Raw genomic sequence first — 41,671 nt, forward strand, 5'->3', positions numbered from 1 at the left:
CTTCGATCTCGATACGACCCCGGCCCTGGTGGTCGTCGTGCGGGACATCAGCCAGCTCAAGGAAACCCAGCAACAACTGCAAACCTCCGAAGAAAAATTCGCCAAGGCCTTTCATGCCTCCCCCGATGGCTTGCTGCTGTCCCGGCAGAGCGATGGTTTGTTATTGGAGGTCAACGAAGGTTTCAGCCGTATTACCGGTTTCAACAGCGCGATGTCCGTGGATCGGTCAGCCCTGGACCTGGGGATCTGGGTCAACCTCAACGAACGAAAACAGATGCTCGAGCTGTTGCACCGGGACGGTTTCGTGCGCGACTTCAGTTGCCACATCCGCCGCAAAGACGGGCAGATCAGGCTCTGTGAGGTTTCCAGCCGGCCGTTACCCATCGGCGATGAAGACTGCATGTTGACCATTGCCCGGGACATTACCGAGCGGCATCTGATGCAGGAGAAACTGCAACAGGCCGCCACGGTGTTCGAGAGCACTGCCGAGGGTGTCCTGATCACCGACACCCAGCAGCACATCAGCGCGGTCAATCGTGCTTTTACCGAAATTACCGGTTACAGCGAGAGCGAAGCGCTGGGCCATACCCCTCGCCTGCTTGCCTCGGGGCTGCATGACAGCGCCTTTTATGCGGCGATGTGGCATCAATTGACCGCCGATGGTCATTGGCAGGGCGAGATTTCCAACCGACGCAAGAATGGCGAGCTTTACCCGAGCTGGCTGACGATCAATGCAGTGCGCAACCGAGACAAATTCATCACCCACTTTGTTGCGGTGTTTGCAGACATTTCCAGCCTCAAGCACGCTCAGGCCAAACTCGACTACCAGGCGCACCACGACCCGCTGACCGGCCTGCCCAACCGCACCTTGTTCGAAAGTCGGCTGCTGACTGCACTGAACAGCCAGCAGGAAAACGGCGGCCAAGGCGCCGTGCTGTTCCTCGACCTGGACCGCTTCAAGCACATCAACGACAGCCTCGGCCACCCGGTCGGCGACTTGTTGCTCAAAGGCATCGCCGTGCGCCTCAAGGAGCAGCTGCGCGATATCGATACCGTGGCGCGGCTCGGTGGCGACGAATTCATCATCCTGCTCCCGGGCCTGCAACAGTCCAGCGATGCCGACAACATTGCCACCAAGCTGCTGAACTGCTTCTCCGCCCCTTTCCAGGCCGGCGAACACGAGTTTTTCATCAGCGCCAGCATTGGCACCAGCCTGTATCCCAAAGACGGCTGCGACGTCGCGACGCTGGTCAAGAACGCCGATGCCGCGATGTACCGCTCCAAGGCCAAGGGTCGTAACCGGGTTGAAAGCTACACCCGCGACCTCACCGCCCAAGCCAGCGAGCGCGTGGCGCTGGAACATGAACTGCGGCGTGCCATCGAGCGCAATGAGCTGTTGTTGTACTACCAGCCTAAAATCAGTCTGGATGACCATCGAGTGGTCGGTGCTGAAGCGCTGATCCGCTGGCGTCATCCCACCTTTGGCGATGTCCCTCCCGAGCACTTCATTCCCCTCGCCGAAGAAAACGGCATGATCCTGCAAATCGGCGATTGGGTGCTGGAGACCGCCTGCCGACAGATGTACGAGTGGAGTCAGGTCTATGAGTGCCTGGGCCCACTCTCCGTCAATCTCGCGGGCGCGCAATTGCGCCAGCCGAACCTGCTTGGCCGGATCGAACAATTGCTCAAAGACAACCACCTCAATCCCGGCTTCCTGCAACTGGAAATCACTGAAAACTTCATCATGAGCCAGGCCGAAGAGGCGCTGGCGGTGCTGCATCAACTCAAACGCCTGGGTGTGCAACTGGCAATCGATGATTTCGGCACTGGCTATTCGTCCCTGAGCTACCTCAAACGCCTGCCGCTGGACATCCTCAAGATCGACCAATCCTTCGTCCGCGGCCTGCCGGACGACCCACACGACGCGGCCATTGTTCGCGCAATCATCGCCTTGGGCCGCAGCATGCAATTCACCGTCATCGCCGAAGGTGTCGAAACCCAGGCGCAGCAGCAATTTCTCACCGCCGAAGGCTGCGAACAGATCCAGGGTTACATCGTCAGCGTGCCACTTCCCCCCGAGGAATTTGCTGCGACGTTTCTTCGTACAGCCATATTGGATTTTTCGGATAGCACAGCCGAGAAACCATCGCTATAATCCGCGGCCTACTGAGGGCCTATAGCTCAGTTGGTTAGAGCAGGGGACTCATAATCCCTTGGTCGTAGGTTCGAGTCCTACTGGGCCCACCAAACAAAAAAGCCGCGTAAATACGCGGCTTTTTCGTGCCTGACGTGTAGGTTTGTTTTGCTGAAGGTGTCGCAATATCGGATGACGCCCGCAGACCTTGTAGGCAAACTCCGATAATTGCGTAATGGGTGCGTTTAGGCGCTTTTCCGCCTTGTTGGGCTTTTCTTCAACGGGATACTCTCCGGACGTCGCTGCATATGCAGTGATCGGGTGTGGTAACCCGGCGGCTAAGCGCAACAGCGTCCCCAATCACGACTTCAGGCGTTTTCTACACCTGCAATCCTGTGTTATGGCGGCTGTGCGTGGGAGACCTTCGGGTCTGCCGGTTCCTTGGCTCCCGGTTTACCACCCTGCGTACAGCTGCCACCCATTCGTGTGGTAACGAATGCGGCAGCTCCTCGAGTTAAGGAGCGAAACAATGAGCAAAGCAATTCCGTCCGCATAAGAACTAAAAACCATCGGTTTCACGCCCTTCATCTATTGCTCGGATCAGCCACTGTTCCACGTCAGCGCTGGCGTCCCCATCCTCGACGCATTGACTCAGGCCTCCGATCTGCTGTTCCTCGCCAAATCATTTGCCGAGGACGCAGCCTACGCAAAAGACACCGACCGCCACGCCTGGGCCGCGCACTATCTGACGGCGATGAGCAAAGCGGTGATTGATGATGTGGTAAAGGTACTTACGCCGCGACCGGCTCGGACCAAAGACGAATCCGATGCTTAGTCGGACCAATCAGAAAGCCACGCAATGCGTGGCTTTCACCTGAAAAAGATCAGTTCCCCGCCAACAAGAGCATCGAGATCACTCATGCAAAACCAGGTACATCCGCCTATCGAGCCTTCAGCAAAAAACTTGCAAACCAATGCGGTTGTACCTAGTCTTGCCCGCAACACACCCGCCATGCCTATGGTTGCTTCGGCAGCTAAGCACAAATTGCGCGGGTTTTTTTTGCCTGGAGCTTTTAGGGCATGAGAGTTTTCCATAAGCCCGTCATCGATATCACCGCACAGATCGAATTGCTCAAGCAGCGTGGGTTGCATATTCAGGATGACACACGGGCTCGCCACTTTTTACAGGCAGTGAGTTTCTTCCGCCTAACCCCCTACATGCGAACTTTCCAGCAAGCGGAGGACGAAGACCACCCCTTCCGCAAAGGCGCTGGGTTTCGTGACCTGACCACGCTTTATGATTTCGACCGCCACCTGCGCCTACTTGTCATGGATGCCATCGAACGCGTCGAGGTTGCAGTTCGCTCTCTGATCAGCAATCACATGGGACCGAATCATGGTGGGCACTGGTACATGGAGGCGCGGTTGTTTCAGCACTCCTACGACCATGCTCGATTGCTGGAAACCATCCGTACCAAGCAAAATGCTGCTAGACGCGACTACGAAAAAGTTTACGACTTGCCCCATGCGCCCAGCGGCCACCTGGATACTTACTCCCAAACACTCAACGCTGGTATCGCCCGCACGGGCACCAGCCCTTCAAGCACTTCACCCGTCAACACAACCTCATACGTATCCGCCCCCCTACCCCACTGCTCCACAATGACCATGCGCTCTACCAGAACCCCTGCCAATCCAGTAATCGTATCGGCCAATGCCTCTACGATTTTTTGAGTCCGCAACCACAAGCGATCATTAATCTCTGTCAGCTCAGCAATGACGCTGTCAGACGACGCTGGGTCCGTATCGGGGTAGGAGATATTTCGAAGCAAATACCGAAGCTCTCTTATTTTCGCGTAGTCCTGTTCCGCTCCAAACTCTCCTTTCAGGATGGCTGCCGCTTTCGACTTATCGACGCGTTTTTCGGGCGAATGCTTTGCAGGTAATGTCTGCGCCATGGAGCCGGCGAAGAGGACCATTATCCGAGCCTCCAAATGTTCCTTCATGCCGTCGATCGACGAAATTGACCGCGTCAAGGTAATGGAGGCCCCTCCATGGTGCGTTAGGCCCATGGTCACTTTCAGGGTCACATCACCCGTTTCAAAGCCCAGGGCTCGGGCGACTACGTAGTGCCCCATTTCGTGATTCGCAATCTGCAGTGCATAGTCTCGCAGAGCCGCTGGCATGCTCTTCATTTCGATCCCCTCGCTTCATAGCCCTTGGTTGCGCATTCGACTACGAGTGACAATTTGTGTCCATCCAATTAACCCGCTGAGGGCATGGAGTGCCTGTAACATGCCTGCCCATTGCTCTATACCGCTGGAGATGCCCTTTGCCTGACACCCGCCCGCCCGTCCTTGACGAAATCGACCGCCAATTGATCGCGGCCTTGCAGATTAATGCCCGCGAAAGCGTGGCCATGCTCGCCCGTCAACTGGGCATCGCCCGCACCACCGTCACGTCGCGCCTGGCGCGGCTGGAAAAGGCCAAGGTGATCACCGGTTACGGTGTGCGCCTGGGACAGCGCGTGGTGGATGGCGGATTGCAGGCATACGTCGGGATCACGGTGCAACCACGGTCCGGCAAGGAAGTGTTGCGTCGTCTTAGCGCCATGGCGCAGGTGCAGCAGTTGTGTGCGGTGAGTGGCGAATTCGATTACGTGGCGTGGTTGCGCACCGATTCGCCGGAGCAGCTGGATCAGTTGCTGGATCAGATTGGCAGTGTGGATGGGGTGGAGAAGACGACGACTTCGATCATCTTGAGCAGCAAGATTGATCGGGGGCAGCCGGTTTGAGTTTCTGCCGGTAGGTCTTCGGTGTCTGGGTGGGCCTCTTCGCGGGCAAGCCTCGCTCCTACAGTATGTAGCGGTACGTCGTCATATTGATCAAGTTATTAGCAAAATGACGACACATTGCGTCTTATTAACGTGTTCTACGCTCTTTAGAATGGCTGCCATCTTTTCCTATACTCAGACGCGCAGTCAGCGTCAGCGCCAGCAAGGTCAGCCATGAACAAGAACAATCGCCATCCTGCAGACGGTAAAAAACCGGTCACGGTTTTCGGCCCGGACTTTCCTTTCGCTTTCGATAACTGGATCGAGCACCCGGCCGGGCTGGGCAGCATTCCTGCCCACAACCACGGCGCCGAAGTGGCGATTGTCGGTGCAGGCATTGCAGGCCTGGTGGCCGCCTACGAATTGATGAAGCTGGGCCTCAAACCCGTCGTCTACGAAGCCTCGAAGATGGGCGGCCGTCTGCGTTCCCAGGCGTTCAACGGTGCTGAAGGCATCATCGCCGAACTCGGCGGTATGCGTTTCCCGGTATCGTCGACCGCGTTTTATCACTATGTCGACAAGCTCGGCCTTCAAACCAAACCCTTCCCGAACCCGCTGACGCCTGCGTCGGGCAGCACGGTAATCGATCTGGAAGGCAAAACTCATTACGCACAGAAACTGGCGGATCTTCCTGCACTGTTCCAGGAAGTCGCTGACGCCTGGGCGGATGCCCTGGAAGCCGGCTCGCAGTTCTCTGATATCCAGCAAGCGATCCGTGACCGCGATGTGCCACGCCTCAAGGAGCTGTGGAACACCTTGGTGCCGTTGTGGGATGACCGCACCTTCTACGATTTCGTTGCCACCTCCGAAGCCTTCGCCAAGCTCTCGTTCCATCACCGCGAAGTATTCGGTCAGGTCGGTTTTGGTACGGGCGGTTGGGACTCGGACTTCCCTAACTCGATGCTGGAAATCTTCCGGGTGGTGATGACCAACTGCGACGATCATCAGCACTTGGTCGTCGGCGGTGTGGAACAAGTGCCGCTGGGTATCTGGCGCCATGTGCCGGAGCGTTGCGTGCATTGGCCTGAAGGCACCAGCCTCAGCTCATTGCACAGCGGCGCGCCACGTTCCGGCGTGAAGAAAATCGCCCATGCGCCGAACGGGCGTTTTAAGGTCACCGATAACTACGGCGACACACGCGAATACGCGGCCGTACTGACCACCTGCCAGAGCTGGCTGCTGACCACCCAGATCGAATGCGACGAAAGCCTGTTCTCGCAAAAGATGTGGATGGCCCTGGACCGCACCCGCTACATGCAATCGTCGAAGACATTCGTGATGGTCGATCGCCCATTCTGGAAGGACAAGGACCCGGAAACCGGTCGCGACCTGATGAGCATGACCCTCACCGATCGCTTGACCCGCGGCACCTATCTGTTCGACAACGGCGACGATAAGCCAGGGGTGATTTGCCTGTCGTACTCGTGGATGAGCGACGCCCTGAAAATGCTCCCGCACCCGGTGGAAAAACGCGTGAAGCTGGCGCTGGATGCGTTGAAGAAGATTTACCCGAAAGTTGATATCGCCGCGCGGATCATCGGCGATCCGATCACCGTGTCGTGGGAAGCCGACCCGCATTTCCTCGGCGCCTTCAAAGGCGCCCTGCCCGGTCATTACCGCTACAATCAGCGCATGTACGCGCACTTCATGCAGGACGACATGCCGCCCGAGCAACGGGGGATTTTCATCGCCGGCGATGACGTTTCGTGGACGCCGGCCTGGGTTGAAGGCGCGGTGCAGACGTCACTCAACGCGGTGTGGGGGATCATGAAACACTTCGGTGGTGAAACTCACGCCGAAAACCCGGGTCCAGGAGATGTGTTCAACGAGATCGGTCCGATCGCCCTGCCTGAGTAAGAGGAATCCGAAATGCGCGTAGCCCTTTACCAATGTCCACCGCTGCCCCTGGATGTCGCAGGTAATCTGCAACGCCTGCATCAACTGGCGCTGGAGGCCAAGGGCGCAGACTTGCTGGTGCTGCCGGAGATGTTCCTGACCGGCTACAACATTGGCATCGATGCGGTCAGGGTGCTGGCGGAAGTGCACAACGGTGAATCGGCGCAGCAAATCGCGCGCATTGCCAAAACGACGGGGATCGCCATCTTGTATGGCTACCCGGAGCGTACCGAAGACGGGAAGATATACAACGCCGTGCAGTTGATCGACGCCAATGGCGAGCGGCTGTGCAACTACCGCAAGACTCATTTGTTCGGCGACCTCGACCACTCGATGTTCAGCCCCGGGCCGGATGAGTTTCCGCTGGTTGAACTCAATGGCTGGACGCTTGGCTTTTTGATCTGCTACGACCTGGAGTTCCCGGAGAACGCCCGGCGCCTGGCGTTGGCCGGCGCCGAGCTGATTCTGGTGCCGACGGCGAACATGATTCCCTACGATTTCATTGCCGACGTCACCGTCCGCGCACGGGCCTTCGAAAACCAGTGTTATGTGGCTTATGCCAACTACTGCGGGCAAGAAGGCGATATCCAGTATTGCGGCCAGAGCAGCATCGCCGCGCCAGATGGCAGCCGCATCGCCCAGGCCGGACTTGATGAAGCGCTGATTGTCGGCGAACTGGATCGTCAGCTGATGATCGATTCCCGCGCCGCCAATCGTTACTTCCACGATCGCCGTCCCCAGCTATACGGCGAGCTGAACAAGCACTAATCCGCTAGCATGAGCGCTTCCCTGTTCTGGAAGTGCTCATGCCTGCGCTGAATCATCCTCGCCTCCACACTGAAACCCTCGCCAACGGCCTGCGGGTGACGCTGCGCCACGCTCCCGATTTGAAGCGTTGCGCCGCAGCGTTGCGGGTCGCCGCTGGCAGTCACGACCTGCCACTGGCCTGGCCGGGGCTGGCGCACTTTCTTGAGCATTTGCTGTTCCTGGGCACTGAGCGCTTTCCCGCAGGGCAAGGGCTGATGGCCTACGTGCAAGGTCATGGCGGGCAGGTAAATGCGCGAACCAGTGAACGTACGACGGACTTTTTTTTCGAGCTGCCACCTCAGGCGTTCAGGGGTGGGCTGGAGCGTCTGTCAGACATGCTCGCTCATCCGCGTATGCATCCGGACGATCAGCGGCGGGAACGGGAAGTGTTGCACGCCGAATTTGTCGCCTGGTCACGGGATGCGACGGCCCAACGACAGTTCGCGCTGTACGATGGACTCTCGGCGGCTCATCCGTTGCGGGCGTTTCATGCGGGAAACCGTTACAGCCTGCCGGTGCCGCAACCGGAATTTCAGCAAGCGTTGAGGGGCTTTTATCAGCAGTTTTACCGGACCGGGCAAATGACGCTGAGCCTGGTCGGGCCACAGCATCTCGATGAGTTGAAGGAGATGGCGCAGGCGTTTGCCGTTGCTATTACCCCGGGCGAAAAAGTCCCTCAGACAAAACCCGCCGTGTTGATGGATGCTTCAGACAATAGTTATCAACAGGCTGGAGAGCGTCGGCTGGACCTGCTGTTCGCCTTCGAAGCACTGCCCGATTCATCGCCCCAAGCGCTGGGGTTTCTGTGTCATTGGCTGAATGCGGAAAAATCCGGCGGCCTGGTGGCACAGTTGCGAGAGCAAGGGCTGGCGGACACCCTTAAAGCCACGCCGCTCTATCAGTATGCTGGCCAAGCTGTGCTGCATGTCGAATTCACGCGATCCGCCCGCGCCACGCAACCGGACAACGTGATCCGCGAACGGCTTCTGGATTGGCTGGGCTTTTTTGCCTCCTGTCAGGATTGGGTTGAGCTGCGCGAAGAGTATGCAGCCCTGCTGCAGCGCCAACAGCAAGTCAGTAGCGCCTTGCAACTGGCCCAACGAGACAGCGAACAGCTTGAGCTCGGACTGTCCGTACAGGGCGTTGTCGCCCTCAAGGCCATCCTCAAACAAATCGGCGCTGTGGATAACGTTACCGGCCAGTGGCAACTGCCGACTCCTAACCCGTTTCTGCGCGCCGAAACACCAGCCCCGAATGCCGGATTGATTCGCGGCCAGACCAGCGCCCACCGCGGCCTGCGAACGTTTGCCCAGGATCGCTCACGCAGTCGCCGAGAACGATCGCCGATGCAGTTCAGTCTGGCGTTGCCGGATAACACGGATCAAGGTGCGGTGTATCTGCGCTGGCGCCTGGAGTTCATCCCTCACAGCCGCCTTCAGTCGAATCTGGAAAACAATCTGCGCAGGCTGCGCGAAGATGCGCGTCAGGCCGGTGTCGACTTTTCCTTCAGTGCTTCGGGCAACGAATGGCTATTGAAAATGACGGGGCTGCAGGAACCGATGCCGACAGTCCTCGAACATGCGCTGAAAGAACTGACAAAACCTGATGCCGATTTCTCACAGGAAGCGCCAGCGGCCGTTGCATTGATGCCGATTCGACAGCTTCTCAAAGCATTGCCCGATCTATGCCATGAGCACAGCGTAGTCTCGGATGACCTGCAGCAACTCTGGTCGAGCGCACGCTGGGATGGCCTGGCGGTCGGCCTGTCTGCCCAGACACAAGCGGCGATGGGGCTTGCGTTGAGTCGTATCCCCGGCATTGCGGACAATCAACTGACATCGCCTGCCTCGATTCGCTCGCAGCATCTGTGGAACGCCGTCGATACCGGCTCCAGTGAACACGCGCTGTTACTTTTTTGTCCGACAGCAACCCAAGACATCGCCGATGAAGCCGCCTGGCGTGTGCTCGCACACGTATGCCAGACGCCGTTCTACCAGCGCCTGCGGGTGGAGCTGCAACTTGGGTATGCCGTGTTCAGCGGACTACGCCAGATAAACGGTCAGACCGGGCTGCTGTTCGGCGTGCAATCACCGAGCGTCGCGCCTCTGGATTTACTGGAACACATCGAACAGTTCCTCGGCGAATTGGAAGGGATGATCGAATGCATCGATGAACCGACCTTCATCGCTCAGCGTCAAGCCCTGGTCAATCAATTCGACAGCATCGCCCTGCCCAGCGACCAGGCCGCCGAGCTGCTCTGGCAAGGCAAACTGGCTGGCCATTCATCTGATTACCTGCAGCGTCTGCCTCAGGCGATTCTGATGATCGATCGTGAAGCCTTGCTGGCGGCGGCCCAACGACTGAATCGGGCCGAAGGCGGGTGGCGCTGCCTGGCAAACGGACCTTGTTCCGGGGCGCCTTGGCAAGTGGCAAAATGATCATTACCGGCGCTGCAATTAGCTTTATCAAAGATTCGTGGCCAATCGCTCTGTAATTTTGAGTAACATAGCCACCTAACTATCTGAACATCTCCGGCTGGAGGTGGACTATATGTATAGGTCTCAACTGTCCCATCCACCTGAAGGAGCGTTTCTATGTCCTGGTCCAAACCTGCTTACACCGACCTGCGTATCGGCTTCGAAGTCACCATGTACTTCGCAAGCCGCTAAGTTCTGCCGTCTGGTAGAGATGCAGTGCTACGCCTCGGCTCGCCGGGGCGTTTTTATTTTCAGCTTTCAATGATGGAGCGGCCATGTTTGTCCAGATTCTAGGTTCCGCCGCCGGCGGCGGTTTCCCCCAGTGGAACTGCAACTGCGTGAACTGCGCAGGTTTTCGCGACGGCAGCCTGCGGGCCGAGGCGCGTACCCAGTCGTCCATCGCGATTTCCGATGACGGCGTGAACTGGGTGCTGTGCAATGCTTCACCGGACATCCGCGCCCAGCTCCAGAGTTTCGCGCCAATGCAGCCGGGCCGCGCGCTGCGTGACACCGGCATCAGCGCAATCATCCTGATGGACAGCCAGATCGACCACACCACCGGCCTGCTCAGCCTGCGCGAAGGTTGCCCGCATCAGGTCTGGTGCACCGACATGGTCCACGAAGACCTGAGCACCGGTTTCCCTCTGTTCACCATGCTGACGCACTGGAATGGCGGGTTGAACTGGAACCGCATCGAACTCGATCAGAGCTTCACCGTTCCGGCCTGCCCGAACCTGCGCTTTACTCCCCTGCCCTTGCGCAGCGCCGCGCCACCTTACTCGCCGCACCGCTTCGACCCGCATCCGGGCGACAACATCGGCCTGATCGTGGAAGACCTGAGCACCGGCGGCAAACTGTTCTATGCACCGGGCCTGGGCAAGGTCGATGCAGCGCTGCTGAAGATCATGGCCAGCAGCGATTGCCTGTTGGTGGATGGCACGATGTGGGACGACGACGAAATGCAGCGCCGTGGCGTCGGCACCCGCACGGGCCGGGAAATGGGTCACTTGGCGCAGAACGGCCCTGGCGGCATGCTCGAAGTGCTGGAACAGTTGCCCAAACAGCGCAAAGTACTTATCCATATCAACAACACCAACCCGATTCTCGATGAGGATTCCCCAGAGCGTGCGGAGCTGGTTCGGCGCGAGGTTGAAGTGGCGTATGACGGCATGAGTATTGTGCTGTAGCGGATGGCCTCTTCGCGGGCAAGCCTCGCTCATACAGGTTCGGCGCTATCCCCAGTAGGAGCGAGGCTTGTCCGCGAAGACGTCAGACCAGACACCAAAGAATCCACCGGTTGTACCCGGAGAACCGCAATGACTGACACCGCAATGTCCCTCGCCGAATTCGAAGCGGCCCTGCGCGCCAAGGGCGCCTATTACCATATCCATCACCCGTATCACGTGGCGATGTATGAAGGACGGGCGACCCGCGAGCAGATCCAGGGCTGGGTCGCCAACCGTTTCTATTACCAGGTGAATATTCCACTCAAGGATGCCGCGATTCTGGCCAACTGTCCGGACCGCGAGATTCGTCGTGAGTGGATTCAGCGTTTGCTGGACCATGACGGCGCCCCCGGCGAAGAAGGCGGCATCGAAGCCTGGCTGCGCCTTGGCCAAGCGGTCGGCCTCGACCCGGATCAACTACGCTCTCAGGAACTGGTGCTGCCCGGCGTGCGTTTCGCCGTGGATGCCTACGTCAACTTCGCCCGCCGGGCCCGTTGGCAAGAAGCCGCCAGCAGCTCCTTGACCGAGCTGTTCGCCCCGCAGATCCACCAATCGCGCCTCGACAGTTGGCCGCAGCATTACCCGTGGATCGACCCGGCCGGCTACGAATATTTCCGCACGCGCCTGGGCCAGGCGCGCCGGGATGTGGAGCACGGTCTGGCGATCACTTTGCAGCATTACACGACGCGGGAAGGCCAAGAGCGCATGCTGGAAATTCTCCAGTTCAAACTGGACATTCTTTGGAGCATGCTCGACGCCATGAGCATGGCTTATGAACTGAATCGCCCGCCGTACCACAGCGTGACCGAACAGCGGGTCTGGCATAAAGGAATCATCGTATGAGTTTCGATCGCAGCAAAACCCCGACCTGGCGCCCAGGCTATCGTTTTCAGTTCGAACCGGCACAGAAAGGCCATGTGCTGCTCTATCCGGAAGGCATGATCAAACTCAACGACAGTGCTGCGTTGATTGGCGGTTTGATTGATGGTCAGCGGGATGTCGCGGCGATCATCGCCGAATTGAAAACGCAATTCCCCGACGTGCCCGAGCTCGGTGACGACATCGAGCAATTCATGGAGGTCGCCCGTGCTCAGCACTGGATCGAACTTGCCTGACGGTACGTCAGACACGTTACCGCCCAAGCCTGAAATCGGCCTGCCCCTCTGGTTACTGGCCGAGCTGACCTATCGTTGCCCGCTGCAATGTCCGTATTGCTCCAATCCATTGGATTTCGCCGAGCAGGGCAAAGAGTTGTCCACCGAGCAGTGGATCAAAGTCTTTCGCGAAGCCCGGGAGATGGGTGCCGCGCAGCTGGGCTTTTCCGGCGGGGAGCCGCTGGTGCGCCAGGACCTTGCCGAGCTGATCCTTGAAGCGCGCAAGCTGGGTTTCTACACCAACCTGATCACCTCGGGCATTGGCCTCACCGAGCAAAAAATCAGCGATTTCAAAAAGGCCGGGCTCGATCATATCCAGATCAGTTTTCAAGCCAGCGACGAGCAGGTGAACAACCTCTTGGCCGGTTCAAAAAAGGCCTTCGCGCAAAAGCTCGAAATGGCCCGCGCGGTAAAGGCTCATGGCTACCCGATGGTGCTGAACTTCGTCACTCATCGGCACAACATCGACAAGATCGACCGGATCATCGAGCTGTGCATTGCCCTTGAAGCGGACTTCGTCGAGCTTGCGACATGCCAGTTCTACGGTTGGGCCCAGCTCAATCGGGTCGGCCTGTTGCCGACCAAAGAACAATTGGTTCGCGCCGAACGCATCACCAACGAATACCGCGCCAAACTGGAAGCCGAAGGGCATCCGTGCAAGCTGATTTTCGTGACGCCGGACTATTACGAAGAACGCCCGAAAGCCTGCATGAACGGTTGGGGCAGTATTTTTCTGACCGTCACGCCGGACGGAACCGCACTGCCTTGTCATGGTGCCCGACAGTTGCCAGTGCAGTTTCCCAACGTGCGTGACCACAGCATGCAGCACATCTGGTACGACTCGTTCGGCTTCAACCGCTTTCGCGGTTACGACTGGATGCCCGAGCCGTGCCGCTCCTGCGACGAGAAAGAAAAGGATTTTGGCGGCTGCCGCTGCCAGGCATTCATGCTCACGGGTGACGCGAGCAACGCCGACCCGGTGTGCAGCAAGTCGGCACATCACGGCGTGATCCTCAAGGCCCGCGAAGAAGCCGAACACGCCACCCAGACCATCGAACAACTGGCCTTTCGCAATGAACGAAACTCACGCCTCATCGCCAAAAGCTGAACCCTTGAGCGCCGCCAAGGCTGTTGCGGCGGGCATCGACTTCGCCGAGTTGCAGGTCGGGCAACATGGCCTGTTCTGGAACGAATACCGCCCCGAGGACGCCGCCTGCCGGATATGGCAGTGGCGCGACGGCCAGGCTCGTTGCCTGACGCCGCCCACCTTCAGTGCGCGCAGCCGGGTGTACGAATATGGCGGCGGCGCGTTTTGCCTGACTGATGACGGGCTGGTTTTTGTCAATGAGGCCGATCAGCAGCTGTATCGCCAATCACTGACCGGTGAGGCGCCTGAGGTGCTGACTTCAAGTGAATGCCGCTACGGCGATTTGCATTTCGCCAACGGGCAGGTGCTGGCGGTGGAAGAAAACCGCGATCGACATCGCCTGGTGGCTATCGATCTGGCTGACGGCCAGCGTCATCTACTGGCCGAAGGCGCCGATTTCTACGCAGCTCCGACCCTGAGTCCTGACGGTCAGCGTCTGGCCTGGATTGAGTGGAACCGTCCGGATCAGCCCTGGACCGCCACCCGCCTGATGGTTGCCGAACGCCAGAGCGATCAAACCTTTGCGTCACCGCGCTGTGTGGCTGGCGACAATGCCCAGGAGTCGTTGCAGCAACCACGATTCGATGCCAGTGGCCGTCTGTTTTGTCTGACCGATCGCGGCGGTTTCTGGCAGCCGTGGGTGGAGTCCGGCAACGGCTTGAGCCCACTCCCAAGCGCTGCCGCCGACCATGGTCCAGCGCCTTGGCAACTGGGTGGTTGCACCTGGCTCCCGCTGGACGAAGACACTTGTCTGGCGAGTTGGACTGAAGAAGGTTTCGGTCGGCTGGGGCTTTGTCATGGCGATGGTTCCCATGACGACTTCACTGGCGACTACAGCCGTTTCCGCCATCTCGCACAGGATGAGCGGTTCATCTACTGCATCGCCGCTTCGCCGGTCAGTTCGTCTGCGGTGATTGCTATCGACCGTAAAACCCGGCAGGTCAAGATTCTGGCTGGCGGTGTTGCGCCATTGCCTGCCGAGCAGATCAGCCGCCCGCAGCCCCTGCGCTATCCCAGCGGTTCGGGCGAGGCCCACGGTTTCTTCTACCCGGCGATGAACGGTGACACGGACACGAAACCGCCGTTGGTCGTGTTCATTCACGGCGGCCCGACTTCAGCCTGCTACCCGATGTTCGACCCGCGGATCCAGTACTGGACACAACGCGGTTTCGCCGTGGCCGATCTCAACTATCGGGGTAGCAGCGGTTATGGCCGCGCTTATCGCCAGGCGTTGCATTTGAGCTGGGGCGATGTGGATGTGCAAGATGCCTGTTCGGTGGTGGGCTACCTCGCCGACCGGGGGCTGATCGACGGCGACAAGGCGTTTATCCGTGGAGGCAGCGCCGGTGGCTACACCACGTTATGCGCACTGGCCTTTCACAAGGTCTTTCGGGCGGGTGCCAGCCTGTATGGCGTCAGCGATCCCGTTGCGCTAGGCCGCGCCACCCACAAGTTCGAAGGCGACTATCTGGATTGGTTGATCGGCGACCCGGTGCAGGACGCTGAACGCTATGCCGCGCGCACGCCATTGCTGCACGCGAACAACATCAGCGTTCCGGTGATTTTCTTTCAGGGTGAACTGGACGCCGTGGTAGTGCCACAACAGACCCGTGACATGGTCAAGGCTTTGCAGGACAACGGCATTCTGGTCGAAGCGCATTACTACGCCGACGAGCGCCATGGCTTTCGCAAGGCCGGTAACCAGGCCCATGCGCTGGAACAGGAGTGGTTGTTTTATCGGCGGGTGATGGACTTGGCGGGCTGAATCGCATCGCGCCCTTCGCGGGCAAGCCTCGCTCTTGCACAACGAGCGAGGCTTGCCCGCGAAGGCTATTTACCTGACGCAGCAAAACTCAGCGCTTGGCGATGATGTACACCGCATGCACGATGCCCGGAATGTAACCGCACAACGTCAGCAGAATGTTCAGCCAGAACGCCCCAGCAAAACCGACTTGCAGAAACACACCCAAGGGCGGCAACAGAATGGCGATGATGATGCGAATAAAATCCATGGGGTAGCTCCTGATTGATGTTGGCTCTATGGGCCATACAGTTTATCGACACTGGGGTGTTCTTCAGGGTTCAGCCTGGAATCGGATTACAGCTTTGGTTGCGGACTTTGCTGGAGAAAATAGAAGTCCGGCGATAGTGGGACGGGTTGAGCTGAATACTTTTTTGCGGACAAAAGAAAACCCCGCCGAAGCGGGGCTTTGCAGACTGTTTCCCTGACATCCATTTCACTCCGCCGTCCTGGCAGAATCCTACGTGTCCGTGTTGTTGCTTTGCGCTTCCTGCGCGACGTCCATGTGAAGTAGATTAGCCCTGGATCCAATCCTCGCCTATGGGAAAACAGCAGCACGTTATGTAAGAGAATGCTTACATACCGTTACAGGATCAGAATTGTCCTGCATCCAGCAGGAACAGCGATTCGCTGCCCGCCTTTACCGATGCGCTCAACGAATGAATACGCGGCAGCAGACGGGCGAAATAGAACCGTGCCGTACCGAGTTTGCTCGCGTAGAAGTCGTCCTGCGCTTCTTTACCGAAGGCTGCCTTGGCCATCAACGCCCACATGTAGGCATAGGCCATGTAGCCGAATGCTTGCAGGTACTCAACCGACGCCGCACCGATCTCGTTCGGGTTGTTTTTCGCCCGATCCAGCAACCACGCGGTCAGTTCGTCGAGGGTGTCCACCGCATTGTTCAGCGGCTGGGTGAATTCCGCCAAGTCAGCATTGGCTGTCGCGATGAAATGACGAATCTCGTCAGCGAACAGTTTGTAAAACGCCCCGCCGCTGCCGACAATTTTGCGTCCCACAAGGTCCAGCGCCTGAATACCGTTGGTGCCTTCATAGATTTGCGTAATGCGAACATCGCGCACCAGTTGTTCCTGGCCCCACTCACGGATGTAGCCGTGACCGCCAAACACCTGCTGGCCGTGAACCGTGGTTTCCAGACCCAGGTCGGTCAGGAAAGCCTTGGCCACCGGGGTCAGCAAGGCAACCAGGTCTTCTGCGCGCTTGCGGGTGGTGGCGTCTTCGCTGAATTTGGCGGTGTCCAGTTGCATCGCCACGTAAGTGGAGAAGGCACGGCCGCCTTCGTTCGAGGCTTTCATGGTCAGCAGCATGCGACGCACATCCGGGTGGACGATGATCGGGTCAGCGACCTTGTCTTTGTTTTGCGCGCCGGTGGGCGAGCGGCTTTGCAGACGGTCGCGAGCATATTCGATAGCGTTCTGATACGAGCGCTCGCCAGTGGCCAGGCCCTGGATGCCGACGCCCAGACGCTCGTAGTTCATCATGGTGAACATCGCCGCCAGGCCTTTGTTCGGCTCACCGACCAGGTAACCCACGGCTTCGTCGAAGTTCATCACGCAGGTCGCGGACGCCTGGATGCCCATCTTGTGTTCGATCGAACCACAATTTGCCGGGTTGCGTGCACCCAGGCTGCCGTCGGCATTGACCATGAACTTGGGCACCAGGAACAGCGAAATGCCTTTCGGCCCCGCCGGTGCATCCGGCAGTTTGGCCAGTACCAGGTGAATGATGTTCTCGGTCAGGTCGTGTTCACCGCCGGTGATGAAGATTTTGGTGCCGCTGACTTTGTAGGAACCGTCGGCCTGAGGCTCGGCCTTGGTGCGGATGATCCCCAGGTCAGTACCGGCATGCGGCTCGGTCAGGCACATGGAGCCGGACCAGACACCGGCATACATGTTTGGCAGGTACGCCGCTTTCAGCTCTTCACTGGCGTGAGCGTTGATCGACAAGCAGGCACCGGCGGTCAGCATCGGGTACAGACCGAAGGACAGGCTCGCGGAGTTTACCATTTCTTCGACCTGCGCCGAAACCGCTTTGGGCATGCCCATGCCGCCATAGGCCGGATCGCCACCGACACCGACCCAACCGCCTTCAGCGTAAGTCTGATAAGCCTGCGGGAAACCGGCCGGGGTGGTGACGGCACCGTCCGCCCAGTGGCAACCTTCTTCGTCAGCGGCACGGCTCAGGGGCGCGATGCTTTTGCTGGTGACCTTGCCGGCTTCTTCGAGAATGGCTTCGACCGTTTCCGCATCGACGGTCTCGGCCAGCGCAGGCAGTTCGGCCCAGAGTTTGGCGACCTCGAAAACTTCATTGAGGACGAAGCGCATATCGCGCAGGGGCGCTTTGTAGTCAGCCATGGCAAACCTCGCAAGATCTAAACAGGTGGTTCGTAGAATGTGATTTCGTTGTGTCCGAGTGTACCTCAACAACTTTTACGACACATAGGGTCAGCCCATGACCGTTTTGTTATTTTTAGTCACCGGCATTTCATCTGAGATAGTTTTCGCCTGCCAGAGCGCATTCGCGGGCAAGCCTCGCTCCTACAGGTCATGTCGCACGCATTTCACAGGGACGACATAGAACCGTAGGAGCGAGGCTTGCCCGCGAAGCTTTTCGGGTAACCGTTAGAGCGCAAACAACTCCGCCGGCAGCTTCATCAGGCAATCGCTGCCCGCCTCGATGGCCGCCCGATGTGCGGTGGTACGTGGCAGCAAACGCTTGAAGTAAAACTCGCTGGTCGCCAGTTTGCCTTTGCAGTAATCGGCATCGCCGCCGCTCGCATCCAACTGCGCCTGAGCCACCAACGCCATGCGTAGCCACAGGTAGCCGAGGATGATGTAGCCGCTGTACATCAGGTAATCCCCCGAGGCAGCGCCGACTTCGTCCGGATTTTTCATCGCCGCCATGCCGACCTTGGTGGTCAATTCGCCCCACTGCTGGTTCAGACCATTGAGCTGCGCCACATAGGTGCCGAGTTGCGGATGCTCAGCGTTTGCCGCGCAGAATTTATGGACAATTCTGGTGAAGCCGCGCAGCAGTTTTCCCTGACTGCCAAGGACTTTGCGCCCAAGCAAGTCCAGCGCCTGGATGCCGTTGGTGCCTTCGTAGATCGGCGCGATCCGGCAGTCGCGAACCAGCTGCTCCATGCCCCACTCACGAATGAAACCGTGGCCGCCAAACACCTGCATGCCGAGGTTGGTCACCTCCAGCCCGGTGTCGGTCATGAAGGCCTTGCAGATCGGCGTCAGGAATGCCAACAGGTCTTCGGCCTCCTGACGCGCCGTTTCATCCGGGCTCAGATGAGCGACGTCCAGCAACTGCGCGGTGAAATAAGTCAGCGCCCGGTTGCCTTCATTGAAGGCCTTCATGGTCAGTAACATCCTGCGTACATCGGGATGTACGATGATCGGATCGGCGACTTTTTCCGGGGCTTTCGGGCCGGTCAGCGAGCGCATTTGCAGGCGATCGTTGGCGTATTTGATCGCGCCCTGGAAACTTGCCTCACCCAGACACAGACCTTGCATACCAGTGCCCAGGCGCGCGTGGTTCATCATGGTGAACATGCAGTTCAGGCCCTTGTTCGGCTCACCGATCAAGAAACCCTTTGCCTCGTCGAAATTCAGCACACAGGTGGCCGAGGCCTTGATGCCCATTTTGTGTTCGATCGAGCCGCAGGAAACACCATTGCGCTCACCCGCCTCGCCCTCGGCATTGGGTAGATATTTAGGAACGATAAACAGCGAAATGCCCTTGGTACCGGCAGGCGCGTCCGGCAATTTGGCCAGCACTAGGTGAATGATGTTGTCACTCATGTCGTGCTCTCCGGCGGAGATGAATATCTTGCTGCCGGAAATCGCGTAACTACCGTCAGCCTGAGGCACGGCGCGGGTCTTGATGATGCCCAGATCGGTGCCGCAATGGGCTTCGGTCAGGCACATGGTGCCGGTCCATTGGCCGGCAGTGAGTTTGCTCAGATAGGTGTGTTTCTGTTCTTCGGTGCCATGGGCATGGATCGCCGACATCGCACCGTGAGTCAGGCCGGGGTACATGCCCCAGGAGGTATTGCTGGAACCGACCATTTCACTGATGACCAAACCCAGAGAACTGGGTAAACCCTGGCCGCCGTAAGCCGGATCCGCCGCCAGACCGTGCCAGCCGCCTTCCACGTACTGCGCGAAAGCCTGCTTGAAACCTGTAGGCGTTGTGACCACACCGTTGTCGAAATGGCAGCCTTCCTCGTCGCCGCTTCGGTTCAGCGGTGCGAGAACGTTCTCACAGAATTTCGCGCCTTCTTCAAGGATCGCATTGATCATGTCCGGGCTGGCATCGGTGGCGCCCAGCGCGGCGTAGTTGCTGTGAAAATCGAAGACGTGGTCGATCAGAAAGCGCATATCGCGCAGGGGAGCTTTGTACGCGGGCATGGTCATTTCTCCGGCAGCAGGTTGCTCAAACCTACTGGCGCGCACCACGCCTCACAATCACAGTCCAGACGCTGAATGCGCCATCATCACTCAACCCGCAGCGGCGTCCATGCGCACCGCGCCACGGCGGTTCTGACCGAAAGCCATCACACAGTTTCGCCCCGCGCCTTTGGCGCTGTAGAGCGCCTGGTCAGCGGATTTGAGCACTTCTTCCGGCGTGCGCTGCTCCAACCGTTCGGCGACCCCGATGCTGACGGTGACCGATACACTCGAGGCGCCTGAACCCGCACGACGCTGGCGTCCCTGCTGGTCATCCTGGGGGCGACTGTCCTGATTGCGCAGCTGGATATTGTAGGTGGCGATGGAGTCGCGGATGACTTCCAGATGCGGCATGCACTCTTCGAGGGTTTTACCTGCGAACACCAGAGCAAATTCTTCACCGCCGTAGCGATAGGCCCTACCGCCTCCGCCGATTTTCGACAGCTTGCTGGCGACCAGTCGCAGCACCTGATCGCCGACATCGTGGCCGTGGGTGTCGTTGAATTTCTTGAAGTGATCGACGTCGCTCATGGCCAGCACATAAGTGCGTCCCAGCCGTTGCATGCGCTCATTTAGGGCACGACGACCCGGCAGACCGGTGAGTTCGTCGCGGAACGCCATTTGATAGGCTTCATGGGCAACTGCAGCGGCAATCATCAACATCACCTGGCTGCACATGATGTTCAGGGTAAATGGCAGGATGAAGGTTTTCGGCAACATCCAGAACAATCCCGACAGCCCCACCAACTGCGCGGCATGCAAGGGTCTTGGGTTGCGCCAGTATTGCCAGGCCAGTAACAGGAACGAGGCGATGAATACCGGATAGGACAATTGAATCAGGCTCATCCAGGCACCATGCAGGGCTGGCCAGCGGATCTCCGAGAGCCATATCAACAGCGCCTGTGGGTAACTCTGTTCCAGCCCCAGCGCCACGCTGCCGAACGCCAGCAATACGGCGAAACGCGCCACCATATCTTGAAACAGATGGGTGCGCTCCTGCCAGGCGGCGAACAAGCCGAAGAGTAATGGCAGCAACAGACAACACAGATGGAAGACCACGGCGGCATCTTCACGGACTTTAGCGTTGTCGCGGTAATAGTCGGTCTGGGTGTCGAGCAGGAAGTAGGCAATGTACACCGTGACCATCAGAAACAGTTCACGCTGACGTCGGTAAACCGCGCAATACGCCCCGCCGAGCAGCAGCACCAGCGTCGGCAGCACGTTGAACAGCGAGGTGAAGAAGACGTTGAGATCCTTGACGTAGGCAGCCGCCAGCCCCGCCAGTAACAACAGCAGCGATGGCAAAAAGTGACTGAAACGTACAGCGGAAGAACGCGGCAAGGGTAAAGCTCCGACCCGTCAAACAAAGATGGCGTTGTGCCTGCAACTTGAGCAGCTAAGCACAGGCAATGTGACGTATGTCACATCGCCATCCTCTTTAACGGCAGCAACGGCGTTCTTCTTAGCGTTTTAGTCAGGAATTTTTACAGGCGCAGCCCGTTTGCGTCAGGTACAAAAAAACCGCTGCTCCCCGAGGAAAGCAGCGGCTTTGTGAAGAGACTGCGTAGGGCTTAGTAACCCAGTGCGAAATCTTCTTCTTTCATGTCCATCAGGTTGTTGGCGCCCGACAGCATGGTTGCAACGTGAGTGCGGGTACGCGGCAGAATGCGCTGGAAGTAGAACCGCGCAGTCTGCAACTTGGCGGTGTAGAACGCCTCTTCGGTGGTGCCGGCAGCCAGTTTTTCGGCAGCCAGACGCGCCATGTCAGCCCAGAAGTAGGCGAGGCAGGCGTAACCGGAATACATCAGGTAATCCACCGATGCCGCGCCGACTTCTTCGCGGTCTTTCATGGCGGCCATACCGACCTTCATGGTCAGCTCGCCCCATTCTTTGTTCAGCGCAGCCAATGGTTCGACAAACTCTTTGACCGCGTCGTTGCCTTCGTTGGTCTGGCAGAACTTGTGGACGATCTTGGTGAAGCCTTTGAGCGCTTCGCCTTGAGTCATCAGCACTTTACGGCCCAGCAGGTCGAGTGCCTGGATACCGGTGGTGCCTTCGTACAGCATCGAAATGCGGCTGTCGCGAACGTTCTGTTCCATGCCCCACTCGGCGATGAAGCCGTGGCCGCCGTAGATTTGTACGCCGTGGTTAGCGGATTCGAAACCGACTTCGGTCATGAAGGCCTTGGCGATCGGAGTCATGAAGGCCAGCAGTGCGTCGGCTTTCTTCTTCTCTTCTTCATCTACACCGTACTTGACGATGTCGACTTGCTTGGCGGTGAAGTAAACCATCGCACGGTTGCCTTCGGCGAACGCCTTCATGGTCAACAGCATGCGACGTACGTCAGGGTGAACGATGATCGGGTCAGCGGCTTTGTCCGGTGCTTTCGGGCCAGTCAGGGAGCGCATTTGCAGACGATCGCGAGCGTATTTCAGGCCGCCCTGGAAACCGATCTCGGCGTGCGCCAGACCTTGCAGCGCGGTACCCAGACGTGCGGTGTTCATAAAGGTGAACATGCAGTTCAGGCCTTTGTTCGCCGGGCCGATCAGGTAACCGGTGGCCGCGTCGAAGTTCATCACGCAAGTGGCGTTGCCGTGGATGCCCATCTTGTGTTCCAGGGAACCGCAGGTCACAGCGTTGCGTGCGCCGATCGAGCCGTCTGCGTTTGGCAGGAACTTCGGAACGATGAACAGGGAAATGCCTTTGGTGCCGGCCGGTGCATCCGGCAGACGTGCCAGAACGATGTGAACGATGTTGTCGGCCATATCGTGTTCGCCGGCCGAGATGAAGATCTTGGTGCCGGACACTTTGTAGGAACCGTCGGCCTGAGGCTCGGCCTTGGTGCGCAACATGCCCAGGTCAGTACCGCAGTGCGGTTCGGTCAGGCACATGGTGCCGGTCCATTCGCCGGAGACCAGTTTGGTCAGGTAAGCCTCTTGCTGCTCAGGCGTACCGTGTTCTGAAATGGTGTTCATCGCGCCATGGGACAGGCCTGGGTACATGCCCCACGACCAGTTGGCTTCGCCAACCATTTCGCTGACGGCCAGACCCAGAGACTCTGGCAGGCCTTGACCGCCATGCTCGACGTCGTGAGCCAGGCTTGGCCAGCCACCTTCGACGAACTGCTTGTAGGCTTCTTTGAAACCGGTCGGGGTTTTAACGCCGGACTCGCTCCACGTGCAGCCTTCGGTGTCACCCACGCGGTTCAGCGGAGCCAGTACCTGCTCACAAAACTTGGCGCCTTCTTCGAGAATGGCGTCAACCATGTCCGGAGTTGCGTCTGCACAAGCCGGAAGGCTCTGATAGTGCGCTTCGTAGCCGAGCAGTTCGTCACGAACGAAGCGAATATCACGCAAGGGGGCCTTGTAGTCAGGCATAGCGATAAACCTCTGCTGATGTAACCGGGAATGAACGACCGTGTTGATTTGTTGTGACGGTCAAACAGTTGTTTGAAACATACGTTTACGCCCAATTCTTGTCAAGCGCCGATCTTTTGCCGTTCGTCATAGCGTCATGAAAACCTCGGCCATGCAGTCGCGCACCGCCGTTGATTGAGCAACATGCCATGTAGGAGAGATTAGTTGAGGCAGAAGGACTTACGCAGAAAAACGCCGCGAACAGGCGCGGCGTTGGAGTAGCGAATTCAGCGAGGGTTCAGGCAAAGGTATCGATCAGCGTACCGAGCATTTCATCGGATGCCTTGGCGACTTTGACGCCCAGTTCCACCTGGAACTTGCCTTGGGACATCTCGACCATATTGCTGGCCAAGTCCGATTGCTGGCTGCGGTCTACCGAACGCAGGCGATCGACCTGAACCTGGGAGGACTGACTGGTGACCGAACGCTCGATAGTGTTGTTGGCGATCTGACCCGAAGCCTGATCGACGCGGTTCTGCCCGGTCTGAATAGTGCTCAGACCGGCATAAAAAGCGGTGTTTCCTGAGATTTCCATGGGAGAACTCGTCCTGCAAAGGATCAACAGCGGCCATTGAATCAGACACACCGACAAAAGGCCCGACAAAAACACTAATGGCACAGTGCCTTGTCATAGCTAAAACCCGAGCCAGCAAATTCAGTCCAGCAGGTCCAGTTGCAGATGCGCGGCCACCGCGTCGGCGGTCACCGACTTGAGTTTTGGCACTCGCCCCAGGCATGGCGCGGGAATGCGCTCGGCCAATGTCGCGAGGTTTTCTTCAAGGCGCGACGTCTTCGGATCGATGATGTTGGCCACCCATCCTGCCAACTGCAAACCATCCCGGGCGATCGCCTCGGCTGTCAGCAGAGCATGATTGATGCAACCGAGCCGTACACCAACCACCAGGATCACCGGCAGACCCAGCGCCATGGCCAGGTCCGACAGATTGTCCTGATCCGCCAACGGCACGCGCCAGCCGCCAGCGCCTTCGATCAAGGTGAAGTCCGCCTGCATATCGAGAATCTGCCGCATCGGTGTCAGCAGCGATTGCACGGTCAATGCCACGCCAGCCTCTCGCGCCGCCAGATGCGGTGCAATCGCCGGTTCGAACGCAACCGGATTGACCTGATCGTAGGTCAACGGTATCGAGCACTCGGCAAACAATGCCAGCGCATCGGCGTTGCGCAATCCCTTGGGCGTCCGCTCGCAGCCGGAGGCCACCGGTTTGCCCGCTGCCGTGCTCAAGCCCGCCAACCGCGCGGCATGCAGCAACCCTGCGGCGACGGTGGTCTTGCCGACATCGGTGTCCGTACCGGTGATGAAATAGGCTGCGCTCATAAGGGTTTCTCCAACACGGCGTAAACCACTTGATAAGTCGCCGGCAATCCCTGTGCCTGACGATACTGCTCGTAAGCCTGAATCAGGCCGAGGATTCGCGCCCTGCCGGTCAAACCACCCGGCCGACCGGGGTTCAAGTTGTGCGCCCCAAGTGCCTTGAGCTCATGGGTCAGGCTGCGAACATCGGGGTAATGCAGCACATGCGGCTGCGTTTCAAGGCTGATGCCCCTCAAGCCACTTTCCGCGCAAAGCTGCTGATAAACACCGAACTCGCGGAAGCGGTTGACGTGCACCATGCCGTCCACCTGACGCCAGCTGTCGCGCAATTCGTACAGCGTGCCTACACACAGACTAGCAAACGCGAAAATTCCGCCCGGTTTCAGTACCCGATACGCTTCATTGAGCACCGAGGCGAAATCTGCGCACCATTGCACCGCCAGGCTGGAGAAGACCAGGTCGCAAGTTGAATCCTGCAATGGCAAGCGTTCGGCATCGCCCGCGATGAAATGGGTCGCGCCGCCCAAGGGACGTGCGTGATTGAGCATGCCTTCTGCGATGTCCAGCGCCACTCCGGCGCTCCCAGGAAACCTCTGCGCCAAGGCTCGGCTGAAATACCCGGTGCCGCAGCCCATATCCAGCCAGCGAGCAGGGACAAACTCTTGCGGTAACCGACGTATTAACTCGCTACCCACATCGCGCTGCAATTCGGCCACGCTGTCGTAGCTCGCCGCCGCACGGGAAAAGGATGCCGCTACCTGGCGTTTGTCGGGCAAGCCGCCGGGCAGGTTGGGAAGGGATAAATCAGTCATCACCGAACTCATGCAAAAAAGCCTGAATCGCCCCCGCCACACCGTGGGGGTCTTCCAGAAGAAACCCGTGACTGGCCTGTTCAATCAGACCGATTTCGACATCCGGCAGCAGTGCCAGCAAATCCCCTGCCGCTTCGGCCGGGACCAATCCGTCGAGGCCACCAAACAAGTGCAATTGCGGACCGCCAAACGCCTGCAACGCTTGCCGGGTGTCCAGTTGTGCGAGCAACTCCAGGCCGCTCATCAGTACCGGCGAAGACGTATGCGGTGCGCCAGCGAGCAACAGTCGCGATAGTGCGCGCGGGTCTTTGCCACCTTGGGCGCATAGCAGCGAAAAACGTTTCAAGGTCATGCGCGGGTCAGCCTTGCAACCGGTCAGAAACGCATCGAAGGTCTCATCGGGCATCGCACTCGACCATTGTTCATGGGCGACAAAAGAAGGGTTACTCGCCAGCGTCACCAAGCCGCAGCAGCGGTCACCGCGTCGCGCCGCCAACTCGGACGCCAGCATGCCGCCCAATGACCAGCCACCGAGCCAGGTATCCTGGGGCAACGTCGCGTCCAACTCATCGAGCCATTCTTCAAGGTCGCTCGACTCCAGTTCCGGCAACGGCTCGATATCGACGCGCAGGTGCTCATCCAATCCCAGCAAGGCCGCCGCCAAGGGTTCGAGCGGCGAAATCCCGAGGCCCCAGCCTGGTAGCAGAATCAGACGATCACGCATGGCTTGGCTCCGGTCCCAGTTGCTGAAAACAATCGGCCAGTCCATTTAACAATAGCTGTACCTGCGCTTCGCTGTGAGCGGCGGTGAGGGTTACGCGCAAACGTGCGCTGCCCGCGGGCACGGTCGGCGGACGAATCGCAGTCACCATCAGCCCGCGTTCGCGCAGCATCTGCGACAGGCGAACCGCCCGCCCGGCGTCGCCAATCATGATCGGCTGGATCGGCGTGAAGCTGTCCATCAACTCCAGGCCAATCTGTTCGGCACCTTGGCGGAACTGGCGAATCAGCGTCTGCAGATGCTCACGTCGCCAGTGTTCGCTGCGCAACAGCTCCAGGCTTTTCAGCGTCGCGCAGGCCAGCGCCGGCGGTTGGCTGGTGGTGTAGATGTAAGGGCGAGCGAACTGGATCAGGCTTTCGACCAGCTCTTCACTGCCGGCAACAAAAGCACCCGCCGTACCGAAAGCCTTGCCGAGCGTGCCGACCAACACCGGCACGTCTTCCTGGCTCAAACCGAAATGCTCGACGATCCCGCCGCCATTGGCACCCAGCGGACCAAAACCGTGGGCGTCATCGACCATCAGCCAGGCGCCTTTGGCCTTGGCTTCCCGCGCCAGCGCCGGCAGGTCGGCGATGTCACCGTCCATGCTGAACACGCCATCGGTGACCACCAGCGTATTGCCGGTGGCCTTCTCCAGGCGCTTGGCCAGACTGGCCGCGTCGTTATGCAGATAACGATTGAAACGCGCACCGGACAACAACCCGGCATCCAGCAACGACGCATGATTGAGCCGGTCTTCCAGCACCGTATCGCCCTGCCCGACCAATGCGGTGACCGCGCCGAGGTTGGCCATGTAACCGGTGGTGAACAGCAAGGCTCGCGGGCGGCCGGTGAACTCGGCGAGGGCTTCTTCCAGTGCGTGATGCGGGCCGCTATGACCGATCACCAGATGCGAAGCACCACCGCCCACGCCCCATCGCGACGCGCCGGCGCGCCAGGCTTCGATCACTTGCGGGTGATTGGCCAGGCCCAGGTAATCGTTGTTACAGAACGCCAGCAACGGCTGACCATCGACCACCACTTCCGGCCCTTGAGGGCTTTCGAGCAGCGGGCGCTGGCGATAAAGGTTTTCGGCACGACGGGCAGCAAGGCGTGCGGCGAGATCGAAAGACATGCAGGCCTCGACGGTCATTTGACAATCTGATGCAGGAACAATGGACGTGACTGCAAACCGAGTCGCGGCCATCGCGGGCAAGCCACGCTCCCACAGGTTCTATGCAGTTCCTTGTGGGAGCGAGGCCATGACTTCCAACATCAGAAGAATCGGTGAAGGTTTCAGACAGCCGCGTTATAGAACATCTCGCTGCTCTTCTGCTCCACCAGCGCCTGTTCGATGGCGGCCTGATGCACTTCGTCGGCGTGCTCTTCGCGGGCTTCCGGCAGGATGCCCAGACGCGAGAACAGTTGCATGTCCTTGTCCGCCTGAGGGTTGGCGGTGGTCAGCAGTTTTTCGCCGTAGAAAATCGAGTTGGCGCCGGCAAAGAACGCCAGGGCTTGCATCTGCTCGTTCATCGCTTCACGACCAGCGGACAGACGCACGTGGGATTTGGGCATCAGGATGCGGGCGACAGCGAGCATGCGGATGAAGTCAAACGGGTCGACATCGTCGGCATTTTCCAGCGGCGTGCCGGCGACCTTCACCAGCATGTTGATCGGCACCGACTCTGGATGCTCAGGCAGGTTAGCCAGCTGGATCAGCAGGTTGGCACGGTCGTCGAGGGACTCGCCCATGCCGAGAATGCCGCCGGAGCAGATCTTCATCCCCGAATCACGCACGTAAGCCAGGGTTTGCAGGCGTTCGCTGTACGTACGGGTAGTGATGATGCTGCCGTAGAACTCCGGCGAGGTGTCGAGGTTGTGGTTGTAGTAGTCCAGGCCGGCTTCGGCCAGGGCGACGGTCTGGTCCTGATCGAGACGACCGAGGGTCATGCAGGTTTCCAGGCCCATGGCTTTCACGCCTTTGACCATTTCCAGCACGTAAGGCATGTCTTTGGCCGACGGGTGCTTCCACGCCGCGCCCATGCAGAAACGGGTCGAACCGATGGCCTTGGCGCGCGCGGCCTCTTCGAGGACCTTCTGCACTTCCATCAGCTTTTCTTTTTCCAGGCCAGTGTTGTAGTGGCCGGACTGCGGACAATATTTGCAATCTTCCGGGCACGCACCGGTCTTGATCGACAACAGCGTCGAGACCTGGACACGGTTGGCGTCGAAATGCGCGCGGTGCACCGTCTGCGCCTGGAACAACAGGTCGTTGAATGGCTGAACGAAGAGTGCTTTGACTTCGGCCAAAGACCAGTCATGACGCAGGGTTGCAGTGGTGCTGGCGCTCATGGGCGTTTCCTTGTTTATGCTTGGCAAGCGGCTGGGGAATGGAATACCCACAGACGCGACACGGATGTTCGGCATATTTAAGGAAGAGCGATGCGCTGTCAACCACGATACGTAGGACCGGTTTACATCTGGTTAAACAATAACCAACACTGCTTACTCTGCAGCGAAGCGACAGAAGATGTCCGGCCAATCTGCATGGCCTGCGAAACCGACCTGCCCTGGCTGGGCGAGCATTGCCAGACGTGCGCCTTGCCCTTGCTTGCCACGGGCCTGACGTGCGGCCAATGCTTGAAACAACCGCCAGCCTTCGAGCGAGTCGCAGCGCCTTGGACTTACAGCTTTCCCGTCGACAGTCTGATCACGCGCTTCAAGCACAGCGCGAAGTGGCCGTTTGGTCGCCTGCTCGCCGAGCTTCTCGCTCAGTTCCTGCAACATCGCTTCGATGAGGATCTGGATCGGCCCGCTGCGCTGATACCGGTACCGCTGGCCGCCAAACGTCTGCGCCAGCGGGGTTTCAACCAGGCGGTGATGCTCGCCCGCTGGCTCAGCGCCAGCCTCGACATTCCCTGTGATGAAACGCTGTTGCAGAGGATTAAGGACACCAGCGCGCAACAAGAGCTGAATGCCGACGCCCGTAAAAAGAACTTGCGCCACGCCTTTGCCCTGGCGCCTGCGGCCTCAATCAAGGGCCGCCACTTCGCCTTGGTCGACGACGTGCTGACTACCGGCGCCACCGCCCAGGCCCTGGCTCGCTTGTTGAAGGAGGCAGGCGCCGCGCAGGTCGATGTCTATTGCCTGGCCCGAACCCCAAAACCTGGCGATGGAGACTGACTTGACTCCCGCACGCCAAGCCGCCAACGTCCTGTCCATCGTCACAGCCCAAAGCGTCTCGCCATGTCCTTGCCTACGTTGTTGTCCCAGCACATTGCCCGCCGCCCGCAGCGCATCGCGTTGCTGCAACACATCGCCGAACAAGGCTCGATCACCCGCGCGGCGAAAAGCGCGGGCCTGAGTTACAAAGCGGCGTGGGATGCCATCGACGAGCTGAACAATCTCGCGCAGAAACCGCTGGTGGAGCGTAACGTCGGCGGCAAGGGCGGTGGCGGCGCCAAGCTATCCAGCGAAGGTGAGCGTGTATTGCGCCTGTATCAAAAGCTGCAAGCCTTGCAGACGCAGGTGCTGGAAGCCGCCGAAGAGGCCAGTGACCTGGACCTGCTCGGTCGGCTGATGCTCAGAACCAGTGCGCGTAACCAACTGCACGGCAAAGTCGTGGCGATCGACGCACAAGGACGCAACGACCGCATATGCCTTGAACTGGCCGAAGGTTTGCGGATCGATGCGCAGATCACCCATGACAGCACCCTGCGCCTGGAACTGCAGACCGGCACCGAAGTGGTGGCACTGATCAAAGCCGGTTGGCTGGAATTGTTGGGCATCGATCAAGCCGCGACGCCCGGCAACAACTGCCTGAAGGGCATTATCGAAGAAATCCTTGACGCCGATGACGGCCCCAGCGAAGTGCGCATCGGCTTGCCCAATGGCCAGACACTTTGCTCCCTGGCCGAGCAGCGGCACTTGAAAACCCTCGAACTCACCGCCGGAAAACCGGTGCAGGTGCAATTCGCTCCGTCCAACATTCTGCTGGGCACACCGCTGTAGGAGCTGCCGAAGGCTGCGATCTTTTGATCCTGAATTTAAGATCAAAAGATCGCAGCCTTCGGCAGCTCCTACGAAGATCAAAGCAGCGGCTGCAACAAAAGCTTCATCGACCACCATTAAGGTGGCTGCAAAAACCCGCAGGGAGCCTGATGTGAGCTTATTAGAAGACAACCAACCCACCGACCTGGAAAAAATGGTCGGCCTCAGCCGTCGTGGCTTCATCAGCGCGGGTGCCCTCTGCGGTGCGGCGATGTTTCTCGGTGGCAACCTGCTGAGTCGCAGCGTACTGGCCGCCAGCGTCAGCGCCGGCTCCAGCAACCTGTTGGGTTTCGACAGCATCGCCGCTGCCACGACCGACACTATCACTTTGCCGCCGGGCTACAAATCCTCGGTACTGATCAGTTGGGGCCAGCCGCTGCAAAAGAACGGTCCGGCGTTCGACCCAAGCGGCAACGGCACGGCCCAGGCACAGGAAGTCCAGTTCGGCGACAACAACGACGGCATGAGCCTGTTCGAATTCCCCGGTGAAAAAGACCGTGCGCTGATGGCAATCAACAACGAATACACCAACTACCATTACCTTTACCCCCACGGCGGCATGCCGCAATCGGCGCAAGACGTGCGCAAGGCCCTGGCCTGTGAAGGCGTGTCGGTCATCGAAGTGCAGCGCAAGAACGGCCAGTGGCAGTTCGTCCAGGGCTCGCGCTACAACCGCCGCATTCACGGCAACTCGCCGTTGCGCCTGAGCGGTCCGGCGGCGGGTCACGAGCTGATGAAAACCAGCGCCGACAAACACGGCAAGAACGTCCTCGGCACCTTCCAGAACTGCGCCAACGGCAAAACGCCGTGGGGCACTTATCTGACCTGCGAAGAGAACTTCACCGACTGCTTCGGCAGCAGCAATGCCGAGCAGAAGTTCGACGCTGCGCAGAAACGCTACGGCGCGGTAGCGGCCAGCAAAGAGATCAACTGGCATCAACACGATCCGCGTTTCGACCTGGCGAAAAACCCCAACGAACTCAATCGTCATGGCTGGGTGGTGGAAATCGACCCGTTCGATCCGCAATCAACGCCGGTCAAACGCACCGCGCTGGGCCGCTTCAAACATGAAAACGCCGCCCTGGCCGAAACCAATGACGGTCGCGCTGTGGTGTACATGGGCGACGATGAACGTGGCGAATTCATCTATAAATTCGTCAGCCGCGACAAGATCAACCACAAAAACCCCAAGGCCAACCACGACCTGCTGGATCACGGCACCTTGTACGTGGCGCGTTTCGACGCGGGCGATGGCAATGTTGATCACCCCAAAGGCCAAGGCCAGTGGATCGAACTGACCCATGGCAAGAACGGCATCGATGCCAGCAGCGGTTTTGCCGATCAGGCCGAAGTGCTGATTCATGCACGCCTCGCAGCCAGCGTTGTGAGCGCTACGCGCATGGATCGCCCGGAATGGATTGTCGTCAGCCCCAAGGATGGCCAGGTGTATTGCACCCTGACCAACAACGCCAAACGCGGCGAAGAAGGCCAACCGGTAGACGGGCCCAACCCGCGCGCGAAGAACGTCTACGGGCAAATCCTGCGCTGGCGCACCGACCATGATGATCACGGCTCGAAAAGCTTTGCCTGGGACTTGTTTGTGGTCGCCGGCAACCCGAACGTGCACGCCGGCACGCCGAAAGCCGGCTCGTCGAATATCACCCCGCAGAATATGTTCAACAGCCCGGACGGCTTGGGCTTCGACGAGGCCGGTCGCCTGTGGATCCTCACGGATGGCGACTCGAGCAACGCAGGCGACTTTGCGGGAATGGGCAACAACCAGATGCTCTGTGCCGACCCGATGACGGGCGAGATCCGTCGCTTCATGGTCGGCCCGGTGGGCTGCGAGGTGACGGGGATCAGCTTCTCGCCGGATCAGAAAACCTTGTTTGTCGGGATTCAGCATCCGGGGGAAAACGGCGGCTCTACGTTCCCTGAGCACCTGCCCAACGGCAAACCGCGGTCTTCGGTGATGGCGATTTCCCGCGAGGATGGCGGGATCGTCGGCGCCTGATCGGGCCTCTTCGCGGGCAAGCCTCGCTCCTACAAGGGATCACGCTGAACCTGTAGGAGCGAGGCTTGCCCGCGAAGGCGTCATCCCAAACACCACTGATCTCAACCCCTCCCCCTAAAGAAGCCCCGTCTGCGCTACCATGTCTGGCCCGACGCGGCAGCCTGCCGCGCGCAGGAGTCAGCATGGCCCACCCGTTTGCAACGCTTACCCCAGACCTCGTGCTCGATGCCGTCGAAAGCATCGGCTTTCTCAGCGACGCCCGCATTCTGGCGCTCAACAGCTACGAGAACCGTGTCTATCAAGTCGGCATCGAAGACTCCGAGCCACTGATCGCCAAGTTCTACCGCCCGCAACGCTGGACCAACGAAGCGATTCTCGAAGAGCACCAATTCACCTTCGAACTCGCCGAGTGCGACGTACCGGTGGTCGCACCGATGATTCACAACGGTACCAGCCTGCACGAACACAACGGCTTCCGTTTCACCCTGTTTCCCCGTCGCGGCGGCCGTGCGCCGGAGCCAGGCAATCTCGATCAGCTGTATCGCTTGGGGCAACTGCTGGGTCGGCTGCACGCGGTCGGTTCAACCAAACCGTTCGAGCACCGTGAAGCGCTGGGAGTAAAGAACTTCGGTCAGGATTCGCTGACGACTTTGCTCGAAGGCAATTTCGTACCCAAAAGCTTGCTGCCGGCCTACGAGTCCGTGGCCCGTGACCTGCTCAAGCGTGTCGAAGAGGTCTACAAGGCCACGCCGCATCAGAACATCCGCATGCACGGCGATTGCCATCCCGGCAACATGATGTGCCGCGATGAGATGTTCCACATCGTCGACCTCGACGATTGCCGCATGGGCCCGGCGGTGCAGGATATCTGGATGATGTTGGCCGGTGATCGTCAGGAATGTCTGGGGCAGTTGTCGGAATTGATGGACGGCTACAACGAATTCCACGACTTCGACCCGAGGGAACTGGCGCTGATCGAACCGCTACGCGCCTTGCGCCTGATGCACTACAGCGCCTGGCTCGCCCGTCGCTGGGACGACCCGGCCTTCCCCCGCAGCTTTCCGTGGTTCGGCACCGAGCGCTATTGGGGCGATCAAGTACTGGCATTGCGTGAGCAATTGGCTGCGCTGAATGAAGAACCACTGAAACTCTTCTAAACCCCACACCCCCTGTAGGAGCGAGGCTTGCCCGCGAAGAACGATGATGCGGTTCGTCAGACAAACCGCGTTATCGTTCTTCGCGGGCAAGCCTCGCTCCTACAAAAAACATGACACATCTATACAATCCCCTCTTTGTTAGCTGCCTAAGCAAGGATTCTCATGCAAGCCGCCAACCTGCGTCGCGGGTATATTCTGGGCCTGAGTGCCTACATCATCTGGGGCCTGTTCCCGCTCTACTTCAAAGCCATTGCCAACGTACCCGCCGTAGAGATCATCATCCACCGAGTGCTCTGGTCCGCGCTGTTCGGCGCTTTGCTGCTGCTCGTCTGGAAACATCCCGGCTGGTGGCGCGAGCTGCGTGATAACCCGCGACGGCTGGCAATCCTGGCCCTGAGCGGCACGCTGATCGCGGCCAACTGGCTGACTTATGTCTGGGCGGTGAACAACGGGCGCATGCTTGAAGCCAGCCTCGGTTACTACATCAACCCACTGGTCAACGTGTTGTTGGGGATGCTGATCCTTGGCGAACGGTTGCGGCGCATGCAATGGCTGGCGGTTGGCCTCGCGGCGATCGGTGTCGCGCAGCAAGTGTGGCAAGTCGGCAGCTTGCCGTGGGTGTCGCTGGTGCTGGCGTTGACCTTCGGTTTCTACGGACTGATCCGCAAGCAGGCACCGGTCAAGGCGCTACCGGGGCTGGTGGTGGAAACCTGGATGCTGGTGCCGATTGCCATCGCCTGGTTGTTGTTCAATCCAACGGCAAGCAGTGCGCAAGCCGAATTCTGGACCACCTCCGAAGCCTGGTGGTTGGTGGCTGCCGGTCCCGTGACGCTGGTGCCGCTGGTGTGCTTCAACGCCGCCGCCCGACACCTGCCCTACACCACGCTCGGATTTCTCCAGTACCTGGCGCCCACGCTGGTGTTGTTGCAGGCCGTTCTGCTGTTCGGCGAGCACTTGTCATCCAGCACGCTGGTGGCGTTCATCTTTATCTGGGCAGGTCTGGCGGTTTACAGCGTCGACGCGTGGATAAGTCTGCGTCGCCGCAGCTGATCAGAAAACGTACAAACCTCTACAGGCCACGTCTTCCGTGGCCTGCATCGATCAGCCCCAAGGTTATCCACAGCGTGATCCCCGGCGATTGTGCGCAAGTCACTGAAACTGCTGGTTTTTTGATCAAATCCTGAAGACCCTCGGCCGGCGTGGCCTGGCGAGGTGTCTCTACAGGTTATCCACAGGCCGGTGCACGTATAACTTGGATAACCTTTTCAGGGTTCGCTGCGCAGGACCAATTCGACCATCAGATCGTCGGCCAGGGTTTCCAGGCTCGATTGCAGCTTCTCCAACGATAAGGTCAGCGGTACCGCGAGAATCGCTTCAGCGCGGAATAAAGGCTCGCTGCTCATGGGCGCCGGTTGAACTTCGGTCATCAGCTGTTCCAGGTTCACGCCCATCTCACTCAGCAGGCGCGTAATGTCTCGCACGATGCCCGGCCGATCATTGCCCACCAGTTCCATGGCAATCGGCTTCCAGGTGCAGGACTGTTCGATGCCGCTTTCGGCGATCAGTACGCGGATGCCCTGGGTCGATAATCCGTGTAGGGCATCGACCAGTTCGTCGTAGGCCTCGGCCGGCACACCCACCCGAAGAATCCCGGCGAACTGTCCAGCCATGCGCGACATGCGACTTTCCAGCCAGTTACCGCCATGCGCGGCAATGCATTGAGCGATGCGCTCGACCTGCCCGGGCTTGTCTGGAGCAATTACAGTGAGTACGAGATGGTCCATGGCGCAGCCCTCTGGTCATGACTTTTGTTATAGAAAAACAAGTATAGGCAAGGGTTGATCATGCGCTGAATCGGATGATGTCTTCGCGGGCAAGCCTCGCTCCTACAAGTCAGCGTTGGCATGAACGACGCAGATCTGTAGGAGCGAGGCTTGCCCGCGAAGGGGCACCTCCAGCAATTCTGCCAAACCATAAATCGTGTACAAGTTTTTATATTTAACTGGAACAATCCAATGGTTTTTTGAGAACATCCTGTTCCTCGCCATGACCGCAATGCGTCATGGGGTCGCAGAACGACGTATTTAGTCTAATTTTCACAACCGCAATTCATCATGTAGTATGCCGCAGCACGCACTACATAACGCTGGATCGATGTCTGCCGCAGGTCCGTCGCAACCCCTCAAAGCCCTGTCAGCAAGGCCGCAAAGCCGTTGATCGGATCGAACCCAGCCGCCAGCAATGGCATGTACTGGTAGAAGGGGTTTGTGGTTTAAATGGCCAGGGGCTTCATTGTTAAATTGAAGAGCTGAAAAGCGAAATAGCTGAGCAGAGTGAGGCAAGCAATGACTGAACACGTTCAAGTCGGTGGCCTGCAGGTCGCCAAAGTCCTGTTCGACTTCGTGAACAACGAAGCCATTCCCGGAACCGGCCTCACCGCCGACACGTTCTGGGCCGGTGCCGACAAGGTCATCCATGACCTGGCGCCGAAGAACAAAGCCCTACTCGCCAAACGTGATGATTTCCAGGCACGTATCGATGCCTGGCACCAGGCTCGTGCAGGTGTTGCGCACGATGCGGTGGCTTACAAAGCCTTCCTGCAAGACATTGGTTATCTGCTGCCAGAAGCGGCCGATTTCCAGGCAACGACGCAAAACGTCGATGATGAAATCGCCCGCATGGCCGGCCCACAGCTGGTGGTGCCGGTGATGAACGCGCGCTTCGCGCTCAATGCTTCGAACGCCCGCTGGGGCTCGCTGTATGACGCGCTCTATGGCACCGACGCCATCAGCGAAGCGGACGGCGCGGAGAAAGGCAAAGGCTACAACAAGGTTCGCGGCGACAAGGTCATCGCCTTCGCCCGCGCCTTCCTCGACGAAGCGGCCCCACTGGCGGCCGGCTCCCATGTCGACTCCACTGCGTACAAAATCGTCGACGGTAAACTGGTCGTCACGCTCAAGGGTGGCAGCAACAGCGGCCTGCGTGACGATGCCCAACTGATCGGTTTCCAGGGCGATACCTCGGCACCGATCGCTGTGCTGTTGAAACACAACGGCCTGCACTTCGAAATCCAGATCGATGCCAGCACCCCGGTCGGCCAGACCGATGCGGCCGGCGTCAAAGACATCCTGATGGAAGCCGCGCTGACCACCATCATGGATTGCGAAGACTCGGTTGCCGCGGTCGATGCCGATGACAAAGTGGTGATCTACCGCAACTGGCTCGGCCTGATGAAAGGCGATCTGTCGGAAGAAGTCGCCAAGGGCGGCCAGACTTTCACCCGTACCATGAATGCCGATCGCACTTACACCGGTGTCGATGGCAAAGCACTGAGCCTGCACGGTCGTTCGCTGTTGTTCGTGCGCAACGTCGGTCACCTGATGACCATCGACGCGATCCTCGATAAAGACGGCAACGAAGTGCCTGAAGGCATTCTCGACGGTCTGGTGACCTGCCTCGCGGCGATGCATAGCCTCAACGGCAACAGCTCGCGCAAGAACAGCCGTACCGGTTCGGTCTATATCGTGAAGCCGAAGATGCACGGCCCGGAAGAAGCGGCGTTCACCAACGAGTTGTTCGGTCGCATCGAAGACGTGCTGGGCTTGCCGCGCAACACCCTCAAAGTCGGAATCATGGACGAGGAGCGCCGTACCACGGTCAACCTCAAGGCCTGCATCAAGGCTGCCAGCGAACGCGTAGTGTTCATCAACACCGGTTTCCTCGACCGCACGGGCGATGAAATCCACACCTCCATGGAAGCCGGCCCGATGGTGCGCAAGGCCGACATGAAGGCCGAGAAATGGATCAGTGCCTATGAGAACTGGAACGTCGACATCGGCCTGAGCACCGGCCTGCAAGGTCGCGCCCAGATCGGTAAAGGCATGTGGGCCATGCCGGACCTGATGGCCGCGATGCTCGAACAGAAAATCGCTCACCCGATGGCCGGTGCCAACACCGCCTGGGTTCCATCGCCGACCGCCGCCGCGCTGCACGCGCTGCATTACCACAAGGTCGACGTGTTCGCCCGTCAGGCCGAACTGGCCAAACGCGCTCGCGCTTCGGTGGACGACATCCTGACTATCCCGTTGGCGGTCAACCCGAACTGGACGCCGGAGCAGATCAAGAACGAACTGGACAACAACGCCCAGGGCATTCTTGGCTACGTGGTGCGCTGGATCGACCAGGGCGTGGGTTGCTCGAAAGTGCCGGACATCAATGACGTCGGCTTGATGGAAGACCGTGCGACGCTGCGTATTTCCAGCCAGCACATCGCCAACTGGCTGCGCCACGGCATCGTCACTGAAGATCAGGTGATGGAAAGCCTCAAGCGCATGGCGCCGGTGGTTGACCGTCAGAACGCCAACGACCCGCTGTACCGTCCGCTGGCACCGAATTTCGACAGTAACATCGCCTTCCAGGCGGCGGTCGAATTGGTGGTCGAAGGCACCAAACAGCCAAACGGCTATACCGAGCCGGTGTTGCACCGTCGTCGTCGCGAGTTCAAGGCTGCCAATGGCCTTTGAGTAAACGCTGATGTCGTAAATGAAAAAGCCCTGATCGAAAGATCGGGGCTTTTTCATTTGTGCATGCTTTTCCTGTGGCGAGGTCCTGTGGCGAGGGGGCTTGCCCCCGTTGGGTCGCGAAGCGGCCCCATGCATTCTTTCGTACGCAGCATCGGCAGAATCTACGACTGCTGCGCAGCCGAACGGGGGCAAGCCCCCTCGCCACAACGGCGACGTGCAACAACTGAGAGCCGCTACACATCCATCCCCAGCTCATGCTTGACCAATTCAAGCAGTTTGCCGCTGTCGATGGGCTTGAGCAGAAAGTCCACTACGTGCAAGTGCATGGCTTCGATCGCATCCTTCACGTCGGCATCACCGGAAACGATGATGACCGGCAACGCTGCTCGCGCCGACTCCCGTACCTGACGAATCAGTTCCAGACCATCGACGTTCGCCATCCGCAGGTCGGTTATCACCAGCCCGATTGATGACTTCGTCTCCAGCAATTTGAGCGCCGCTTTGCCACTGGCCGCCGTCATGCAGTGAATGCCGTCCAGCCCCAGAATTTCCGACAACAACTCCCTGGAGTCTTTATCGTCATCGACGATCAGCACCCGTTGCGGCGGCAAGTCTGGTTCCAACATGACGGAACTGAGCGCTTCGCGCTCGGCATCACTCAAAATATCGTGGTCGGACATGGCTTTCTCAACGTTTTTGATTCGAACCCTGACACAGTGTGTCTGACATCGCTCAGCAGAGCTTCAATGTGCACTTCGTCGGAAATTGTTCCAATAGACAATGTAGGGGGTTTTTCCCACAATCGTGTCGGACCTTTCCCGTATTTCGGCCGCTGCACTGCCTACCTAGACTTACGTCCAATGGGCACCCTGCCCGTAGGGGCCGACCATGCCCGTAACGATCTGACACAACGATCCGACACAACAATTCAAAAAAGACTGCGGTAATGGTTATGAGTAAAGCGGACGCCTTCACCCAGGCAGGGAAAACCGCGGTGTTGCAGAACATCCAGGGCACTTTGCAATTCCTGCAGCGCTTCCCGCCATTCAATCAGATGGAAAACGCCCACTTGGCCTATCTGGTCGAGCAATGTCAGCTGCGTTTTTATGCCCCCGGCGAAAGCATCATCAAACCCGCCGATGGCCCGGTTGAGCATTTCTACATCGTCAAACAGGGCCGGGTCGTGGGCGAACGCCCGCACACGGCCAAGGGCGGGACCGAAACCACTTTCGAAATCACCATCGGCGAATGTTTCCCCCTCGCCGCGCTGCTGGGGGAACGGGCGACTCGCACCGAACATCTGGCGGCCGAAGACACCTTTTGCCTACAGCTCAATAAGCTGGCGTTCATCAAACTGTTCGCCCTTTCCAGCCCGTTTCGTGACTTTGCCCTACGCGGGGTAAGCAGTTTGCTGGATCAGGTCAACCAGCAAGTCCAGCAAAAAGCCGTGGAAACCCTCGGCACCCAGTACTCGCTCAATACCCGACTGGGTGAACTGGCCATGCGTCACCCGGTGACTTGCAGCCCGACCACTGCGCTGCGTGAAGCCGTAACGCTGATGCACAATCAACAAGTCGGCAGCATTGTGGTGGTTGATGAGCACAAGGCGCCGCTGGGCATTTTCACCCTGCGCGACTTGCGACATGTGGTGGCCAACGGCACCAGCGACTTCAATGAAGCCATCGAAGGGCATATGACCCGGGCGCCGTTTTACCTGACGCCGGACCACAGCGCCTTCGACGCCGCGATTGCCATGACCGAACGGCACATCGCCCACGTCTGCCTGGTCAAGGACCAGCGCCTGTGCGGCGTGGTCTCGGAACGCGACCTGTTTTCTCTGCAACGGGTTGATCTGGTGCATCTGGCGCGGACTATTCGCAGCGCCCAGAAGCTGGAAAACCTGGTAGCGATGCGCGGTGAAATCGGCCAATTGGTGGAGCGGATGCTGGCCCATGGCGCGTCCTCGACCCAGATCACCCACATCATCACTCTGCTCAACGACCACACCGTGTGCCGGGTAATCGAACTGGTGCTCGCCGAGAAAGGTGACCCCGGCGTGCCCTTCAGTTGGTTGTGCTTCGGCAGCGAAGGCCGCCGCGAGCAGACGCTGCACACTGATCAGGACAACGGCATTCTGTTCGAGGCCCGCGACGCGGCCCACGCCGCCGAGATTCGCGGCAAGTTGCTGCCCATCGCCCAGCAAATCAATCAGAACCTGGCGCTGTGCGGCTTCACCCTGTGCAAAGGCAAGATCATGGCCGGCAACCCCGAGCTGTGTTTGTCCCGGGCCGAATGGGCGCGACGTTTTGCGGCGTTTATCCGCGAGGCGACGCCGGAAAACCTCTTGGGGTCGAGCATTTATTTCGACCTGCGCGTGGTCTGGGGCGACGAGCGAGGCTGCGAGCAACTGCGCCAAGGCATTCTCGATCAAGTCGGCGACAACCGCTTGTTCCAGCGGATGATGGCCGAAAACGCCCTGCGTAACCGCCCACCCGTAGGACGTTTCCGCGAATTCGTGCTGGCGCGCAAGAATGGCGAGAAAGCCACCCTCGACCTGAAACTCCAGGGCTTGACCCCGTTCGTCGATGGCGCTCGAGTACTGGCCCTGGCCCATGGCATCGACGCCAACAATACCCTGGAGCGCTTTCGCCAATTGGTGGACAAAGAAGTCATCGAGCGGCTGGACGGCGCGGCGTATGAAGAGGCGTATCACTTCATCCAGCAAACCCGCATGCAGCAACATCAGCTACAGACCCGGGAGAATTTTCCCTACTCCAACCGCGTCGATCCCGACAGCCTCAACCATCTGGACCGACGCATCCTGCGTGAATCCCTGCGCCAGGCCCAACGCCTGCAAAGCAGCCTGACCCTGCGGTATCAGTTATGAGCCTTTTTTCATGGCTGCGCCCGGTCAGCCCCATTTTGCCCGGCGAACTGCAACAACGTCTGGAGCGTTTGCCTGCCGTGACCGAGCTGGGCGATTGCAGCCTGCGCGAACAACGCTGGGTGGTGCTCGACCTGGAAACCACCGGGCTGAACCTGAATAAGGATCGGCTGCTGTCCATCGGCGCGGTGGTGATCGAGGACGGAGCGATCGATTTCAGCCAGCAGTTCGAACGCACGCTGCAATGCACCGAACTCAAACTCGGCCCCAGCGTGTTGATTCACGGCCTGGGCCCGAGCGCCATTGCCGCCGGCAGCGACCCGGCGCAAGCCTTGCTCGAATTCATGGAGTTCGTCGGCGACAGTCCGGTGTTGGCGTTTCATGCGCCGTTCGACCAGCACATGCTGGGGCGCGCGCTGAAAGAACATCTGGGCTATAAGTTGCAGCATCCGTTTCTGGACGTGGCCGACATCGCGCCGCTGCTTTGCCCACAGGCACACATCCGCGAGGCCGGGCTGGACGAGTGGATCGACTGGTTCAAGCTGGAGGTTTTCGAGCGGCACAACGCCAGTGCCGATGCCTTGGCGACGGCGGAACTGGTGCTGATTCTGTTCAGCCGGGCGCGACAGCAGCAGATTCATAGCCCGTTGAATTTGCAGCAGCGGCTGAGCCAGTGGAAGCGGCGGCGGCAGGCTCCGTCCTTCTAGATTTTCGGTGACTGTTCGGGCCCCATCGCGGGCAAGCCACGCTCCCACAGGTTTTTCGTCGTCCG

The 41,671-nt window shown here is 59.2% G+C and carries 35 protein-coding genes, 1 tRNA gene and 1 pseudogene (1 of these 37 cut by a window edge); 22 read left to right on the top strand and 15 right to left on the bottom strand.

Annotation, left to right across the window (positions count from 1 at the left end):
- The 3 genes from BZL43_RS02525 to BZL43_RS02535 form a co-directional block, all read left to right on the top strand.
- Positions 1–2,155, top strand: the 3' portion of a protein-coding gene (locus BZL43_RS02525; protein ID WP_095630844.1) for a bifunctional diguanylate cyclase/phosphodiesterase. It extends 1,592 nt beyond the left edge of the window; 2,155 of the gene's 3,747 nt are visible here — the last part of the coding sequence; its start codon lies off the left edge, out of view; the stop codon is at positions 2,153–2,155.
- Positions 2,156–2,170: 15 nt separating this feature from the next.
- Positions 2,171–2,247, top strand: a tRNA-Ile gene (locus BZL43_RS02530).
- A gap of 455 nt (positions 2,248–2,702) precedes the next feature.
- A complete protein-coding gene (locus BZL43_RS02535) occupies positions 2,703–2,969 on the top strand; it encodes a DUF3077 domain-containing protein (RefSeq protein ID WP_256582791.1) in 267 nt (88 codons plus the stop codon).
- A gap of 35 nt (positions 2,970–3,004) precedes the next feature.
- Here BZL43_RS02535 and BZL43_RS28210 read toward each other — a convergent pair whose 3' ends face one another.
- A complete protein-coding gene (locus tag BZL43_RS28210) occupies positions 3,005–3,286 on the bottom strand; it encodes a hypothetical protein (RefSeq protein WP_168185054.1) in 282 nt (93 codons plus the stop codon).
- Here BZL43_RS28210 and BZL43_RS02540 point away from each other — a divergent pair.
- Positions 3,215–3,628: pseudogene (locus tag BZL43_RS02540) on the top strand (Abi family protein); the annotation flags it as partial. The gene BZL43_RS28210 and the pseudogene BZL43_RS02540 overlap by 72 nt on opposite strands.
- A 56-nt stretch (positions 3,629–3,684) precedes the next feature.
- Here the strand turns inward: BZL43_RS02540 and BZL43_RS02545 are convergent.
- Complete coding sequence (locus BZL43_RS02545) at positions 3,685–4,329, bottom strand: peptidase M41 (protein WP_095630845.1); 645 nt, start codon at positions 4,327–4,329, stop codon at positions 3,685–3,687.
- Positions 4,330–4,466: 137 nt separating this feature from the next.
- On the opposite strand from BZL43_RS02545, the gene BZL43_RS02550 reads away from it, so the two are divergent.
- From BZL43_RS02550 to BZL43_RS02595, 10 genes are all read left to right on the top strand, one after another.
- On the top strand, positions 4,467–4,928 hold the full coding sequence (locus BZL43_RS02550; protein WP_007980298.1) for an Lrp/AsnC family transcriptional regulator: 462 nt from the start codon (positions 4,467–4,469) through the stop codon (positions 4,926–4,928).
- A 213-nt stretch (positions 4,929–5,141) separates the two neighbouring features.
- The gene (locus tag BZL43_RS02555; protein WP_095630846.1) at positions 5,142–6,824 is read left to right on the top strand and encodes an NAD(P)/FAD-dependent oxidoreductase; all 1,683 of its coding nucleotides are present in this window, start codon (positions 5,142–5,144) and stop codon (positions 6,822–6,824) included.
- Positions 6,825–6,836: 12 nt separating this feature from the next.
- Positions 6,837–7,631 (top strand): carbon-nitrogen hydrolase family protein, encoded by a 795-nt coding sequence (locus BZL43_RS02560; protein WP_095630847.1) that lies wholly within the window; start codon positions 6,837–6,839, stop codon positions 7,629–7,631.
- Between the two features lie 38 nt (positions 7,632–7,669).
- Positions 7,670–10,108, top strand: coding sequence for a pyrroloquinoline quinone biosynthesis protein PqqF (gene pqqF, locus BZL43_RS02565; protein ID WP_095630848.1), 2,439 nt, complete (start codon positions 7,670–7,672; stop codon positions 10,106–10,108).
- A gap of 156 nt (positions 10,109–10,264) precedes the next feature.
- The gene (gene pqqA, locus BZL43_RS02570; RefSeq protein ID WP_009045898.1) at positions 10,265–10,339 is read left to right on the top strand and encodes a pyrroloquinoline quinone precursor peptide PqqA; all 75 of its coding nucleotides are present in this window, start codon (positions 10,265–10,267) and stop codon (positions 10,337–10,339) included.
- Positions 10,340–10,422: 83 nt separating this feature from the next.
- Complete coding sequence (gene pqqB, locus BZL43_RS02575; protein ID WP_095630849.1) at positions 10,423–11,334, top strand: pyrroloquinoline quinone biosynthesis protein PqqB; 912 nt, start codon at positions 10,423–10,425, stop codon at positions 11,332–11,334.
- Between the two features lie 129 nt (positions 11,335–11,463).
- Positions 11,464–12,216 carry a pyrroloquinoline-quinone synthase PqqC gene (gene pqqC, locus BZL43_RS02580; RefSeq protein ID WP_095630850.1) on the top strand — a complete coding sequence of 251 codons (753 nt, stop codon included), beginning with the start codon at positions 11,464–11,466 and terminating at the stop codon, positions 12,214–12,216.
- A complete protein-coding gene (gene pqqD, locus BZL43_RS02585) occupies positions 12,213–12,488 on the top strand; it encodes a pyrroloquinoline quinone biosynthesis peptide chaperone PqqD (RefSeq protein ID WP_095630851.1) in 276 nt (91 codons plus the stop codon). Before pqqC ends, pqqD begins: the two co-directional genes overlap by 4 nt.
- On the top strand, positions 12,481–13,635 hold the full coding sequence (pqqE, locus tag BZL43_RS02590; protein ID WP_168185055.1) for a pyrroloquinoline quinone biosynthesis protein PqqE: 1,155 nt from the start codon (positions 12,481–12,483) through the stop codon (positions 13,633–13,635). The genes pqqD and pqqE overlap by 8 nt, the downstream gene beginning before the upstream one ends.
- A complete protein-coding gene (locus BZL43_RS02595) occupies positions 13,601–15,439 on the top strand; it encodes a S9 family peptidase (RefSeq protein WP_095630853.1) in 1,839 nt (612 codons plus the stop codon). The genes pqqE and BZL43_RS02595 overlap by 35 nt, the downstream gene beginning before the upstream one ends.
- Positions 15,440–15,527: 88 nt before the next feature.
- Here the strand turns inward: BZL43_RS02595 and BZL43_RS02600 are convergent, their stop codons facing one another.
- The 11 genes from BZL43_RS02600 to bioB form a co-directional block, all read right to left on the bottom strand.
- The gene (locus BZL43_RS02600) at positions 15,528–15,686 is read right to left on the bottom strand and encodes a YqaE/Pmp3 family membrane protein (RefSeq protein ID WP_007904205.1); all 159 of its coding nucleotides are present in this window, start codon (positions 15,684–15,686) and stop codon (positions 15,528–15,530) included.
- A 382-nt stretch (positions 15,687–16,068) separates the two neighbouring features.
- A complete protein-coding gene (locus BZL43_RS02605; protein ID WP_095630854.1) occupies positions 16,069–17,847 on the bottom strand; it encodes an acyl-CoA dehydrogenase C-terminal domain-containing protein in 1,779 nt (592 codons plus the stop codon).
- 267 nt (positions 17,848–18,114) lie between these two features.
- Positions 18,115–19,911 (bottom strand): acyl-CoA dehydrogenase C-terminal domain-containing protein, encoded by a 1,797-nt coding sequence (locus tag BZL43_RS02610; protein ID WP_095630855.1) that lies wholly within the window; start codon positions 19,909–19,911, stop codon positions 18,115–18,117.
- Positions 19,912–20,001: 90 nt separating this feature from the next.
- Positions 20,002–21,291, bottom strand: a complete 1,290-nt coding sequence (locus BZL43_RS02615) for a GGDEF domain-containing protein (RefSeq protein WP_095630856.1) — start codon at positions 21,289–21,291, stop codon at positions 20,002–20,004.
- Positions 21,292–21,521: 230 nt separating this feature from the next.
- The gene (locus BZL43_RS02620) at positions 21,522–23,327 is read right to left on the bottom strand and encodes a phenylacyl-CoA dehydrogenase (RefSeq protein WP_095630857.1); all 1,806 of its coding nucleotides are present in this window, start codon (positions 23,325–23,327) and stop codon (positions 21,522–21,524) included.
- A 277-nt stretch (positions 23,328–23,604) separates the two neighbouring features.
- A complete protein-coding gene (locus BZL43_RS02625) occupies positions 23,605–23,901 on the bottom strand; it encodes a pyrroloquinoline quinone biosynthesis protein PqqE (RefSeq protein ID WP_095630858.1) in 297 nt (98 codons plus the stop codon).
- 120 nt (positions 23,902–24,021) lie between these two features.
- The gene (gene bioD, locus BZL43_RS02630) at positions 24,022–24,702 is read right to left on the bottom strand and encodes a dethiobiotin synthase (protein WP_095630859.1); all 681 of its coding nucleotides are present in this window, start codon (positions 24,700–24,702) and stop codon (positions 24,022–24,024) included.
- On the bottom strand, positions 24,699–25,511 hold the full coding sequence (bioC, locus tag BZL43_RS02635) for a malonyl-ACP O-methyltransferase BioC (protein WP_095630860.1): 813 nt from the start codon (positions 25,509–25,511) through the stop codon (positions 24,699–24,701). The genes bioD and bioC overlap by 4 nt, the downstream gene beginning before the upstream one ends.
- Positions 25,504–26,235, bottom strand: a complete 732-nt coding sequence (locus tag BZL43_RS02640) for an alpha/beta fold hydrolase (protein ID WP_095630861.1) — start codon at positions 26,233–26,235, stop codon at positions 25,504–25,506. Before BZL43_RS02640 ends, bioC begins: the two co-directional genes overlap by 8 nt.
- Entirely contained in the window at positions 26,228–27,406 is a 1,179-nt protein-coding gene (bioF, locus tag BZL43_RS02645) for an 8-amino-7-oxononanoate synthase (protein ID WP_095630872.1), read from the bottom strand. Before bioF ends, BZL43_RS02640 begins: the two co-directional genes overlap by 8 nt.
- Positions 27,407–27,567: 161 nt before the next feature.
- Positions 27,568–28,623 (bottom strand): biotin synthase BioB, encoded by a 1,056-nt coding sequence (gene bioB, locus BZL43_RS02650; protein WP_007904183.1) that lies wholly within the window; start codon positions 28,621–28,623, stop codon positions 27,568–27,570.
- Between the two features lie 90 nt (positions 28,624–28,713).
- Here bioB and BZL43_RS02655 point away from each other — a divergent pair, with 90 nt between their 5' ends.
- The 5 genes from BZL43_RS02655 to rarD all read left to right on the top strand — a co-directional run bounded on the left by BZL43_RS02655 (position 28,714) and on the right by rarD (position 34,542).
- On the top strand, positions 28,714–29,454 hold the full coding sequence (locus tag BZL43_RS02655; RefSeq protein ID WP_095630862.1) for a ComF family protein: 741 nt from the start codon (positions 28,714–28,716) through the stop codon (positions 29,452–29,454).
- Between the two features lie 63 nt (positions 29,455–29,517).
- A complete protein-coding gene (locus BZL43_RS02660; RefSeq protein WP_095630863.1) occupies positions 29,518–30,282 on the top strand; it encodes a TOBE domain-containing protein in 765 nt (254 codons plus the stop codon).
- 151 nt (positions 30,283–30,433) lie between these two features.
- Positions 30,434–32,335, top strand: coding sequence for a PhoX family phosphatase (locus tag BZL43_RS02665; RefSeq protein ID WP_095630864.1), 1,902 nt, complete (start codon positions 30,434–30,436; stop codon positions 32,333–32,335).
- A 182-nt stretch (positions 32,336–32,517) separates the two neighbouring features.
- The gene (locus BZL43_RS02670) at positions 32,518–33,492 is read left to right on the top strand and encodes a serine/threonine protein kinase (protein ID WP_095630865.1); all 975 of its coding nucleotides are present in this window, start codon (positions 32,518–32,520) and stop codon (positions 33,490–33,492) included.
- A gap of 162 nt (positions 33,493–33,654) precedes the next feature.
- Positions 33,655–34,542 carry an EamA family transporter RarD gene (rarD, locus tag BZL43_RS02675; protein ID WP_095630866.1) on the top strand — a complete coding sequence of 296 codons (888 nt, stop codon included), beginning with the start codon at positions 33,655–33,657 and terminating at the stop codon, positions 34,540–34,542.
- 215 nt (positions 34,543–34,757) lie between these two features.
- Here the strand turns inward: rarD and BZL43_RS02680 are convergent, their stop codons facing one another.
- Positions 34,758–35,276: a glycine cleavage system protein R gene (locus BZL43_RS02680; RefSeq protein ID WP_095630867.1), complete on the bottom strand. Its 519-nt coding sequence runs from the start codon at positions 35,274–35,276 to the stop codon at positions 34,758–34,760.
- A 561-nt stretch (positions 35,277–35,837) separates the two neighbouring features.
- Between BZL43_RS02680 and BZL43_RS02685 the strand changes: the two genes are divergently transcribed.
- Positions 35,838–38,015, top strand: coding sequence for a malate synthase G (locus BZL43_RS02685; RefSeq protein WP_095630868.1), 2,178 nt, complete (start codon positions 35,838–35,840; stop codon positions 38,013–38,015).
- 233 nt (positions 38,016–38,248) lie between these two features.
- Here BZL43_RS02685 and BZL43_RS02690 read toward each other — a convergent pair whose 3' ends face one another.
- Positions 38,249–38,695: a response regulator gene (locus tag BZL43_RS02690; RefSeq protein WP_095630869.1), complete on the bottom strand. Its 447-nt coding sequence runs from the start codon at positions 38,693–38,695 to the stop codon at positions 38,249–38,251.
- 266 nt (positions 38,696–38,961) lie between these two features.
- On the opposite strand from BZL43_RS02690, the gene BZL43_RS02695 reads away from it, so the two are divergent.
- Together BZL43_RS02695 and BZL43_RS02700 are read left to right on the top strand one after the other, a co-directional pair.
- Positions 38,962–40,902, top strand: a complete 1,941-nt coding sequence (locus tag BZL43_RS02695) for a putative nucleotidyltransferase substrate binding domain-containing protein (RefSeq protein WP_095630870.1) — start codon at positions 38,962–38,964, stop codon at positions 40,900–40,902.
- Positions 40,899–41,606, top strand: a complete 708-nt coding sequence (locus BZL43_RS02700) for a PolC-type DNA polymerase III (protein ID WP_095630871.1) — start codon at positions 40,899–40,901, stop codon at positions 41,604–41,606. Before BZL43_RS02695 ends, BZL43_RS02700 begins: the two co-directional genes overlap by 4 nt.
- Positions 41,607–41,671: the final 65 nt, after the last annotated feature.

This window comes from Pseudomonas sp. PICF141 (assembly GCF_002286815.1).
GTDB lineage: Bacteria > Pseudomonadota > Gammaproteobacteria > Pseudomonadales > Pseudomonadaceae > Aquipseudomonas.

Excerpts from the sequence above, each read along its gene's own strand:
- BZL43_RS28210 (WP_168185054.1), bottom strand. The coding sequence starts at position 3,286 with ATGCAACCCACGCTGCTTGAGCAATTCGATCTGTGCGGTGATATCGAT.
- BZL43_RS02620 (WP_095630857.1), bottom strand. The coding sequence starts at position 23,327 with ATGCCTGACTACAAGGCCCCCTTGCGTGATATTCGCTTCGTTCGTGAC.
- bioD (WP_095630859.1), bottom strand. The coding sequence starts at position 24,702 with ATGAGCGCAGCCTATTTCATCACCGGTACGGACACCGATGTCGGCAAG.
- BZL43_RS02670 (WP_095630865.1), top strand. The coding sequence starts at position 32,518 with ATGGCCCACCCGTTTGCAACGCTTACCCCAGACCTCGTGCTCGATGCC.
- BZL43_RS02625 (WP_095630858.1), bottom strand. The coding sequence starts at position 23,901 with ATGGAAATCTCAGGAAACACCGCTTTTTATGCCGGTCTGAGCACTATT.
- BZL43_RS02655 (WP_095630862.1), top strand. The coding sequence starts at position 28,714 with ATGCGCTGTCAACCACGATACGTAGGACCGGTTTACATCTGGTTAAAC.
- BZL43_RS02660 (WP_095630863.1), top strand. The coding sequence starts at position 29,518 with ATGTCCTTGCCTACGTTGTTGTCCCAGCACATTGCCCGCCGCCCGCAG.
- BZL43_RS02545 (WP_095630845.1), bottom strand. The coding sequence starts at position 4,329 with ATGAAGAGCATGCCAGCGGCTCTGCGAGACTATGCACTGCAGATTGCG.
- BZL43_RS02605 (WP_095630854.1), bottom strand. The coding sequence starts at position 17,847 with ATGGCTGACTACAAAGCGCCCCTGCGCGATATGCGCTTCGTCCTCAAT.
- BZL43_RS02600 (WP_007904205.1), bottom strand. The coding sequence starts at position 15,686 with ATGGATTTTATTCGCATCATCATCGCCATTCTGTTGCCGCCCTTGGGT.
- pqqF (WP_095630848.1), top strand. The coding sequence starts at position 7,670 with ATGCCTGCGCTGAATCATCCTCGCCTCCACACTGAAACCCTCGCCAAC.
- pqqD (WP_095630851.1), top strand. The coding sequence starts at position 12,213 with ATGAGTTTCGATCGCAGCAAAACCCCGACCTGGCGCCCAGGCTATCGT.
- bioC (WP_095630860.1), bottom strand. The coding sequence starts at position 25,511 with ATGACTGATTTATCCCTTCCCAACCTGCCCGGCGGCTTGCCCGACAAA.
- BZL43_RS02595 (WP_095630853.1), top strand. The coding sequence starts at position 13,601 with ATGAACGAAACTCACGCCTCATCGCCAAAAGCTGAACCCTTGAGCGCC.
- rarD (WP_095630866.1), top strand. The coding sequence starts at position 33,655 with ATGCAAGCCGCCAACCTGCGTCGCGGGTATATTCTGGGCCTGAGTGCC.
- pqqB (WP_095630849.1), top strand. The coding sequence starts at position 10,423 with ATGTTTGTCCAGATTCTAGGTTCCGCCGCCGGCGGCGGTTTCCCCCAG.
- BZL43_RS02640 (WP_095630861.1), bottom strand. The coding sequence starts at position 26,235 with ATGCGTGATCGTCTGATTCTGCTACCAGGCTGGGGCCTCGGGATTTCG.
- BZL43_RS02680 (WP_095630867.1), bottom strand. The coding sequence starts at position 35,276 with ATGGACCATCTCGTACTCACTGTAATTGCTCCAGACAAGCCCGGGCAG.
- BZL43_RS02560 (WP_095630847.1), top strand. The coding sequence starts at position 6,837 with ATGCGCGTAGCCCTTTACCAATGTCCACCGCTGCCCCTGGATGTCGCA.
- BZL43_RS02610 (WP_095630855.1), bottom strand. The coding sequence starts at position 19,911 with ATGCCCGCGTACAAAGCTCCCCTGCGCGATATGCGCTTTCTGATCGAC.
- bioF (WP_095630872.1), bottom strand. The coding sequence starts at position 27,406 with ATGTCTTTCGATCTCGCCGCACGCCTTGCTGCCCGTCGTGCCGAAAAC.
- BZL43_RS02690 (WP_095630869.1), bottom strand. The coding sequence starts at position 38,695 with ATGTCCGACCACGATATTTTGAGTGATGCCGAGCGCGAAGCGCTCAGT.
- BZL43_RS02695 (WP_095630870.1), top strand. The coding sequence starts at position 38,962 with ATGGTTATGAGTAAAGCGGACGCCTTCACCCAGGCAGGGAAAACCGCG.
- BZL43_RS02685 (WP_095630868.1), top strand. The coding sequence starts at position 35,838 with ATGACTGAACACGTTCAAGTCGGTGGCCTGCAGGTCGCCAAAGTCCTG.
- BZL43_RS02555 (WP_095630846.1), top strand. The coding sequence starts at position 5,142 with ATGAACAAGAACAATCGCCATCCTGCAGACGGTAAAAAACCGGTCACG.
- pqqC (WP_095630850.1), top strand. The coding sequence starts at position 11,464 with ATGACTGACACCGCAATGTCCCTCGCCGAATTCGAAGCGGCCCTGCGC.
- BZL43_RS02700 (WP_095630871.1), top strand. The coding sequence starts at position 40,899 with ATGAGCCTTTTTTCATGGCTGCGCCCGGTCAGCCCCATTTTGCCCGGC.
- bioB (WP_007904183.1), bottom strand. The coding sequence starts at position 28,623 with ATGAGCGCCAGCACCACTGCAACCCTGCGTCATGACTGGTCTTTGGCC.